Annotated in this window: 50 protein-coding genes and 1 pseudogene (1 of these 51 running past the window's edge); 26 read left to right on the forward strand and 25 right to left on the reverse strand. The window is 71.9% G+C overall.

Features of this window, described 5'->3' with window-relative positions:
• Positions 1-471: 471 nt before the first annotated feature.
• From ABZ842_RS28835 to ABZ842_RS28845, 3 genes are all read right to left on the reverse strand, one after another.
• Entirely contained in the window at positions 472-2,226 is a 1,755-nt protein-coding gene (locus ABZ842_RS28835; RefSeq protein ID WP_361542923.1) for an NAD+ synthase, read from the reverse strand.
• A gap of 91 nt (positions 2,227-2,317) precedes the next feature.
• A complete protein-coding gene (locus ABZ842_RS28840; protein WP_361542926.1) occupies positions 2,318-3,904 on the reverse strand; it encodes a multicopper oxidase family protein in 1,587 nt (528 codons plus the stop codon).
• 117 nt (positions 3,905-4,021) lie between these two features.
• Positions 4,022-4,453, reverse strand: coding sequence for a DUF6153 family protein (locus tag ABZ842_RS28845; protein WP_361542929.1), 432 nt, complete (start codon positions 4,451-4,453; stop codon positions 4,022-4,024).
• A 68-nt stretch (positions 4,454-4,521) separates the two neighbouring features.
• On the opposite strand from ABZ842_RS28845, the gene ABZ842_RS28850 reads away from it, so the two are divergent.
• Both ABZ842_RS28850 and ABZ842_RS28855 read left to right on the forward strand, forming a co-directional pair.
• Complete coding sequence (locus tag ABZ842_RS28850; protein ID WP_361542932.1) at positions 4,522-5,193, forward strand: DUF998 domain-containing protein; 672 nt, start codon at positions 4,522-4,524, stop codon at positions 5,191-5,193.
• Positions 5,190-6,017 carry an alpha/beta hydrolase gene (locus tag ABZ842_RS28855; RefSeq protein WP_361542935.1) on the forward strand — a complete coding sequence of 276 codons (828 nt, stop codon included), beginning with the start codon at positions 5,190-5,192 and terminating at the stop codon, positions 6,015-6,017. The genes ABZ842_RS28850 and ABZ842_RS28855 overlap by 4 nt, the downstream gene beginning before the upstream one ends.
• Positions 6,018-6,376: 359 nt before the next feature.
• Here the strand turns inward: ABZ842_RS28855 and ABZ842_RS28860 are convergent, their stop codons facing one another.
• The 4 genes from ABZ842_RS28860 to ABZ842_RS28875 all read right to left on the reverse strand — a co-directional run bounded on the left by ABZ842_RS28860 (position 6,377) and on the right by ABZ842_RS28875 (position 8,893).
• On the reverse strand, positions 6,377-6,796 hold the full coding sequence (locus ABZ842_RS28860; RefSeq protein WP_361542938.1) for a CBS domain-containing protein: 420 nt from the start codon (positions 6,794-6,796) through the stop codon (positions 6,377-6,379).
• A 185-nt stretch (positions 6,797-6,981) separates the two neighbouring features.
• The gene (locus tag ABZ842_RS28865; RefSeq protein WP_361543201.1) at positions 6,982-7,626 is read right to left on the reverse strand and encodes a DUF305 domain-containing protein; all 645 of its coding nucleotides are present in this window, start codon (positions 7,624-7,626) and stop codon (positions 6,982-6,984) included.
• Positions 7,627-7,631: 5 nt separating this feature from the next.
• On the reverse strand, positions 7,632-8,306 hold the full coding sequence (locus ABZ842_RS28870; RefSeq protein ID WP_361542941.1) for a DUF3105 domain-containing protein: 675 nt from the start codon (positions 8,304-8,306) through the stop codon (positions 7,632-7,634).
• A 275-nt stretch (positions 8,307-8,581) separates the two neighbouring features.
• On the reverse strand, positions 8,582-8,893 hold the full coding sequence (locus ABZ842_RS28875) for a hypothetical protein (RefSeq protein ID WP_361542944.1): 312 nt from the start codon (positions 8,891-8,893) through the stop codon (positions 8,582-8,584).
• A 262-nt stretch (positions 8,894-9,155) separates the two neighbouring features.
• On the opposite strand from ABZ842_RS28875, the gene glnA reads away from it, so the two are divergent.
• The 4 genes from glnA (at position 9,156) to ABZ842_RS28895 (ending at position 15,570) form a co-directional block, all read left to right on the forward strand.
• Positions 9,156-10,517 (forward strand): type I glutamate--ammonia ligase, encoded by a 1,362-nt coding sequence (gene glnA / locus ABZ842_RS28880; RefSeq protein ID WP_361542947.1) that lies wholly within the window; start codon positions 9,156-9,158, stop codon positions 10,515-10,517.
• A gap of 220 nt (positions 10,518-10,737) precedes the next feature.
• Positions 10,738-11,667: an SAM-dependent methyltransferase gene (locus ABZ842_RS28885; protein ID WP_361542950.1), complete on the forward strand. Its 930-nt coding sequence runs from the start codon at positions 10,738-10,740 to the stop codon at positions 11,665-11,667.
• Positions 11,668-11,768: 101 nt separating this feature from the next.
• Complete coding sequence (locus ABZ842_RS28890) at positions 11,769-11,966, forward strand: antitoxin (RefSeq protein ID WP_361542953.1); 198 nt, start codon at positions 11,769-11,771, stop codon at positions 11,964-11,966.
• A gap of 592 nt (positions 11,967-12,558) precedes the next feature.
• A complete protein-coding gene (locus ABZ842_RS28895; protein WP_361542956.1) occupies positions 12,559-15,570 on the forward strand; it encodes a bifunctional [glutamine synthetase] adenylyltransferase/[glutamine synthetase]-adenylyl-L-tyrosine phosphorylase in 3,012 nt (1,003 codons plus the stop codon).
• A 36-nt stretch (positions 15,571-15,606) separates the two neighbouring features.
• On the opposite strand, the gene ABZ842_RS28900 is transcribed toward ABZ842_RS28895, so the two are convergent.
• Positions 15,607-16,230, reverse strand: a complete 624-nt coding sequence (locus ABZ842_RS28900) for a TetR/AcrR family transcriptional regulator C-terminal domain-containing protein (RefSeq protein WP_361542959.1) — start codon at positions 16,228-16,230, stop codon at positions 15,607-15,609.
• 143 nt (positions 16,231-16,373) lie between these two features.
• On the opposite strand from ABZ842_RS28900, the gene ABZ842_RS28905 reads away from it, so the two are divergent.
• The 3 genes from ABZ842_RS28905 (at position 16,374) to erm (ending at position 20,666) form a co-directional block, all read left to right on the forward strand.
• Positions 16,374-17,945 (forward strand): APC family permease, encoded by a 1,572-nt coding sequence (locus ABZ842_RS28905; RefSeq protein WP_361542962.1) that lies wholly within the window; start codon positions 16,374-16,376, stop codon positions 17,943-17,945.
• Positions 17,921-19,519, forward strand: a complete 1,599-nt coding sequence (locus ABZ842_RS28910; protein WP_361542965.1) for an amidohydrolase — start codon at positions 17,921-17,923, stop codon at positions 19,517-19,519. Before ABZ842_RS28905 ends, ABZ842_RS28910 begins: the two co-directional genes overlap by 25 nt.
• Positions 19,520-19,814: 295 nt before the next feature.
• On the forward strand, positions 19,815-20,666 hold the full coding sequence (gene erm, locus ABZ842_RS28915) for a 23S ribosomal RNA methyltransferase Erm (RefSeq protein WP_361542968.1): 852 nt from the start codon (positions 19,815-19,817) through the stop codon (positions 20,664-20,666).
• Here erm and ABZ842_RS28920 read toward each other — a convergent pair.
• The 3 genes from ABZ842_RS28920 to ABZ842_RS28930 all read right to left on the reverse strand — a co-directional run bounded on the left by ABZ842_RS28920 (position 20,611) and on the right by ABZ842_RS28930 (position 23,400).
• Positions 20,611-21,690, reverse strand: a complete 1,080-nt coding sequence (locus ABZ842_RS28920) for an EamA family transporter (protein WP_361542971.1) — start codon at positions 21,688-21,690, stop codon at positions 20,611-20,613. The two genes, erm and ABZ842_RS28920, sit on opposite strands and share 56 nt — an antisense overlap.
• A gap of 287 nt (positions 21,691-21,977) precedes the next feature.
• Positions 21,978-22,538: a class IV adenylate cyclase gene (gene cyaB, locus ABZ842_RS28925; RefSeq protein WP_361542974.1), complete on the reverse strand. Its 561-nt coding sequence runs from the start codon at positions 22,536-22,538 to the stop codon at positions 21,978-21,980.
• Positions 22,539-22,551: 13 nt separating this feature from the next.
• Positions 22,552-23,400: a helix-turn-helix transcriptional regulator gene (locus tag ABZ842_RS28930; protein ID WP_361542977.1), complete on the reverse strand. Its 849-nt coding sequence runs from the start codon at positions 23,398-23,400 to the stop codon at positions 22,552-22,554.
• A 376-nt stretch (positions 23,401-23,776) separates the two neighbouring features.
• On the opposite strand from ABZ842_RS28930, the gene ABZ842_RS28935 reads away from it, so the two are divergent.
• The 3 genes from ABZ842_RS28935 to ABZ842_RS28945 all read left to right on the forward strand — a co-directional run bounded on the left by ABZ842_RS28935 (position 23,777) and on the right by ABZ842_RS28945 (position 24,832).
• Positions 23,777-24,148: a hypothetical protein gene (locus tag ABZ842_RS28935; RefSeq protein WP_361542980.1), complete on the forward strand. Its 372-nt coding sequence runs from the start codon at positions 23,777-23,779 to the stop codon at positions 24,146-24,148.
• 130 nt (positions 24,149-24,278) lie between these two features.
• Complete coding sequence (locus ABZ842_RS28940) at positions 24,279-24,521, forward strand: hypothetical protein (protein ID WP_361542983.1); 243 nt, start codon at positions 24,279-24,281, stop codon at positions 24,519-24,521.
• Positions 24,521-24,832 (forward strand): hypothetical protein, encoded by a 312-nt coding sequence (locus tag ABZ842_RS28945; RefSeq protein ID WP_361543204.1) that lies wholly within the window; start codon positions 24,521-24,523, stop codon positions 24,830-24,832. Before ABZ842_RS28940 ends, ABZ842_RS28945 begins: the two co-directional genes overlap by 1 nt.
• 9 nt (positions 24,833-24,841) lie before the next feature.
• Here ABZ842_RS28945 and ABZ842_RS28950 read toward each other — a convergent pair whose 3' ends face one another.
• Both ABZ842_RS28950 and ABZ842_RS28955 read right to left on the reverse strand, forming a co-directional pair.
• Positions 24,842-24,967: a hypothetical protein gene (locus ABZ842_RS28950; RefSeq protein ID WP_361542986.1), complete on the reverse strand. Its 126-nt coding sequence runs from the start codon at positions 24,965-24,967 to the stop codon at positions 24,842-24,844.
• A 289-nt stretch (positions 24,968-25,256) separates the two neighbouring features.
• Positions 25,257-26,591 carry a helix-turn-helix transcriptional regulator gene (locus ABZ842_RS28955; protein WP_361542989.1) on the reverse strand — a complete coding sequence of 445 codons (1,335 nt, stop codon included), beginning with the start codon at positions 26,589-26,591 and terminating at the stop codon, positions 25,257-25,259.
• Between the two features lie 824 nt (positions 26,592-27,415).
• Between ABZ842_RS28955 and ABZ842_RS28960 the strand changes: the two genes are divergently transcribed.
• Both ABZ842_RS28960 and ABZ842_RS28965 read left to right on the forward strand, forming a co-directional pair.
• On the forward strand, positions 27,416-27,736 hold the full coding sequence (locus ABZ842_RS28960) for a hypothetical protein (RefSeq protein WP_361542992.1): 321 nt from the start codon (positions 27,416-27,418) through the stop codon (positions 27,734-27,736).
• An 843-nt stretch (positions 27,737-28,579) separates the two neighbouring features.
• Positions 28,580-29,134 (forward strand): CGNR zinc finger domain-containing protein, encoded by a 555-nt coding sequence (locus ABZ842_RS28965; protein WP_361542995.1) that lies wholly within the window; start codon positions 28,580-28,582, stop codon positions 29,132-29,134.
• Positions 29,135-29,214: 80 nt separating this feature from the next.
• On the opposite strand, the gene ABZ842_RS28970 is transcribed toward ABZ842_RS28965, so the two are convergent.
• On the reverse strand, positions 29,215-29,703 hold the full coding sequence (locus ABZ842_RS28970) for a carbonic anhydrase (protein WP_361543207.1): 489 nt from the start codon (positions 29,701-29,703) through the stop codon (positions 29,215-29,217).
• Positions 29,704-30,004: 301 nt separating this feature from the next.
• Here ABZ842_RS28970 and ABZ842_RS28975 point away from each other — a divergent pair, with 301 nt between their 5' ends.
• The 3 genes from ABZ842_RS28975 (at position 30,005) to ABZ842_RS28985 (ending at position 32,217) form a co-directional block, all read left to right on the forward strand.
• Complete coding sequence (locus ABZ842_RS28975; RefSeq protein WP_361542998.1) at positions 30,005-30,235, forward strand: hypothetical protein; 231 nt, start codon at positions 30,005-30,007, stop codon at positions 30,233-30,235.
• Positions 30,236-30,442: 207 nt separating this feature from the next.
• On the forward strand, positions 30,443-30,949 hold the full coding sequence (locus tag ABZ842_RS28980) for an Rrf2 family transcriptional regulator (protein ID WP_361543001.1): 507 nt from the start codon (positions 30,443-30,445) through the stop codon (positions 30,947-30,949).
• 41 nt (positions 30,950-30,990) lie between these two features.
• Positions 30,991-32,217, forward strand: a complete 1,227-nt coding sequence (locus tag ABZ842_RS28985; protein ID WP_361543003.1) for a globin domain-containing protein — start codon at positions 30,991-30,993, stop codon at positions 32,215-32,217.
• A gap of 48 nt (positions 32,218-32,265) precedes the next feature.
• Here the strand turns inward: ABZ842_RS28985 and ABZ842_RS28990 are convergent, their stop codons facing one another.
• The gene (locus ABZ842_RS28990) at positions 32,266-35,478 is read right to left on the reverse strand and encodes a BTAD domain-containing putative transcriptional regulator (RefSeq protein ID WP_361543006.1); all 3,213 of its coding nucleotides are present in this window, start codon (positions 35,476-35,478) and stop codon (positions 32,266-32,268) included.
• A gap of 273 nt (positions 35,479-35,751) precedes the next feature.
• On the opposite strand from ABZ842_RS28990, the gene ABZ842_RS28995 reads away from it, so the two are divergent.
• Together ABZ842_RS28995 and ABZ842_RS29000 are read left to right on the forward strand one after the other, a co-directional pair.
• Positions 35,752-37,374, forward strand: coding sequence for an MFS transporter (locus ABZ842_RS28995; RefSeq protein ID WP_361543009.1), 1,623 nt, complete (start codon positions 35,752-35,754; stop codon positions 37,372-37,374).
• 121 nt (positions 37,375-37,495) lie between these two features.
• The gene (locus ABZ842_RS29000; protein ID WP_361543012.1) at positions 37,496-37,915 is read left to right on the forward strand and encodes an SRPBCC family protein; all 420 of its coding nucleotides are present in this window, start codon (positions 37,496-37,498) and stop codon (positions 37,913-37,915) included.
• Between the two features lie 29 nt (positions 37,916-37,944).
• Here the strand turns inward: ABZ842_RS29000 and ABZ842_RS29005 are convergent, their stop codons facing one another.
• On the reverse strand, positions 37,945-39,177 hold the full coding sequence (locus ABZ842_RS29005) for an MFS transporter (protein ID WP_361543015.1): 1,233 nt from the start codon (positions 39,175-39,177) through the stop codon (positions 37,945-37,947).
• A 178-nt stretch (positions 39,178-39,355) separates the two neighbouring features.
• Between ABZ842_RS29005 and ABZ842_RS29010 the strand changes: the two genes are divergently transcribed.
• From ABZ842_RS29010 to ABZ842_RS29030, 5 genes are all read left to right on the forward strand, one after another.
• Entirely contained in the window at positions 39,356-39,838 is a 483-nt protein-coding gene (locus ABZ842_RS29010; RefSeq protein WP_361543018.1) for a MarR family transcriptional regulator, read from the forward strand.
• Positions 39,839-40,229: 391 nt separating this feature from the next.
• Complete coding sequence (locus ABZ842_RS29015) at positions 40,230-40,595, forward strand: hypothetical protein (protein ID WP_361543022.1); 366 nt, start codon at positions 40,230-40,232, stop codon at positions 40,593-40,595.
• Between the two features lie 10 nt (positions 40,596-40,605).
• Positions 40,606-42,180 (forward strand): peptidoglycan-binding protein, encoded by a 1,575-nt coding sequence (locus tag ABZ842_RS29020; protein ID WP_361543025.1) that lies wholly within the window; start codon positions 40,606-40,608, stop codon positions 42,178-42,180.
• Positions 42,140-42,652 (forward strand): protease inhibitor I42 family protein, encoded by a 513-nt coding sequence (locus ABZ842_RS29025; protein ID WP_361543028.1) that lies wholly within the window; start codon positions 42,140-42,142, stop codon positions 42,650-42,652. The genes ABZ842_RS29020 and ABZ842_RS29025 overlap by 41 nt, the downstream gene beginning before the upstream one ends.
• A gap of 13 nt (positions 42,653-42,665) precedes the next feature.
• On the forward strand, positions 42,666-43,049 hold the full coding sequence (locus ABZ842_RS29030) for a hypothetical protein (RefSeq protein WP_361543031.1): 384 nt from the start codon (positions 42,666-42,668) through the stop codon (positions 43,047-43,049).
• Here ABZ842_RS29030 and ABZ842_RS29035 read toward each other — a convergent pair whose 3' ends face one another.
• The 7 genes from ABZ842_RS29035 to ABZ842_RS29065 all read right to left on the reverse strand — a co-directional run bounded on the left by ABZ842_RS29035 (position 43,050) and on the right by ABZ842_RS29065 (position 51,020).
• Positions 43,050-43,631 (reverse strand): dihydrofolate reductase family protein, encoded by a 582-nt coding sequence (locus tag ABZ842_RS29035; RefSeq protein ID WP_361543034.1) that lies wholly within the window; start codon positions 43,629-43,631, stop codon positions 43,050-43,052.
• A 189-nt stretch (positions 43,632-43,820) separates the two neighbouring features.
• Entirely contained in the window at positions 43,821-44,711 is an 891-nt protein-coding gene (locus tag ABZ842_RS29040) for a phosphatase PAP2 family protein (protein ID WP_361543037.1), read from the reverse strand.
• Between the two features lie 120 nt (positions 44,712-44,831).
• Positions 44,832-45,923 (reverse strand): LacI family DNA-binding transcriptional regulator, encoded by a 1,092-nt coding sequence (locus ABZ842_RS29045; RefSeq protein WP_361543040.1) that lies wholly within the window; start codon positions 45,921-45,923, stop codon positions 44,832-44,834.
• 1 nt (position 45,924) lies between these two features.
• The gene (locus tag ABZ842_RS29050; RefSeq protein WP_361543043.1) at positions 45,925-47,535 is read right to left on the reverse strand and encodes a glycoside hydrolase family 13 protein; all 1,611 of its coding nucleotides are present in this window, start codon (positions 47,533-47,535) and stop codon (positions 45,925-45,927) included.
• Positions 47,536-47,822: 287 nt separating this feature from the next.
• Positions 47,823-48,656 carry a carbohydrate ABC transporter permease gene (locus ABZ842_RS29055; protein ID WP_361543210.1) on the reverse strand — a complete coding sequence of 278 codons (834 nt, stop codon included), beginning with the start codon at positions 48,654-48,656 and terminating at the stop codon, positions 47,823-47,825.
• A 71-nt stretch (positions 48,657-48,727) separates the two neighbouring features.
• Positions 48,728-49,669 carry a sugar ABC transporter permease gene (locus tag ABZ842_RS29060; protein WP_361543046.1) on the reverse strand — a complete coding sequence of 314 codons (942 nt, stop codon included), beginning with the start codon at positions 49,667-49,669 and terminating at the stop codon, positions 48,728-48,730.
• A 49-nt stretch (positions 49,670-49,718) separates the two neighbouring features.
• On the reverse strand, positions 49,719-51,020 hold the full coding sequence (locus ABZ842_RS29065) for an extracellular solute-binding protein (protein WP_361543049.1): 1,302 nt from the start codon (positions 51,018-51,020) through the stop codon (positions 49,719-49,721).
• Between the two features lie 287 nt (positions 51,021-51,307).
• On the opposite strand from ABZ842_RS29065, the pseudogene ABZ842_RS29070 reads away from it, so the two are divergent.
• Together ABZ842_RS29070 and pulA are read left to right on the forward strand one after the other, a co-directional pair.
• Positions 51,308-52,693: pseudogene (locus tag ABZ842_RS29070) on the forward strand (alpha-amylase family protein); the annotation flags it as partial.
• Between the two features lie 69 nt (positions 52,694-52,762).
• Positions 52,763-55,459 (forward strand): pullulanase-type alpha-1,6-glucosidase, encoded by a 2,697-nt coding sequence (gene pulA, locus ABZ842_RS29075; protein ID WP_361543052.1) that lies wholly within the window; start codon positions 52,763-52,765, stop codon positions 55,457-55,459.
• A 116-nt stretch (positions 55,460-55,575) separates the two neighbouring features.
• Here pulA and ABZ842_RS29080 read toward each other — a convergent pair whose 3' ends face one another.
• Both ABZ842_RS29080 and ABZ842_RS29085 read right to left on the reverse strand, forming a co-directional pair.
• Complete coding sequence (locus ABZ842_RS29080; RefSeq protein WP_361543055.1) at positions 55,576-56,307, reverse strand: TetR/AcrR family transcriptional regulator; 732 nt, start codon at positions 56,305-56,307, stop codon at positions 55,576-55,578.
• 61 nt (positions 56,308-56,368) lie between these two features.
• Positions 56,369-56,774, reverse strand: the end of a protein-coding gene (locus ABZ842_RS29085) for a PDR/VanB family oxidoreductase (protein ID WP_361543058.1). It continues 734 nt past the right edge of the window; 406 of the gene's 1,140 nt are visible here — the last part of the coding sequence; its start codon lies off the right edge, out of view; its stop codon occupies positions 56,369-56,371.

A 56,774-nucleotide genomic window follows, 5' to 3' on the forward strand; every position in this document is an offset into this window, starting at 1 on the left:
GCAATGGCTCCACACCTACAATCACCACCGCGGACACACCGCACTCGCGGGCAAACCACCCGCCAGCCGCGTCCCCAACCTCACAGGGCAATACAGCTAGGTCGTGTCCGCAAAGTCCCGCGCGCGTTCCTGCGTCTCTTGACGTAGCCGCCGTTTCTCTGAGGGAGCGTTGGTCTCCACTGGCCGGTGGTGGGCTGTTCGCGCAGTTCCCCGGGCCCCTAAATGCCTCCGTCTCAGCCCGCAGACAAACGACGGGGGCAGCAAATCAGGTGGCGCTGGGGCCCCCACGCCCTCTGGGCGTAGGTGGGGGTGCCCCCGTGCCCGCAGGGCACAGGGGGAGGAACTGCGCGAACAAGCCCCACCGGGAAGCGGAGACCAACGCTCCCGCAGGGAAACGGCGAGTGCGTCAGACGCACGGCGCCCCACGCGCCACGGGTGGGGCAAGCGCGGCGCGGCGCACGGCGCTAGGGACTAAGCGACGTGTTCGCGCCAGCGGTTGGTGATGGGGAGGCGGCGGTCCTTGCCGAAACCCTTCGCCGAGATCTTCGTACCCGGCGGATACTGCCGCCTCTTGTACTCCGCCGCATCCACCATCCTCAACGTCCGCGCCACCAGCTCCTCCCCGAACCCCGCCGCCACGATCGCCTCCTTGCCCTGGTCCCGGTCCACGTACAGCTCCAGCAGCCGGTCCAGGACGTCGTAGTCCGGCAGGGAGTCCGTGTCGACCTGGCCGGGGCGGAGTTCCGCGCTGGGGGGCTTGGTGATGGACGCCTCCGGGATCGGCGGGGTCTGACCGCGCTCCCGCGCCGCCGCGTTGCGCCACTCCGCGAGGCGGTACACCGCCGTCTTGTAGACGTCCTTGATGGGGCCGTACGCGCCGACCGAGTCGCCGTACAGCGTCGAGTAGCCCACCGCCAGCTCGGACTTGTTGCCAGGCGCGAGGACGATGTGGCCCTCCTGGTTGGAGAGCGCCATCAGCAGGGTGCCGCGCAGCCGCGACTGGAGGTTCTCCTCGGCGAGCCCGGTGAGGCCCAGCGCGCCCATGTACGCGTCGAACATCGGCTCGATCGGCACGGTTCGGAAGTTGAGCCCGGTGCGGCGGGCCAGTTCGGCGGCGTCGCCCTTGGAGTGCTCGGAGGAGTACTTCGAGGGCATGGAGACGCCGTACACGTTCCCCGCCCCCACCGCGTCGCACGCGATCGCGGCGACCAGCGCCGAGTCGATGCCACCGGAGAGCCCGACCAGCACCGAGCGGAAGCCGTTCTTCGCGACGTAGGCGCGCAGCCCCACCACGAGGGCCGAGTACACCTCCTCGTCGTCGTCGAGCCGGTCGGCGTATCCGCCGGTCAGCTCCGGCTCGTACGCCGGCACCGGCTCCTCGCTGATCACGACGTGGTCGACGCGCAGCCCGTCGTCGACGACTCCCGACGGCGCCTCGCCAGCCGCCGGCAGCTCCAGGTCGAGCACCACGCAGCCCTCCGCGAACTGCGGGGCCCGTGCGACGACCTCGCCCGCCGCGTCCACCACGATCGAGTCGCCGTCGAAGACGAGCTCGTCCTGGCCGCCGATCATCGCGCAGTACGCCACCGTGCACCCGGCCTCCTGCGCGCGCTTGCGCACCAGCTCCAGCCGGGTGTCGTCCTTGTTGCGTTCGTACGGCGACGCGTTGATGGAGACCAGCAGCCCCGCCCCGACCGTCCGGGTGGCCGGCACCCGGCCGCCCTCCTGCCACAGGTCCTCGCAGATCGCCAGCGCCACGTCCACGCCGCGCACCCGGACCACGGGCAGGGTGTCGCCGGGGACGAAGTAGCGGAACTCGTCGAAGACGCCGTAGTTGGGCAGGTGGTGCTTGGCGAAGGTGAGCACCACCTCGCCGCCGTGCAGCACCGCCGCCGCGTTCAGCGGGGCGCCCGCGGGCCGGCCGTACGCCGGCCGGGCGCTCTCGCTGCGGTCGAGGTAGCCGACGACGACCGGCAGCCCGCCGAAGCCCTCGTCGGCCAGGCGCACCGCCAGCTCGCGCAGCGCCGCCCGGGAGGCGTGTACGAAGGAGGAGCGCAGGGCCAGGTCCTCGACGGGGTAGCCGGTGAGCACCATTTCGGGGAAGGCGACCAGGTGCGCGCCCTGCTCGGCGGCGTGCCGGGTCCAGCGCACGATCGCCTCGGCGTTGTGGGCGAGGTCGCCGACGGTTGCGTCGATCTGGTTCAGGGCGAGACGAAGTTGGGGCACGGCGCCAGTCTAATCGTCTTTCTGACGCGATGTCCTGGCGGCCGGGTGCGGAGCGCCCGGTGGGAGCGGTCCGCACCCGGCCGCCGGAGTCCTACTTCCGGTAGCCCAGCACGGTCATCATGCCGGCCTCCGCGTGGTACACGTTGTGGCAGTGGATCATCCACAGGCCCGGGTTGTCGGCGTCGAAGTCCACGGTCAGCGTGGCGTTCGGCAAGATCACCGCGGTGTCCTTGCGCGGGCCGTTCGCCACGTTCGCCAGGCCGAAGGTGTGGCCGTGCAGGTGCAGCGGGTGCCACATCCCGGTCGGGTTGCTGAAGACCAGTCGCACCCGTTCGCCCGCCCGGACCTCGTGCCGCTGGTCGGGCGAGTACGGCTTGCCGTCGAAGGCCCAGTCGTACTTGGCCATCCCGCCGGAGAGCTTGATCTTGATCTCCCGGTCGGGCTTCCTGGCGGGCAGCGCGACGGAGGCGTCCGCCCGCAGCTTGTCCGCGGTCAGCACCCGCTTGGTGAGCTCCGCGGGGCGCACCGTGGCCGCCGGCGCGGCCCCGCTGCCGGTGCGCAGCACCGCCAGCGCGGTGGCGTCCTTGCCCTCGGCCAGCGCGACCAGCGGGAAGACGCCGTCGCCGGCGGTCACCAGCACGTCGTACCGCTCGCCCATGCCCAGCAGCACGGCGTCCGTCTTCGCGTGCTGGACGGGGAAGCCGTCGGTGTGGGTCACGGTCAGCTCGTGCCCGCCGAGCGCGACGCGGAAGGCGGTGTCCCCGCCCGCGTTGACGATCCGCAGCCGGATCCGCTCGCCGGGCTTGGCCGCGAAGGTCGCCGGGTCCTGCGGCGTACGGCCGTTCACCAGGTAGTGCGGGTACGCCACGTCACCGGCGTCCCCGCCCAGCAGGTCGCTCTTCGCGCCCATCATCATCCGCGACGGCCCCTCGGGGCCGGGGGACTCGACGGTCATCGAACCCATGCCGTGGCCCTCGTGCCCGCCGCCGGACATGCCCTTGCTGAGCTCCTTGAGCACCGCGTCCGGGGTGGAGCCCTCGATGCCGTCGACCCAGTCGTCCAGGACGACGGTCCACTCCTTGTCGTACTTCAGCGGCTCCTTCGGGTCCTCGACGACCAGCGGCGCGTACAGGCCGCGGTCCTGCTGGACGCCGGAGTGGGGGTGGAACCAGTACGTGCCCGGGTGCGGCACGGCGAAGCGGTACTCGAAGGAGCCGCCGGCCTTGATCGGCTTCTGGGTGAGGTCGGGGACCCCGTCCATGTCGTTGCGCAGGGCCAGCCCGTGCCAGTGCAGGGAGGTGGACTCGGGCAGGTTGTTGGCGAGGGTGAGGGCGAGGGTGTCGCCCGCGGTGACGCGGACCTCCTGGCCGGGCAGCCGGCCGTCGTACGCCCAGCTCTTGACGGCGAGGCCGCCGCCGAGGTCGAGCGTGGCGGCCGTGGCCGTCAGCTTGACCTTGCGCTCGGGGCCGCCGCGGCGCTTGGCCTCGGCGTCCTGGACCTCCTTGCCGTCGGGCTCGACGAACCCTGCGGGCCCGGCCTTCGCGCCGCCCCCGCCGCCGGTGTGCCCGGCGTGGCCGCCGCTGCCGCCGTCGGAGCTGGAGCAGGCCGCCAGGACGCCCGTCCCGGCCACGGCGAGCGACGCTCCGAGGACGGAGCGGCGTGTGATGTGAGTGGTCATGATGCAAGCACCTCGTGCTGTGTGAAGTCGGTGGCAGCCGGTCCGTGTACGGGCCAGGGCCGGCCGAAGTCGTGCGGATCCGTCGCGCTTGCCGCCCCTCGGGCGGCACGCACGCTCCTAGATCCGCAGCACCGACAACTGCGCGAGGCGTATGCGCTCGGGCGGTGGCCCGGCCCGCGTCTCGGGCAGGGCCGCACTGACGGACCGCAGCCGGGCGGCGACGTGGCCGGCCCGGCGCCGCAGCCACGCGGCGGCGGCCACGAGCAGGGCCAGGCCGAAGGCGCCGAGGACGGCGAGGCACACGAGCGTGGGGTCCATGACGCCGGGCTCGGGCGCGGCGTCCTGTACGACGGGCGGGGCGGCGCGGTCCGTGCCGTGCGCCGCGGGGCCGGTCCCGTGCCCGGCGGGCGCCGCGTGCGCGGTGGCGCTCGGCCCCGGGCCGGAGTGCCCCGAAGCGGGGTGGCCGACGGTGTGCATCGTGGTGATGCCGAACAGCAGCGCGAGGAACAGCAGGAGCTGTCCCCTCCGCGTGCCCGAACGCTTCACCATGATCCGCATCTTACCCCCACCGGGTATCCGTCCGAGAGGGTCGGTCACGGGTGGGCGATCATGGGGTGATGATCGCCGCCGCCCTCATAGCCATCGGCGCCCTGGCCTACACCGCCTGGGTGCTCGAAGTCGTCCTGTCGACCGGGCTCGACCCGATCAGGACGTACGTCAGCGAACTCGCGGCGGCCGACCAACCGCTCGGCGGACTCTTCCGCGCCACGGACCTCGCCGCCGGCTCCCTGGTCCTCGTCGGGGCGGTCTGGGCGCTGGCGCGGACGCCGCGCCGGACGTGGGCGCTGATCGGCTGGGGCGGGGTGGCGCTCTTCGGCGCCGCGACCGCCGTCGACTCCCGACTGCCGCTGAGCTGCACGCCCACCGCGGACCCCGAGTGCGCCGCCCGCGAGACCGCGGGCCTGGTGCCCGCCACCCACACCGCGCACGCCGTGAGCAGTTCGCTGGCGATGACGGGCGCGCTGATAGGGATCGTGGGGCTCACGGTGGCCGCGCGGCGGTACGGCTGGTGGCCCGAACTGGCCCGCTTCGGGCCCCCGCTGGTGGTGCTGGAGCTGATCGCGACCGCTTGGACCCTGGCGTCGGTCGCCGCCTTCGAAGCGGGCCGCGGCACCTGGGCCCTCGGTGCGGGACAGCGCCTGCAAGTGCTCCTCGTGGCAGTCTGGTTGGGGCTGCTCGCCCTCTCGATGGCGCGGGCGCCGATGGAGTCGAGGGCGGTGGCAGGGTGAAGTTCGTCAGGGTCGCCGGCGTGGCGCACCACGTGGTCGTCGAGGGCACGGGGCCGGTCTGCGTGCTCAGCGCGGGGCTCGGGCTCGGCTGGTTCGACTGGGACCCCGTCGTGCCGCTGCTCGCCCCGCACCGCACCGTCGTCCGCTTCGACCGCCCGGGGCACGGGCTCAGCGCCGCCGCGGACGAGCCGCCCACGGCGGCGGGGGAGGCCCGGCGCATCGCCCGGCTGCTCGACGCGCTCGGCCGCCGCGACGGGCCCGTCACCGTCGTCGGCCACTCCATCGCCGGGTTCCACGCGGAGGCGTTCGCCCGGCTGTACCCCGACCGTACGAACGGGGTCGTCCTCGTCGACTCCAGCGTCGAGGAGCAGGCCCGCACCCCCGCCGCGCCCCGCGCCCGTACGGCGGTGGCCCGGGCCGCGGCAGCGGTGCTGAGCGCGGCCGGCGTCCCCGCGACGTTCGGGCCGCCGGCGCGCCGTCTCGCGGTCCGCCTCTCCCGCGCCGACGGCGCCGATCCCGCCCCCGCGGACCTCGTGCGCAGCGTCTACGGGACCTCGCGCGTCCTGCGCGGCGCGCTGCTGGAGAACGCGCACTACCGGGACGTCGCGGCGCAGTTGCTGGCGCTGCGGGAGCGGCATCCGCTGCCGGTGGACGCGTGCGTCGCGGTGCTGGCGGCGACGGCGGGGGGTCGGCGCTGGACCACGCGCCAGCGCGAACTCGCGCTCCTGCTCGGAGCGCGCTTCGAGGAGGTCGTCGGTGCGGGCCACCTCCTGATGCTGGACCGCCCCCAGGCGGTGGCCCGCGCAGTGCTGAGGATGTCTTAACGAGCGCGCCCCCGCCGCGCCGCGCCCTGCGTCCCTGACATGCCCGCCGTTCCCCTGCGGGAGGCGCTGGTCTCTGCGACCCGGTGGTGGGCTTGTCGCGCAGTTCCCCGCGCCCCTGTTTCGCTTCGCCCGTCATTTGCCTGCGGGCTGGGCCAAGGTCTTCAGGGGCGCGGGGAACTGCGCGAACAAGTCCCACCGGGCCGCAGGTACCAGCGCTCCCGCAGGGGAACGGCGGGTTTGCCAGGGGCGCGGGGAACTGCGCGAACAAGCCTCACCGGGCCGCAGACACCAACGCATCCGCACGGGAACGGCGCCGTCGTCCGGGGCGCGGGCAGTCGCAGGAGGCGAGGCGCCCGGGGCTAGCCTCGGGCGTAGACGCGTTCCATCCACGCCGCGAGCTGCTCGTCAGACAGGTGCTGCGCCAGATCCGCCTCGCTGATCATCCCGATCAGCCGCTTGTTCTCGATCACCGGCAGCCGCCGGATCTGGTGCACCTCCATCTCCTGGAGCACCTCGTCCACGTCCGAGTCGGAGTCGATCCACCGGGGCGTGCCCTGCGCCATGTCGCCCGCCGTGACCTGCGCGGGGTCATGGCCCAGCGCGACGCAGCCGACGACGATGTCGCGGTCGGTGAGGATGCCGCAGAGGCGTTCCCGGGAGTCCGCGATGGGCAGCGCGCCCACGTCCAGCTGACGCATCAGCTGCGCGGCCCGGTCGAGCGTTTCGTGCGCCGGGATCCACTGTGCCCCGGCGTGCATGATGTCCTTCGCGGTGGTCATGGCGTTCGGTCCTCCTGACGGCCGACGGCGGCCCGACGCCCACGTGACGGCCGGACCCGTACGCCACTTCATGGTCGGCGGACGGCCGCCCGCAGGCGACCGGTGTAGGCCAAACGGGTGAACGCGGGCGGGCCCGCGCCCGGGTTGTGGGGGCGCGGAGCCCACCACAACCCCCGCGGGCGACCTCAGGTGCGGGGCTGCGCGCCCCGCTTCTTCAGGAGGTTCACCATCAGTTCCACCTCCGACTGCTGCCCCGTGACCATGCCCTTCGCCAGCTCCTGCTCGGCGCCGGGCACGCACAGGTCCACACAGCCCTGGGCCATGGCGACCCCGCCGTTGTGGTGCGTGATCATCAGCTGGAGGTACTCGACCTCCGCGGCCTTGCCGCTGAGCTTCCCGAGCTGCTCCAACTGCTCGGAGGTGGCCATGCCGGGCATCAGCGCGTCCCCGGCCGGGGCGCCGTGGCCGGCGTGGTCGCCGCCCTCCTTCGCCATCCACTCCATGGGCTCGCGGTCCGTCGCGACCTGCGACAGGCCCCACATGTCCAGCCAGCCCTGCATCATGCCGCGCTGGTTGGCCTGGGTGTTGATGATGTCGTACGCCAACCGGCGCACGTCCTCGTCCTGTGTGCGCTCGCGCACGATGAACGACATCTCCACCGCCTGCTGGTGGTGGACGGACATGTCGCGGGCGAACCCGGCGTCCGCGGAGTCGGACGCGGGCGCCTTCGGCCCCCCGTCGCCGTCGCCCGCGGAGGCCACCGTCGCCGCCCCGGCGAAGAGCAGCGCCAGCACGACCGCGGCGACGGCCACCCAGTGCGTACGGGTCATGGTGCTCACTTGCCGGTCACTCCGCCCGCGCACGAGGCGCCCTTCTCCGGGGTCTGCTCACCGAGGACGTACTTGTTGAAGAACTTCTCCACCCGCTCGTCCTTCGCGGAGTCCACCGTCAACTGCTTGCCCCATGCGGTCAGCATGATGGCGCCCGCCTGGTCCTTGTAGGGGCTGATCAGGGAGTACGGGGTCTTCTTGACCTTCTTCTCCAGGGTGGCCTTGTCCTCGTCGGACACCTTGTCGGTGTAGGTGACCCAGACCGCGCCGTGCTCCAGCGAGTGCACCGCGTTCTCGTTGGGCACGGGCTCCTTGTAGACCTTGGCGTCGCAGTTCATCCACGCCTGGTGGTGGTCGCCGCCGACGGGGGGCTTCTCGGGGTAGCTGACGGCGCTATCGACGTGGTTGCGGCCGAGCTTCTTCGCGTCCCACGTCTTCTCGCCGGTGATCGGGTCCTTGCGCGCGGCGACCTTCTGGGCGTCCTCTTCGTTCTCGTTGTTGATCACGTAGACGCCGAAGCCGACCAGACCGGCCACCACGATGCCGCTGATGCCGATGGTGATGATGCGGTTCCGCCGCTCGCGCGCCGCCTCGATCTTGCGCATCGCCTCTATTCGGGCGCGGCGGTCGTGGGCGGCGGCGTTCTTCGATGAGGGCCGGGAGGTCTTACGGGAAGCCATGGGAGTGCGTCCTTCGTCGTGGGGTGATCGCCTTGCCAAGAGGCTGCGACCTTCGGGGAGTTCGGGCAAGGGTGCGAGGGCACGTGGGTGCCGGGACGAGTCCGAGACGCGCTCTAGGCCCTCTCTTGCGGATCTTGCTGGGCTCGCGTGCCCTGGTGCCGCACCTCGCTGCGTTGTCGTCGGTCGCCAATGCTCCGCATTGACTCCCTCCTCCGCCTTGCGATCCACGACACCAGACCCCGCTCACTCTTCCAGCCTGATCCGGAAGAAAGGCCCTAGGTCCGGAGCACCTGAAGGACGTGCAGGTCGGGGGCGCGTGCAAGGGCGTCCGAGTGCGGACGCCCGCCGCCGTGGGCGGGCCGCTGCGGCTCCGCGGGCAGTTCCCCGGCGAGGGGTGGGGCGTCGAGCGGGGGCGCGGTGAGCACCGCAGGGCCGATCGCGGGCCGCAGCCCGCACGTACCGTCGTCGTACGGACAGGAGTACGTCGGCACGGCGCGGTCCACGTCGAGGGCGTGCCCGTCGGCGGGGGCGCTCAGACAGAGGAAGAGCGCGCCGAGGAGCGTCGCCGCGGCACTCAGCAGTGCCACGGGACGCGTGGTGCGCGCGAGGCGGCCGAGCCGTTGACCCCCCATGTCCGCAGATCGTAGCGAGCGCATCCGTCCGGTACCTCATACGGGGCGGTAATCGGTCCGTCACACCGGCCGCCGCGGTGGCCTCGGACTCGTCTCACGGGGTCCGCTGGCACACAATGGGGCTCAGTCGGGGGTTCGCAACGTGCCGGAAACCCGTGGATGCGATGCTCCGGGAAGCAGGTCTGGCTCGGCCGGCAAGGATTGGGTGGAAGTGGAAATGGACAAGCAGCAGGAATTCGTGCTCCGTACGCTGGAGGAGCGCGACATCCGCTTCGTGCGCCTGTGGTTCACCGACGTGCTGGGATTCCTGAAGTCCGTGGCCGTCGCCCCCGCCGAGCTCGAACAGGCATTCGATGAAGGGATCGGCTTCGACGGCTCGGCCATCGAGGGCTTCGCCCGGGTGTACGAGTCCGACATGATCGCCAAGCCCGACCCCGGCACCTTCCAGATCCTGCCGTGGCGCGCGGAGGCCCCCGGCACGGCCCGGATGTTCTGCGACATCCTGATGCCCGACGGCTCGCCGTCCTTCGCGGACCCCCGCTACGTCCTCAAGCGCATCCTCGCCAAGACCTCGGACCTCGGCTTCACCTTCTACACCCACCCCGAGATCGAGTTCTTCCTGCTGAAGGAGAAGCCCACCGACGGCAGCCGCCCGGTCCCAGCGGACAACTCCGGCTACTTCGACCACACCCCGCAGAACGTCGGGATGGACTTCCGCCGCCAGGCCATCACCATGCTGGAGTCCATGGGCATCTCGGTGGAGTTCAGCCACCACGAGGGCGCCCCCGGCCAGCAGGAGATCGACCTGCGGTACGCGGACGCGCTGTCCACCGCGGACAACGTGATGACCTTCCGCCTGGTGATGAAGCAGGTCGCACTTGAGCAGGGCGTCCAGGCCACCTTCATGCCGAAGCCGTTCAGCGAGTACCCCGGCTCCGGGATGCACACCCACCTCTCGCTCTTCGAGGGCGACCGCAACGCCTTCTACGAGTCCGGCGCCGAATACCAACTCTCCAAGGTCGGCCGCTCCTTCATCGCCGGACTGCTGCGCCACGCCGCCGAGATCTCCGCCGTCACCAACCAGTGGGTCAACTCCTACAAGCGCATCTGGGGCGGCTCGGCCCGCAGCGCCGGCGCGGGCGGCGAGGCCCCCTCGTACATCTGCTGGGGCCACAACAACCGCTCCGCGCTGATCCGGGTGCCCATGTACAAGCCGGGCAAGATGGGCTCCTCGCGCGTCGAGGTCCGCTCCATCGACTCCGGCGCCAACCCCTACCTGACGTACGCGGTGCTGCTCGCCGCCGGCCTGCGCGGCATCGAGGAGGGCTACGAGCTGCCGCCCGGCGCCGACGACGACGTCTGGGCCCTGTCCGACGCCGAACGCCGCGCGATGGGCATCGAGCCGCTGCCGCAGAACCTGGGCGAGGCGATCTCCCTGATGGAACGGAGCGAACTGGTCGCCGAGACGCTGGGCGAGCACGTCTTCGACTTCTTCCTGCGCAACAAGAAGCAGGAGTGGGAGGAGTACCGCTCCGAGGTCACCGCGTTCGAGCTGCGCAAGAACCTTCCTGTGCTGTAGCCGTCCGGGCGTCCGGGCCGAGCCCGGACGCCCGGTGCGACGTCCTGGGTGCGGAGGTCCAAGTTCCGTAAGTGGACGATTGCTTGGGTTCCGCGGGAACAGCGGTCGGAAGGCGTCGTCGAATGGTCTAATCCAGGTGCTGATCCCTCCCGCACGAGCACACGCCCCCGACTCCAACCGCTGACTCCAACCTCCGATTCCGATTCCGAGGACGGTTCCGATGAGCGCCGACGCACGTGAGGTCGACTCCGGCGAGCAGAGCCCTGCAGGGGGCGGTGGCGGCGGCAGGATCGACACCAGTCGGGCCCACCCCGCCCGGGTCTACGACTTCTTTCTCGGTGGCAAAGACAACTTTCCCGCCGACCGGGAGGCGGCGAAGGCGGCGCTCGCCGCCGAGCCCCGCGGGTACCTGAACGTGCGGCACAACCGGGACTTCCTGCGCCGCGCGGTCACGTACCTGACGGCGGAGGCCGGCGTCCGGCAGTTCCTCGACGTCGGCACCGGGCTGCCCACGCAGGAGAACGTGCACCAGATCGCGCAGCGCATCGCCCCCGAGTCCCGGGTGGTGTACGTGGACAACGACCCGGTCGTCCTCGCGCACGCCCGCGCCCTGCTCGCCACCGGCCCCGAGGGGCGGACCGACTACATCGAGTACGACCTGCGCGCGTGGGAGGCGATCCTCGCGGAGGCCGCCCGGACGCTCGACTTCGACCGGCCGGTGGCGCTGGTGCTCGCCGCCGTGCTGCACTTCGTGCCGGGCGAGGAGGCGCACGCCGTCACGGCCGGGCTCCTCGACGCCCTGCCGTCCGGCAGCGCGCTGGTGCTCAGCCACCTCACGGACGACCTGAACCCGGTGCAGATCGACAACGTCGCCAAGGCGTTCAAGGAGCGGGGCTTCGCGATGGTGCGCCGGCCCCGGGCCGAGATCGGCCGGTTCGCCGTCGACAACGGGCTGGAACTCGCCGAGCCCGGCATCGTCCCTGTGCACCGCTGGCGCCCGACCGACGTGGTCGACCGGGCGAAGGTGGAGGAGGTGGACCAGGCGTACGTCGACGCCCTGGAGGACGTCGACCGGACCAAGTACCGGGGGATCGACGATGTGACGGACGCGGACATCAACCTCTACGCCCTCGTCGCCCACAAGCCCTGACGCGCGCCGCACCCCGCTCCGCCGCCCCGTCGACATGCGGATTCGGCCGAGGGCGGTGACCCTGGAAATGCGGGGGAGCAATGCGGCGAAAGGGTGACCCCATGTCCGTCATGGACAAGCTCAAGCAGATGCTGAAGGGCCACGAGGCCCAGGCCGACAAGGGCGTCGACAAGGCGGGAGACGCCGCCGACGCGAAGACGCAGGGCAAGTACAGCGGCCAGGTCGACCAGGCTCAGGACAAGCTGAAGGGGCAGTACGGGTCGGGGAACCAGCCGGGCGGCCAGCCGCCGCAGACCTGACACGTACGACTCGCGCAGACCTGACGCGTACGACGTGCCCAGACCTGACACGTACGGCGTTCGCAGACCTGTGACCACGAGGTGTGGACAGACCTGCCGCGTACGACGTGCGCAGGTCTGACCGTACGACGTGCGAGTGCCGTGCTGTCGGCACCGGACCGCGCGACGGCGCGAGAGGCGGCCCGGGCGGGGGAGAGCCATCCCCGGCCCGGGCCGCCCCGCGCGCTCGCGATCAGCTCAAGCGTCAGCTCCAGCAATGGCCCCCTTCGTTCGGGTGATGCACAACCGGCCGTCGTGAGCGCAGGGCCAGCGGCGTCGCGCCCTTCCCCGACGGTCCGCCGCGAGGCCGCCTCTCGCCGTGTTGACCGCCGGGCGTCCCCCAACGCGTCGGCGGACGGCCCGCATTCATTCGCACGTTCGATTTATGGGTCCGGTCCGCCGCCCGGGACGCCGAACGGAGGGCGCCGCGGCACCCGACGGCCGCGGCGGAAACCCGCCCCGACCACGACGGGACGGTGCTCGCCGGGTGAGCATCGCCCGCCTCTTTGGCTAGGCTCGACGCCGGACGTTGATCGTGGGACGGGAGCGCGGGATGACGGCGGCGCCGGGACGCAGAAGCAGTACCTTCACCCGCCTGCTCCGGCACGGCTTCACGGACCCGGCCGCGGCGGAGCGGCTGCTCGACCTGGACCCGATGGCGTCCGTACGCGACGACCCCCTCCTCCTCGACGCCCTCGGCGCCACCGCCGACCCCGACCTCGCCCTGCGCTCGCTGGTCCGCCTGGTGGAGGCCCAACCGGCACGGGACGGCGACGGCGAGCGGGCCGACCGGGTCCTGCTCGACACCCTCGTCACGGCGAAGCCGCTGCGCGACCGGCTCCTCGGCGTCCTCGGCAGCTCCGAGGCGCTGGGCGACCACCTGACCCGCCACCCCGGGGACTGGCGGGCCCTCGCCACGTACGAGTCGACCGATCTGCACCCGGGCGTCGAGGAGTTCGAGCACTGCCTCGCCGACGCCACCGACCCCGTCTCGCTCCGGGTCTCCTACCGGCGCTGCCTGCTCGCCATCGCCGCCCGCGACGTCTGCGGCACCACCGACGTCGCACAGACCGCGGCGGAGCTCGCCGACCTCGCCATCGCCACCCTGCGCGCCGCGCTCGCCATCGCCCGCGCCCACGCCCCCGAAGACGCCGCCCGCTGCCGGCTCGCCGTCATCGCCCTCGGCAAGTGCGGCGGCCAGGAGCTCAACTACGTCTCCGACGTCGACGTCGTCTTCGTCGGCGAGCCGGCCGGCGACGCCGACGAGAACACCGGGCTGCGCGCCGCCACCCGCCTCGCCTCCCACATGATGCGGATCTGCTCGGAGACCACCGTCGAGGGCACCATCTGGCCCGTCGACGCCAACCTCCGCCCCGAAGGGCGCAACGGCCCGCTGGTGCGGACCTTGAGCAGCCACCTCGCGTACTACCAGCGCTGGGCCAAGACCTGGGAGTTCCAAGCCCTGCTCAAGGCGCGGGCGGTGGCCGGCGACCCGCTGCTGGGCGAGGAGTACATCGAAGCCGTCTCCCCGATGGTGTGGCAGGCCGCCGAGCGGGAGAACTTCGTCACCGACGTGCAGAAGATGCGCCGCCGCGTGGTCGACAACATCCCCGTCACCGAGGTCGAGCGGGAACTGAAGCTGGGCCCCGGCGGGCTGCGCGACGTCGAGTTCGCCGTACAGCTCCTCCAACTGGTGCACGGCCGCAGCGACGCCACCCTGCACAGCGGCAGCACCCTCGTGGCCCTCCAGGCGCTCGCCGCCGGCGGGTACGTGGGACGCGTGGACGCCGCCCAACTGGACGACGCGTACCGCTTCCTGCGCGCCATGGAGCACCGCATCCAACTCCACCGCCTGCGCCGCACCCACCTCGTCCCCGAGGACCAGGCCGACCTGCGCCGCCTCGGCCGCTCCCTGGGCTTTCGCACCGACCCCGTCACCGAACTCAACCGCGAGTGGCGCCGGCACGCCGCGGCCGTACGACGGCTGCACGAAAAGCTCTTCTACCGTCCGCTGCTCGACGCCGTCGCCCAACTGGCGCCCGGCGAGACCCGGCTGAGCACCAAGGCCGCCGGGCAGCGCCTGGAGGCCCTCGGCTACGCCGACCCGGCCGCCGCCCTGCGGCACCTGGAGGCGCTGGCCTCCGGCGTCACCCGCAAGGCCGCGATCCAACGGACCCTGCTGCCCGTGCTGCTCGGCTGGTTCGCCGACTCCGCCGACCCCGACGCCGGGCTCCTCGGCTTCCGCAAGGTCTCCGACGCCCTCGGCAAGACGCCCTGGTACCTGAGGCTGCTACGGGACGAGGGCGCCGCGGCGGAGAACCTGGCCCGGGTGCTGTCCGCCGGCCGCCTCGCCCCCGACCTGCTGCTGCGCGCCCCCGAAGCCGTCGCGATCCTCGGCGACCCCAGCGGGCTCAAGCCGCGCACCCGGGCGCACCTGGAGCCGGAGGTGCTCGCCGCGGTGGGCCGCGCCGACACCGCGGAGGCCGGGGTCACCGCCGCCCGCGGCGTGCGCCGCCGGGAGCTCTTCCGCACCGCGGCGGCCGATCTGATCGCCTCCTACGGCACCGAGGAGAGCCCCGCCGAAGCCGACACCGGCGCCCTCGTCGACCAGGTCGGCAGCGCACTCACCGACCTGACGGCCGCCACGCTCGCCGGCGCCCTGCGGGCCGTCGTGCGCGAAGGGTGGGGCGACGAACTCCCCACCCGCTTCGCGGTCATCGGCATGGGCCGCTTCGGCGGCCACGAGCTGTCCTACGGCTCCGACGCCGACGTCCTCTTCGTCCACGAGCCGCGCGAGGGCGTCGACGACCAGGAGGCGGCGCGGGCCGCGAGCGCCGTCGTCTCGGAGATGCGCCGACTGCTCCAGGTCCCCACCGCGGACCCGCCGCTGCTGATCGACGCCGACTTGCGGCCCGAGGGCAAGAACGGCCCCCTGGCGCGCACCCTCGCGTCCTACGAGGCGTACTACCGCCGCTGGTCCCTGGTGTGGGAGAGCCAGGCCCTGCTGCGCGCCGAACCGATGGCCGGGGACGCGGACCTGGGCGCGCGCTTCATGGCACTCGTCGACCCGCTGCGCTACCCGGCGGAGGGCCTGGGCGAGGACGCGGTCCGCGAGATCCGCCGCCTCAAGGCCCGGATGGAGTCCGAGCGGCTGCCGCGCGGCGCGGACCCCACGCTCCACACCAAGCTGGGCCGCGGCGGGCTGAGCGACGTCGAGTGGACCGTCCAACTGCTCCAGATGCGCCACGGCTGGGCCGAACCCGGGCTGCGCACCACCCGGACCCGCGAGGCACTGGCGGCGGCGCACGGCGCGGGGCTGATCTCCACGGAGGACGCGCAGATCCTCGACGAGGCGTGGGTGCTGGCCTCGCGGGTGCGCAACGCGGTGATGCTGGTACGGGGCCGCCCGAGCGACACGTTCCCCGCGGCGGGCCGGGAGCTGGCGGCCGTGGGCCGCTACCTGGGTTACGGCCCCGGCCACGTCGGCGACATGCTCGACGACTACCGCCGCGTGACGCGCCGCGCCCGAGCGGTGGTGGAGTCCCGCTTCTACGACGCGGCCTAACCTGCGCGGCCGGCCCCACCGCGGCCGTCCGCGTCGTTACGCGTCGTCGCCCAACGCAGTCGGGCAAAGCGAAGCGAAATGGGCCAGGCACCCCGCCAGCGCCAGCTCGAACGCCGTGTTCGCGCGACCCCCCGGCCCCACCGCCAGCGCCCGCGCCAGCCACGGCGTCGCCGACTCGTCCGGCAGCACCCACATCGGCTCCGGCGCCGCCATGTCGAGCGCCGAGCCCAGGATCAGGTTCTCCAACGCGATGATCACCTTCATCACGTCGGCGACGGCGAACCCCGCGTCCAGCAACACCCGCACCGCCCGCTCGTAGTGCTCCAGCACCCGAGGAGCCCGCACCGGCGACGCCATCAGCAGCGGTATGGCCCGGGGGTGCGCCGCGAACGCCGCCCGGTAGGAGCGGGCCCAGCCCGCCAGCGCGTCGTCCCACGCGGGCGCCGCCAGCGCCCCCGCGTCGATCCCCTCGCAGACCCGTTCCCGCAGCAGCTCGACGATCCCGTCCCGCCCGTCCACATGGTGGTACAGCGAAGCCGTCTGCACCCCCAGCCGCCGGGCGACCTGCACCAACGTGAACTCGCCCTGCTCGTCCACCAGTTCCAGCGCGACCGTGGCGATGCGCTCCCGGTCGATCAGCGGTGTCCGCGGCCGTCCCATTCGTCCGATCCCCCTGCACTCTTCCCGGATCCTCCATCGGAGGCTACATTGCGGAAAACCGAATGCCGTTAGGTTTCCGTTCGCCGCCGCGAAAGGGCGTCAGCAGGTCCAGTTCACCCCTCGCAAGGAAGGCTCCGAAGCGCATGCCAGAAAACTCTCCAGGGCTGAGAAGGGGCACCCTCGGGACCACCGACATCGCCTTCTTCGTCGTCTCCGCCGCGGCCCCGCTCACCGTGATGGCTGGCGTCGCGCCCATCGCCCTCACGCTCGGTGGCCTCGGCGCCCCGGCCGGCTACCTCCTCGCCGGCATCACCCTGGCGATCTTCGCCGTCGGCTTCACCACGATGAGCCGCCACGTCCGCAGCGGCGGCGCCTTCTACGCGTACATCACCCGCGGCCTCGGACCCGTCGCCGGCATCGGCGCCGCGCTGCTGGCGATGATCGGCTACAACGGCATGGAGATCGGCGTCTTCGGCCTCCTCGGCTCGGCCACCGCCGACACCGGCGCGGCCCTGTGGGGCGTTGACGTCCCCTGGCTGCCGGTCTCCCTCGCCGGGATCCTGATCATCTGGTACGGCGGCTACCGCTCCATCGACTTCGGCGCCAAGGTCCTCGGCGTCCTGCTCGTCGCCGAGACCGGGATCCTGCTGCTGCTCGCCGGCGGCGTGCTGATCGAGGGCGGGGCGAACGGCCTGGACCTCGCGTCCTTCGCGCCGTCCAACGTCCTGGTCCCCGGCACCGCCGCGGTGCTCGCCTTCGCCTTCGCCGCGTTCACCGGCTTCGAGTCGACCGTGATCTACCGGCGCGAGGCCCGCGACCCCGCCCGCACCGTCCCGCGCGCCACCTACGCCGCCGTCGCGTTCCTCGGCGTCTTCTACGCGTTCATCGTGTGGACCGTCATCCAGGCGTTCGGCAACGACGAGGTCGTCCGCGCGGCCACCGACGACCCCGGCGGGCTCTTCTTCGCCGCGATCACCACCTACGTCGGCGGTTGGGCCGCCGACCTGATGCACGTCTTCATCGTGACCAGCATCTTCGCCTCGCTGCTCGCCTTCCACAACGCGATCAACCGCTACGCCCTCGCGCTCTCCGAGGAGGGCGTCCTGCCGAAGGTCCTCGGTCGGGTCCACCCGCGCCACCGCTCCCCGTACGTCGCCGGGATCGCCCAGAGCGCGCTCGGCGCGGCCGTCGTGCTCGGCTTCGCCGCGGCCGGAGCCGATCCGTACACCCAACTCCTGCTCTGGGTGAACACCCCGGGGATGGTAGGGCTGATGGCGCTGATGCTGCTCGCCGCGATCGCGGTCCCGTGCTACTTCCGGCGGGTGCGGCACGACGAGGGAGCGCTGAGGACCGTCGTCGCGCCGGTGGTGGCCGCCGTGCTGCTCGCCGTGGCGATCTATCTGATCGTGACCAAGGTCCACTTGTTCACCGGGGCGTCCACCCTGGTCAACACCGTCCTCCTGACGCTGGTCCCGGCAGTCTTCGCCGTCGGCGCCCTGCTGGCGCTCTGGCTCAAGCGGCGACGGCCGGAGGTGTACGAGGGATTCGCGGCCGAGCCGGCGGAGCAGGAGGAAGCGGCTGCGGCCAGCGATGTCGCGGTCGTCGCCCCACGAGACCCCGACGACCAGCCCACCGATCCCGCTAACCCCACCAACCCCATCAACCCCACTGACAAGGAAGGCGACGCACCGTGCCAGCAGCTGACATCGTCCTGACCGGAGCCGCGGTCCGAACCCTCGACCCGGCCCGGCCGCACGCCACCGCGGTGGCGGTCCTGGACGGCCGCATCGCGGCCGTCGGCGACGAGGCGGACGTACGGGACTGGCGCGGACCCGGCACCGAGACGGTCGGCCTCGCCGGGGCCACCCTCGTACCCGGGCTCACCGACGCCCACAGCCACCCGGTGTGGGGCCTGGAGCTGGCATCGGGCGCCGACCTGACGGCGGTCTCCGACCTGGACGGGCTACGGGCCGCGCTGCGCGACGCCGAGCGGCGCGACGGCTGGGTGCTGGCCTGGGGCCTCGACCACAACGCCTTCGGCGGACGCGACATCCACCACGACCTCGTCGAGGACGTCCTGGCCGGCGCCCCCGCCTTCATCCGGCTCTACGACGGCCACTCCGCCCTGGTCAGCGGCGCGGCGCTACGGGCCGCCGGCATCGACGGGCCGCGCACCTTCGCCCAGCGCGCCAGCGTGGTGTGCGACGCGGCCGGCCGCCCGACCGGTCACCTCGTCGAGCACGCGGCCATGGACCTCGTCGCGCAGGTCGTGCCGCGCGCGTCCGCCGCCGAGCGCGGCGCCCGGCTGCTCGACCTGCTGTCGCAGATGGCCGCGACCGGACTCACCGCCGCCCACGTGATGGACCTCGGCGGCGACGCGCTGAAGCTGCTCGCCGCCGTCGAGGACTCCGCCGACCTGCCCGTACGGCTACGGCTCGCGCCCTGGTGCATGCCCGGCGCGGGGGAGGGGGAGTTGGCGGAGCTGATCGCCCTCCAGCGCGAGCACGGACGCGACTGGCGCGTGGGCGGCGTGAAGTTCTTCATGGACGGCACCGTCGAAGGCGGTACGGCCTGGCTGGAGCACGCGGACTGCCACGGCCAGGGCACGGACGCCTTCTGGCCCGACCCCGTCGCCTACAGCGCCGCCGTGCGCCGGCTGCACGAGGCGGGCGTGGCGACCGCGACCCACGCCATCGGCGACGCCGCGGTGCGCCACGTCCTGGACACCGTCGAAGCGCTGGGCACCGTCGATGCGCTGGGCGCGCGCGGCGCCGGCGCCCCCGTGCACCGCATCGAGCACATCGAGACCGTGCCGGACGACCAGATCGCCAGGTTCGCCCGGCTCGGGGTCGCGGCGTCGATGCAGCCGCCCCACACGGCGTACACCCGCGCCGACCACACCGACGAGTGGTCCAAGCGGCTCGGCGACGAGCGGGCGTCCCGCGCCTGGCGCTACCGCGACCTGCGCGACGCCGGCGCGACGCTCGCCCTCGGCTCGGACTGGCCCATCGCCCACTACGACGTGCGCCAGGTCCTCGCCACGGCCCTGGCCCCGCGCGGCGCGGCGAGCGCCCGCGCCGGGCTGACCGGCCTGATGGCGCTGGAGGGCTGCACGACGCACGCCGCGCGTGCCGCCGGCGAGCAGGACGTCGCGGGCCGCATCGCGGTGGGCCTGCGCGCGGACCTCACCGCGCTCGGCGTGGACCCGGTGACGGCCACCGCGGACGAACTCGCCGAAGCCCCAGTGCCGTTGACCGTCGCCGCGGGCCGCATCACCCACCGCGGGTGAGACCCCGGCGCCCGTCTGCGCCCCCTGGACCCCGGAGCCGCCCGCAATCCCCCGGCGGGCGGCTCCGGCTCTCCTCTCCCACGGCTGCCAGAAAATCAGTTGGCGGTGCCAACGGTGCCCGGTAACGTCCCGTGACATGTGTGGTGTAGCAGCAGCCTCTTCCGCCGCGACGCGGACCCGCCGCTCCTAGCGGCGGACCCCCTCCCTCCTTCGGGACCCCCGCCGCTCTCGTGCGTACGCGCCGAGCGGCCTCCTCGCGCTGCCCGGCTCACTTCGAAGCCGCGGAGACACCTCCTTGCACTCGCACCACCCCGGTCACCCCGGTCGCTCCGGTCACCCCGGTCGCTCCGGTCACCCCGGTCGCTCCGGTTACTCCGGTCATCCCGGTCGGCATGAACTCGGCCAGAACTTCCTGATCGACCGGCGCACCATCGACACCTTCACCGAACTCGTGGCACGCACCCGCGGGCCGATCATCGAGATCGGCACCGGCGACGGCGCCCTGACGCTCCCGCTCCAGCGGCTCGGCCGCGACCTCACCGGAATCGAGATCGACGGCCGGCGCGCCGCGAAGCTGCGCAGCCGCGCGGACCGGTCGACCACGATCGTGACCGCGGACTTCCTGCGCTACCGGACCCCGACGACCCCGCACGTACTCGTCGGCAATCTGCCCTTCCACGAGACGACCGCGCTGCTCCGCCGCATCCTGCGCTCCGACGGCTGGACCGACGCCGTACTGCTGGTGCAGTGGGAGGTAGCCCGCCGCCGGGCCGGCGTCGGCGGGGCGACGATGATGACGGCCCAGTGGTGGCCGTGGTACTCCTTCCGACTCGAACACCGGGTCCCCGCCGCCGCGTTCCGCCCACGGCCGAGCGTCGACGGCGGCCTGCTGACCGTCGCCCGCCGCCCCCGCCCGCTGGTGGACCCGGCGGACCGCAAGGACTACCAGGACCTCGTCGCCCGCGTCTTCACCGGCAAGGGCCGCGGCCTGGCGCAGATCGTCACCCGCGCCGCCCCCGAACTGCCGCGACGCCAGGTCCAGGAGTGGCTGCGCACCCACCGCGTCGACGCCACCGCGCTGCCGAAGCAGCTCACCGCCGAGCAGTGGGCCGCCCTCCACGCCCGGTACGCCCTCCAGCGGTGCTGACCCGCCCGACCAACTCGCCCTCGCGCAGCACCACCACGCAACCGCAGGGCGCGGAGCAGTACTCCACCACGCCATCGGATGTACGGTGCGCGGACCGCAGCACCCAGCCGCCACCGCCGTCGGGCCCCCCACAGTACGGACAGCGGTCCCCGCGCCCATCCCCGTCGGGGGTGGGGGCGGCGGCGACGGCGACGGCGGCCGTTCGTGCCGTGGCAGCCCTGGCAGCCGCAGCACTCGCCACCACGATCAGCAGCACGGCCGCCACCTCCCGCCCGCCGAGCACCTCCCCGAGCAACAGCGCACCCACCACCGCACCCACGGCCGGACTCAGCGCCAGCAACACCCCGAACGTCCGCACGCCCACCCGCCGCAACACCACCATGTCCAACGCGTACGGAACCACCGACGACAACACCGCGACGAGCACCCCGACCGCCAACACCTGCGGATGCGCCACCACCTGGTGCGCCCCCGACGCCGCGGCCACCGGCGTCAACAGACACGCCCCGACAGCCAGGGCCAGCGCCAGCCCCGTCGCGTCGTCGAACCCCCGCCCCACCCGATGACTCAACACGACGTACGCCCCCCGACACACCGCCGCCCCCGCACCCCACAACAGCCCCACCCACGGCAGATCAGCCCCCGGCGCCACCAACAACAGCACCCCACCCGCAGCCGCCACCACCACGACCACATCCCCACCCCGCCGCGACAACGCCGCCGCCAGCGCCAACGGCCCCAACAACTCCACCGCGGACGCCACCCCGATCGGCAGGTACGCGATCGACTGGAAGTACAACGCGTTCATCAGCGCAATGACCGCCCCAAACGCGCCCACGGCCCGCCACTGCGCCCCGTCCAGCCCCCGCGCCCGGGGCCGAACGACCGCGCACACCACCACGGCCGAAACCACCAACCGCACCCCCGCCATCGCCACCGCCCCAACCTGGTCGTACACCCCCTTCGCCACAGCCGCCCCAAGCTGAAGGCTGACCATCTGCACCAGCACGAGCAACACGGGCACCCACCCGCTCCGACGATCGCCAGGCACCGACCTCACCCCGTTCCGGCCGGCACGACGGGGGGACCGGCCGGAGCCACCCTGAGGTAATGCCCATACACAGTTCAACCATTACAAGCGCGAGCCGCCCCCGACTCAACGCTGAGCCCCTCAGCCCTTGTTGAACGCGGAGCCAGGAGCATCCCCGCATGCGCGGGGACGACGCCTGGATCTCGGTCCACGCCTGCTGCTCCAGCTTCACCAGTTCGTCCGTGAGTTCGATATCAGCCACGACGTCATCGTATGAGATGTCATCGTGACGCCCTTCGCTCCCGCACCGCGTCGGTGTACAGCTCGCGCGTCAGGTCGGACTCGGCGATGCCGAGGCTCGTCAGGACCGCGCGTACGTCCGCGAGTGCCGCCGCCACGTCGGACTCCTCGGCCAGCGTCTCCACTTCGAGGAAGGTCCCCTCGATCTCCGGTACGCGTACGAGGGTTGCGAGCATGTGGCGTCCGGCGGCGTCGAAGGCGTAGTTCCGGCAGCGCTTCTCGAACTGGATTAGGGGTACGTAGCCGAGGCCCCGCAGCAGGGCGTGGATCGCCTCGGCGTCGTCGACGCGGGTTTCGTGCTCGGGCTTGGAGCCGGAGTCGTCGTCCACGCGCGCGCCCTTGAAGGTGATCACGGTGCGGGTCTCGTCGGCGCCGTGGACGGTGCGGACGCGCAGTTCCTCGTCCGCGGCTTCGAGAGCGCGGTCCGGGGTGTCGTAGTAGGTGTCCCGGTACACCTCAGGGCGCCCCACCGCGCGATCGTCCAGCTTCCTCAGCATCGCTTCCGGCGTGTGGACGCGGGCCTTCAGCTCTGCCTCGATCATGTGGCCGCCCCTTTCAGGCCGTGCGCTGGGCTCCGCTGATCATGGCGTCGAGCATCCGCTTGAATCCCCGGAACAGGGGTCCATGGGACGTCTCCATGATCTTGTACGTTGCGGACTCGTGGCCCTCCCACCCTGCGTCGAAGGCGCCGACGAACATGGTGCCGTCCGCGCGGATGACACGCCAAGTGGGCAGCATGTCGTACCGGTAGATCCCCACGTCGCACGTGTCGGTCAACTCCCTCAGGCGAGCTTCCGCCAGGTTGACGCCGCCTGCCAGGGATTCGGCGGACTCTCCGATCTCTGCCGCTCGTTGCGACAGCGCCGGCGACTTCGGATCCAGCAGCAAGACCCGTACCCGCAGGCGCCCCTCATTGCGGCTGAGGCATGAGCGGAGCATCGAATCGTTCAGCCCGATCAAGCCCAGGCCGCGCACCGCGAGGATGTCCAGCTCGGCGGCTGCTCGGACGTGCTGTTGGATCTCAGCCCGCGCCGAAGCCTGCGAGGAGTAGACCCGAACCACCTCTGGGAAGGCAGCCAAGTCAAAGGCGGCACCGCCCGAACGCTCGCGGCTGGCAGCCAGCCCGAGTAGGTGTCGTGTGTCATCGGGCATCGAGAGCCCGTCCGCGATCCTTTCGTACACGTCCAGCCTGACGACTTCGCGGCGCCCGTTGATGATCTCGTTCACGCGTGCCTGGGTCATGCCGACTGCGGTTGCGATCCGAGCTTGGCTGGCGCCGCTGTACTGCTGGACGCGGCGGAACACCGCGCCCATGTCCCGGGAGCGCAGTGCTTCGCGCACTTCGGCGCGCTCCCACGCCCAGTCGGGCAACTCGATGGGGACAAGTGGTGTGGTCGTGGCCATGGGCTGGCTCCCCTGCAAGCGGTCATCCCACGGTGAGATTACCGCTCCGGTATCGCGCCGTCGCCCACCGTCACAAGATCCTGGCCTACTACAGGAAGCCCCCGCAGCCTGCCAGGGCTCGGGGGTGTGGCCGACTGGATGGAGTCGACGCGATGCATCGTACTAACGACCGCAGGCCCGCGGGGAGTTTCCCACCGAGTACGGATCTCGTCCCGGCGCGCAAGCGCGGCCTCGTCGGACCGCCCGCTGAGGCCGCGCCGGCGATGACGATGCAGGTGTACCGCGTCGCCCCCGACGGGACGCGGGGGCCGGTGGAGCGGGAGGTCAGCGTCCAGGCGACGGACGACATCGTGGCCGAGCCCATGAAGTTCCCGCCGTGCTCTTGCCCCCGCTGCGTGCGAAGGCCGCGGTGACCCGCGCTCCCGAACCGGCCCCCGGCACCACGCTGGTCGACATCGACCGCGACGTGCCCCTCGCGTGGTCCTTGGCCCAGGCCGCCCCGACCCACCAGCAGGCGCTGCGCGACCGGCTCCGGGCGCACATCGGCGCGCTGACCGGCCCGGCCGAGGCGTACGCCGACACCATCACCGACGACGGGCATCAGAGCATCGTCCTCCACGGCGTCGCGAGCGCGCGCGCCGCGGCCGTCGGCGTCGACCCCGCAGTGCTCCCCGGCGAGGGGCTGATGATCCTTGCCGAGCACATCCGAACGCTGCTTCTGTACGGCCGGTACGCGCCCACCCCATGAACTCCGTGTGCCGGCCCAGGCTTGGGGGCCCGCGTCGGCACACGGGCACCACCGCCCCGGCTCTGCATTTCCGCTCCCCCGCGGCAGGGCCGGGGCGCCCACCCCCGTTGTTCGACAGGAGGCCCCTCTCATGCATGCTTCCGCTCGCCATCGCCGACCGTGGTGGCGACGTACCCGGCCCGGGCGGCACACCGCCGAGTACCTGGCCGCCGTCCCGACCCCGGAGACCCCGTTCGTCCCCAGCGCCTGGTCCCGCCCGTGGACGGGGCCGACGAAGGACGAGGCCCGCGCGCACTTCGCCCGCGAGGCGGAGGCCCGGGAACGCCGCCAGCTCGTTATCGCCCCGCACGGACTCCAAGGGAGCGCGGCGTGATGATCCTGATCCCCGTCGGCCGCACGAAGCTGACCGCCACGGACGTCACGACGTGCGAGGCATGCTGGCGCGAGCCCGTCACCGTCGTACGCACCGGCCCCCGCGGGCGCGACCTGCTGTGCGTCGCCTGCGCCACGGGCGACTGCCCGCTGCGCGTCAACCTGTTCCCGCCGCTCGGTGTCTACGGCCTCACCGAGCGGATGGTGGAGGCAGGGAAGCACGGGAAGCCAACGCCCCAGATGCCGCCGAACCCTGGCCCGCACCTGCCACGGCCGGCACCGTCGCCGACGCCGGGCCTGCCCCCGGTGTAAGGCCGCGGGCTACGGCTCGTCGTCGGCGACGAGGACCGCCAGCGGGACGTCGAGCGCGCGGGCGATGAGCAACAGGTCCGCGTACCGGGGGTCCCTGACGCCCGCGGAACACCCCCGCGGGCGCGGGGACGACACTTCCTGACCTGGGGTTCTTTCAGCGGGTGGCACGGATTTCATTTAGTTGGAACGCGAGACCGCGGCTACCGGCCGAGCCCGCGTGACGGAAATCAGGCACCGCCGCGGTCGTCATCACCGAAGAACCTCTAGAGGTAGGCATGAGGCATATGACGTACCGGACCACCCCTCGTCGTGGAAGGATCGAACGGCCTCGCCATCGTTCCCCACACCGCCCATCCCCGTCCAGCTGGCCACGAACCCCGCAGAAGGCCCCGTCCTCGCCTCGACCGACGGAAGGGGACGGCTTCTATCCGGGGATGGCCAGGGCGTCGGCGAGCCCGTCGCGGCCGGGGGTGTCGCGTGGCAGCGTCCGGTACAGCGCAGTCGCTCGTGTCCGCGTGAGACCGGTCCGATAGGGCTCGGGCAGCTCGCCGAACGCCTGGGAAGCGATGCGCGCCGCAGCCGCCCGCTCGCCGTCTTGAGCTCGGCACGATGCCTCGTCGATGGCGATGAGCGCCCGCGTCATTACGGATGGGGACCGCGAGAGCGTGAGTGCCGCCGCCTGATTTTCATAGGCCCGGCGGGTCTCGCCGAGGTGGGTGAGGGCCTGGGAGAGGTGCACGTGGTGCTTCTGCGTGGGGTAGCCGAACCAGGTGTCCGTACGTTGCTGCGGAGTCAGCTGCTCGGCGACCCGCTCCACGTCCGCGACAGCAGCGAGAGCGCGTTCCCGGTCGCCGCTGACCGCGTGCGCCCGTGCGGCTACGGCCGCCGCCAACGCGCCCGCGGGGCTTGGTCGGGAGCCTGCGAGGTTGCGAGCCTTGTCCGCGAGCTTGGCCGCCGCCGGCGCTGCGCCGAAGTTCAGCGGCACCATCGCTTCCCTGGCCAGGACCCATGCGTGCAGCTGGTGGTCTCCCGACCTTTCGGCAGCACGAGCTGCGGTGGCGCTCCAGCCGTGAGATTCGCGATGGTGCCCGAGGTCGTGCAGGACGATGGCGACCATCCCGGCCATCTGCGCCGTGACGTGCGCGAGGGTGGCACGGTCCCGGTCGGTCTGCGGGCGGTCGAGCAGGGGGCGTAGCTCGTCGAACTCGGCGATCAGATCGCTGAGGACGGCGACGGGCGCTTGGCCGTGGTAGCCGTGGCCGTAGCGCTCGGCGGTGGACTGCCAGTGGTCGAGGTCGGTGGCTTGGTCGGTGGCGGCGAGTGCCGCGTCGATGTCGGTGCGGGTGGTCGTGAGTGCTGCGGCGAGCCCGGGACCGGCCATTCCGGCCGCGAGCGCGCCACGCAGGATGTCGCGGCGCTTCACTGGGTCCTCTTCTTCCTCAAAATGGGGGACGGGGAGTATGGCCCCGGTCTCCCATGGACGTGCCGCCAAGCCTAAATAGGCGCCCGGGATTTGGAGCCCGTCGCAGATGCGCTCCAGAACGGGGAGCGACGTGACGGTCCCGTCCCCGCGCGCCATTTTGCTGACGCGCTCCGGGCGGATGTCGCACGCTTCGGCGATCTTGTTGTAGCTGAGGCCACCTTCGTCGTGGGCGAGCGCGAAAACGGCTCCGACGTCCCGTCGCGCCAGCGCCGCCCGGACTCGCGGATCGTTCCGCTGCGTGCTGGGCAGTGCAGCCGGCGACACTGGTCGCTGCATTCTCGCTCCCTGGCTGAACAGCAGTACCCACACCATGTGTACCCCCAAGAGAGGGGCCGCACCGTGTGGTTACCGCGCCTTCCGACCTGACCTTGACTGGTCCAACGAGCTGACCGGTGGGAAGGAGCGCGGTCGTGGTCAGTGTGGGCAGGGCGCGGAATCAACGCGGCAGATCGCCGAGATGGGCAGAGAGCCTGTCTGGCTCTGGAGCGACCCCGGCGTGCGGATGACGTAGACGTCCATGCCGGGGACGGCTCCGCCGGCTCTATAACGCGGAGAACCTGGGCGGCCTTCCGCAATGTGTGCCGGGCGGTGCCGAATTCGTGCTCGTGCCGCACGAGGCACGGGAGCACAGGCCCGCGGAAAACGAGCCGTTGATGCTGCACCACAGCCGGATGCCGGCGGTCTGTGGAGGCAGCGGTGGGCCGTAGGCAGGAGCCCCATGGCCCACCAGCTTGCCACTGCGGGCCGCAGATTCCCGGCAGGTAGACGTAGGAGCCCCTCTCTCCAGCCCGACCGGGCTCGGGGCGTGGCCGACTGGATGGAGTCGACGCGATGCAACGTACTGGTGACCACCACCGTGCGGGAGGTTCCCTGCCGGGTGCCGAACTCAGCCCGGTGCGCGAGCGTGAAGTGGTCAGACCGTCCAACGAGGTGCAGTCCGCGATGACGATCCGGGTGTATCGCGTCGGTGTGGACGGTACGCGGTGGCCGGTGGAGCGGGAGGTCAGTGTGGTTGCGGGAAAGGACGTGCCGGCGGAGCCGATGAAGTTCCCGCCGTGCTCCTGCCCACGCTGTGTGGGGGGTGCTCGGTGAGCTCGCGTGTGAGCTTGGTGGACGTCACCCGTGATGTGCGGCTTGCGGGTGCGGTGGTCCTGAGCCGGCCGGCGAGTGGCGCTGTTGAGGCGTTGCGGGATCGGTTGCGGGCGCACATCGCCGTACTGGCGGAGCCTGCTGAGGCGTACGGGCGCAGCCTGGGCGGGGAGTGGTACGGGCAGCACGTGCTGACCTGCGTCGCGAGTGCACGGAATGCTGCGGCTGGCGTCGAGCCCGGCGTACGGATCGATGAGGAACTGCTGCTTCTGGCTGAGTACGTCAAGACGCTCCTCATGTACACCTCGCGCAAGCCGCGGCACAGCGCTTGATCTCCGTGTGCCGGCGCCCGGGCAAGGGGCCATCGCGCCGGCACACGGGCACCACGGCTCCGGCCCTGCTTTCCGTTCCCCCGCGGCAGGGCCGGGGCTCCTTCCCCTTGTAGGCAGAAGCCGCCCATGTGTGCAGGCGCGCGGCCGACCGATCGCCGTCCGTCTTGCCCTTAGCGGGTCGACGAGGAGTACGACGACGGCTGGTCGCAGTGCAAGGGGGCATCCCAGCTGGCGCGGGGCCGACACCTTGGACGGCGCCGGTCACTGAGCACCCCGCAGGCGCGGGGACGACCAGGGATTCATCCCGACCACCGCCGAGACGCCACGGAACACCCCAGCAGGCGCGGGGACGACACGGTGGTGAGCTGCTCGACCACGCCCGTGAGTGGAAGACCCCCGCGGGCGCGGGGCCGACACTTCCTGACCTGGGGTTCTTTCAGTGGGGGACGCGGATTTCATTTAGTTGGAACGCGGGGGCGCAGCGACCGGGCGAGCTCACGTGACGGCGAGGACTCAGGAACGTCGTGGTCGTGATCACTGAAGAGCCTCCGGGGGCAGGTACGGGGCGCTTGACTGTCCCCCGGCGGGGAGGGATCGAGCGGCCTCGCCATCGTTTCCGACGCCGCCCGTTCACGTCCAGCACGCCACCTCCGGACGCCGCGGGCCTCGGGGGAGAGGCGTGGCTGGCCTGCCCCATGCGTGAAGTTCACCGCAGCGTCCCGTCGTGCCGGGCAGAGGCAGTGCAGTCGGGGCGCTGGTCGTCGTAGCAGAGGGTTTGCGCTGCGCTTGGCCGGTACGCCGAGGGGCAACCGCAGTCCGAAGGGGGCATGCTGTAATTTCTGTATGCAGTTTGACTATTACGGAGGAGAGGCCGCGCAGCTCGCCGCCGACCTGGTGAACAGCCCTGCCCTCTGGGCTCCGGGCGAGTTGGAGACGCTCCTCGTGCGGCATGGGATGGCGCGCGGGCTGCCCGATGCGGGGGAGATTGACGCCGCTTGGGAATGGCGCGGGCGCTTGGCGCCGTGTTTTGGGGCGCAGCCCCTGGAGCAGCGGTGTGGGGTCATCAACGCTCTGCTCGACGAGGCTGCGAGCCGGCCCTACATCTCGCTTCACAAGGGGCCGCCGCATCTGCACTACGCCGCGGAGTCGGCCGGCCGGTCGGCGAGGCTGCGGGCGGTGACGGCGACGGGGTTGTCGTACGTCGTCTGCTTCGCCTCGGCCGACCGGCTCGGTCGCTGTCAGCGCGCGGAGTGCGCCCAGGTCTTCGTCGACACCTCACGCAACGGTCGGCGCAGCTACTGCTCGCTGCGGTGCGCCAACACGGACGCGGTACGTAGGCACCGCGCCCAGCAGCGCAGTGCCGCACAGCGCGGTGCCGCGAAGTCGCGGGGAGTCTGACGCCCACCCCGCGTTCACCTCAACCGCACCACTGCTCCCACTATTTGGCTGCTTTCACATCAGTCACTTTCGTCGCTCGCTCACTTCACTTCCCTCAACAGTCCCGTCTTCACGTCGAAGACGAAGCCACGAATAGAATTCTTGTACGGCACGAAGGGGTCGACCTCGATGCGGCGGATCGACTGTCGAACGTCTTCATCCAGATCGGTGAATGCTTCCGGGGCCCAAGGTGGACGAATTCCCGTCTCGCCCTGGATCTCCGCCTTGAACTCGTCGTCCTTGAAGGTCTGCATGCCGCAGTCCGTGTGGTGGATGAGCATGATCCTTCGGGTGCCCAGCAGGCGCTGGCTGATCGACAGCGACCGGATGGCGTCCTCCGTCACCTCGCCGCCCGCATTGCGGATGACGTGCGCATCTCCCTCCTTGAGGCCCAGCATCGCGAAGATGTCGAGCCGGGCGTCCATGCATGCGACGACGGCCAGCCGGCGTGCCGGCGGGAGCGCGAGCTCGCCGCCGAATGAAGCGGCGTATGCCTCGTTGTTGACCAGCGACTCATCGATGACGGACATCATTTTCTCTCGTTTTTCTTGCACTGCGGAGCGCTGAGGGGAGCCCCGCACGCGGTCCTTTTCTCCGCCCTGGCAAGAACGTACCCACCCCAAATTCGAACGCAAAAGTCCGTGGCAGGTATACGCCACGAGAACGCCGCCCCGCGGCGGCGCCCGTACCCCCCGGCGGTCGAAAGGTCAACTGGTGTAGACCTCTTGTGCGGTGCGGAATGGCCGGATACGTTTCTCCCCGCACATCGCTTGTTAGCCCGATGAAACGTCACTTCTGTTGCTTCAGTCAGGTATCAGGGGAGTTGCGTCCATGGTGAAAAAGTTCGGAGTCCTCGTCGCGGCCATCGCCGCCAGTGCCGGCCTCGTGCTCAGTGCCGCGCCCAGCGCGTCGGCGACCGGCGGCTTCTACGTGCGCAGCCACCACTCCAGCTACGCCGAGTGCGACACGGCGGGCAAGGCGGGCAAGGATCTGTGGGGCTCGATCTACCTCTGCAAGCCCTTCGCGGCGAAGCCCAGCGTCTACGAGCTCTGGGTCCGCTGACGAGCGGAGCCGGCCGCTGACGGGAGTCGATCCTCCCGTCGAGCCCCCAGCTCTCCCCGTCGTTCACGAGCCGTCCTCCGCCCATCCCGCGGAGGGCGGCTCGCGCGCGTCCGCCCCCCCCCGTATCGCCGCCGCCCCCACATCGCCGCCCCTCCCGCCACCCCCCCAAATGCGAATCTCAGATTCGTATTAGTTAGAGTCAGTGCCGTGCGGATGACCAAAGGCACCGATCTCGCCCTTCGCATCGCCATGCGCCTCGCGGTGCTCGGCGACGACGACGGCGCGCCCACGACCCGTGACGTCGCCGACGCCGTCGGCGTCCCCTACAGCCACGCGGCGAAGGTCGTGACCCGCCTCCAACGCCTCGGCGTCGTCGAGGCCCGTCGCGGCCGGGGCGGCGGCCTCGTCCTCACCGCCGAGGGCCGCACCGGCTCGCTGGGTCGGATCGTGCGGGAGCTGGAAGGCGCCGGCGACGTCGTGGGCTGCGAGGACGACCCGCCGTGCCCGCTGCGCTCCGCCTGCCGGCTGCGCGGGGTGCTGCGCCAGGCGCAGGAGGCGTTCTACGCCGTGCTCGACCCGTACACCGTCGAAGAGCTGGTCGCCGACCCCACCGGTCCCGTCCTCCTCGGCCTCCCCCTCGGCCCGCCACCCGATCCGCCCCGAGACCGGCAGCCCGACCCGAGAGCCCCCGGCGCCGTCCGGCCGGAACCCTGACCACCGCGCACCACCCACCCCATCCCCCTAGGAGTACGACGATGCTGTCCGAGAAGTCGGCCGCCACCATCCGCGCCACCCTGCCCGCCGTCGGCGGTGCCATCGGCGAGATCACGAAGTGCTTCTACGGCAGGCTGTTCGACGCCCACCCCGAGCTGCTGCGCGACCTGTTCAACCGCGGCAACCAGGCCAACGGCGAGCAGCAGCAGGCCCTCGCCGGATCCATAGCCGCCTTCGCGTCCGCCCTCGTCGCCCACCCCGACGAGCGACCCGACGCCATGCTGGAGCGCATCGCCCACAAGCACGCCTCGCTCGGCGTCACCCGCGACCAGTACGCCGTCGTGCACCGGCACCTGTTCGCGGCGATCGTCGAAATCCTCAGCGACGCCGTCACCGACGAGGTCGCCGCGGCCTGGGACGAGGTGTACTGGCTGATGGCGAACGCCCTCATCGCCATCGAGGCCCGGCTGTACGACGACGCCGGCAGCGCACCCGGCGCCACCCTGCGCCCGTACGCGGTCGTCGCCCGCCACCGCGAGACGGACGACGTCACCACCTTCGTCGTCCGCCCCGCCGACGGCGCGCCCGCCCCCGCCTTCCGCCCCGGTCAGTACGTCTCCGTGCAGGTCGAACTCGCCGACGGAGCCCGACAGATACGTCAGTACAGCCTCTCCGGCGCCCCCGGCCGAGACCTCCAGTTCACCGTCAAGCGCGTCGCCGCCACCGCCGACGGCGACCCGGCCGGCGAGGTCTCCCAGCACCTCCACGACCACGCCCACGAGGGCGCACGCCTCCTCGTCTCCGCACCCTTCGGCGACGTCCAACTCGACGACGGCACCGGCCCGCTGCTGCTGGTCTCCGCCGGCATCGGGTGCACCCCCATGATCGGGATGCTCGCCCACCTGGCCGCGGCGGGCTCGCCGCGCCGCGTCACCGCGGTGCACGCCGACGTCACCCAGTCCGCCCACGCCTTCCGCGCGGAGCTGGACCGGCTCGTCAGCGAACTCCCGAACGCCGAATGCCACGTCTGGTACGAGGCCCCCGACGGCGACTGGCCCGCGCACCGCACCGGCCGCGTCGACCTCACGGGCCCCACAGACCACGCCCAGCCGTCCGGCATCGAGCTGGCGCCGGACACCACGGCGTTCCTCTGCGGCCCGCTGCCCTTCCTGCGCGCCGTCCGCACCCAGCTCCTGGCGCGGGGCCTCGCCCCCGCCGCGATCCGGTACGAGGTCTTCGGCCCCGACCTGTGGCAGGCCGAGCGCTGATCTGGGCGCTGCTCTGAGCGCTGCTCCGTACGGCTCCGGACACGCCGCCTACGGTCCGTCGGGGCCCAGCTCCTCGCCCCGGCGGAACGCCTCCGCGTACCCCTGCGCGCCCAACTGCGCCCGTGCCTCCGCGCTGATGCGGTCCACGTCGCCCCGCTCGCCCCGGGGCAGCGGCACCCCCACCGAGGCGCGCGCCCGGGTCGCCGCGCCCAGGAGTTCGGCCGCGTGCACGGCGCGGCCGGACGCCAACTGGGCCCCGGCCAAGCCCTCCAGGGCCAGCGCCACCGCCCGGGGGTCACCGCCGCGCCGTGCCTCGGACAGCCCCCGCTGCTGGAGCTGGCGGGCCTGCGCGACCTCGCCCCGTGCCTCGGCGACGAACCCCAGCTCCGCCAGGATCAGCGACGGCACCCCCGACTCGTACCCCATCTCGCGGTGCAGCCGCAGTACCGCCTCCAGGTGTTCCTCGGCCGCCGCGAGCCGGCCTTCCCTGCGGGCGCCCATCCCCAGCCCGATCTCGGCGTACTGCTCGCCGAAGACGTCGGACTGCTCGACCGCCAAGCGGCGGGCCCGCTCGTGGTACTCCCCGGCCTGCGCCAGGTCCCCGGTGAGCAGGGCGATCCGGCCGAGCCCGGAGAGCTGGAACGACACCTCGGGCCACAGGCGCAGGTCCTCCGCCGTCCGCAGCCCCTCCCGGTACAGCCGGCCGGCGAGGGGATAGTCCCCGATCACCTCCGCGTGCGTCTGGAGCGGTACGAGCGCCTGCAACTGCCCCCAGCCGTCGCCCAGGTCGCGGAAGAGCGCGAGGCTCCGCTCGCCGTGCCGGCGCACCGCGTCGAAGTCGCCCCGCAGTTTCGCCTGGAACGCCTGGCTCGCCAGCGCCGCCGCGGTGCCCCACTCGTCCCCCAGGTCACGGAAGGCGGCCAGCGCGCGGGCGACCAGCTCCCGGCTGGGGGCCAGGTCGCGCACCCCGTAGATGTTGGAGCCCACGTGCCACTGGGCGCGCGCCAGCCCCGCGGGGTCGTCGACGTGCTCGTACGGCTCAAGGGCCGCCCGGTACTCCGCCAGCGGGTCGGCGCCGCCGCCCAGCGCGAGACGCGTCCCGCCGAGCCAGGCCCTGGCCGCGGCGACCGCGGGCGCCGAAACCCCGTCCCGGTCCGCCGGCACGAGCGCCAGCACCTGCGCCAAGGAGCGCTCCGCCTCCCCGTGCCGGCCGCGCAGCCGCCAGTACCAGGCCAGCGCGTTCACCAGGCGCAGGGCCAGCACCGCGTCCCCGGCCTCGACGGCGCCCTCCAGCGCGTTGCGGAAGTTGGCGCTCTCGGCGTCCAGCAGCCGTAGCCACCGACGCTGCTCGGGGCCCCGTAGATGGGGCTCGGCGCGCTCCGCGAGCGCGGTGTAGTGGTCCCGGTGGCGCAGCCGGAGCCCCGCCAGCTCACCGCGCTCCCGCAGCTGTTCGACGCAGTACGCGGCAACGGACTCCCACAGTCGGTAGCGCGGGCCGTCCGGGGTGTCGGCCACCACCACGAGGGACGCCTCCACCAGCCGGGCCAGCAGGTCCAGCACCTGCGCCCGGGCCACCCCGTCGGGTGGGACCCCGTCCGTGGGGCACACCCCCTCGGCGGCGGCCAGGGTGCAGCCGTCCGCGTGCACCGCGAGCCGCCGCAGCACCACCTGCTCGGCGTCCCCCAGCAGCTCCCAGCTCCAGTCGATCACCGCCCGCAGCGTGCGCTGACGCGCGGGCGCACCCCGCACCCCGGACGCCAACAGGTGGAAGCGGTCGTCCAGTCGGGCCGCCAACTCGGCCACCCCCAGCACCCGCACCCGCGTCGCGGCCATCTCCAGGGCCAGCGGAATGCCGTCCAGCCGACGGCAGATCGCCGCCACGGCCCCGGCGCCAGCCGCGTCCAGCGCGACGTGCGGGGCAGCGGCCCGCGCCCGGACCGCGAACAGCTCCTCCGCGTCCCGCCCGGCCAGCGGCTCCACCTCGTGCAGCCACTCGCCGCGGACCTGGAGCGGCACCTGGCTGGTCGCCAGCACGGTCAACGAACCCGCCGCCGACAACAGTTCCGCCACCAGCGCGGCCAGCGGCTCCACCACGTGCTCGCAGTTGTCGAGCACCAGCAGCGTCGGCCGGTCGCCCAGCGCCTGCGCCACCCGGTCGGTGAGCGACGGCGGCTCGGCCGCGGCCGTCGGCGCGACGTCGTCCCGTACGCCCAGCACGCCGGCGACCAGCTCCAGCACCTCGGGCGCCGCCGCGGTGCGCGCGGGGGCGAGCGCCGCGAACTCCACCAGCCGCACCCCGCCGGGGAAGGCCCCGTCGAGCCGGGCCGCGACCGCCAGCGCGAGCTGCGTCTTGCCGACGCCGCCCGGGCCGGTGAGGGTGACGAGCCGGCGCCCGGTCACGGCCGCAGCCAACTCCGTCAGCGCCGCGTCCCGGCCGATCAGTTCGGTCAGCGCGGCCCGCGGCACGTTCGACTGCGGACGGGCCGCGGTCGTCGCCGGCGACGGTACGGCGGTGAGCGCCGGGTCCTGCGTCAGGACCGCCCGGTGCAGCGCGGCCAACTCCGGGCCCGGGTCCACCCCCAGACGGTCGGCGAGCACCTCCCGGGCCTCGGCGTAGCTGCGCAGCGCCGCGCCCTGCCGCCCGGCCAGGTACAGGGCCCGTACGTGCGCGGTGCGCAGCCGCTCCCGCAGCGGGTGCAGCGCCACCAGGTCGCCCAGGTCGTCGGCGACCAGGGTGTGTTCACCCAGTTCCAAGCGGGCCTCCGCCTGCTCTTCCAGTACGGTCAGCCGCTGCTCCTCCAAGGAGGCGGCGGCGACGCGGACGAACTCCTCGTCGACGAAGTCGGCGTACGCGGGCCCCCGCCACAGCGCCAGCGCGTCCGCGAGCAGCGCGGTGCGGGTGCGCGGGTCGCCGGCGGCCCGCGCCCGCTCCACGAGGTGGTGGAAGCCGTCGGCGTCCAATGCGTCCTCGTCGACGAGGAGTTGGTAGCCGGGGGAGAGGGACGCGACCAGCGCGCGTCCACCGGGCTCGGCGTCCTCCAGGGCGCGGCGCAGGTGCCAGACCTTGTTCTGGAGCGCGGCGGCGGGGCGGGCCGGCGGCTGCGCGCCCCACAGGTCGTCGACGAGCCGGTCCGCGGACACCGGCCGGCCCCGGTGCACCAGGAGCCCGGTGAGCAGGGCGCGGACCTTCAGTTCGGGTACCCGGACCGGCCGGCCGTCGGCGGTCCACACGCTCAAGGGCCCGAGCACTCCGAAACGCATGCGATCACGCTAACCGAGCAGCGCCGTCGGTCGCACGGCCGTTCTCCCGGAGCTGCGGCGGGAGCGGCGAAGAGAGGGACCGGGAGCGCGGACCGACGAAGGGCCGGCAGCGCGGACCGAGAGCGGACCGAGAGCGCCGCGGCGCACCGTGGAGCAGCGGCGGTCGGGAACGCTCCGGGCCCGTACGGCTCCGCCCGCATCCGCCCGTACCTACTCGTATCCGCTGCACCCGTTGTACTCCGGCGCCCCCGTGCGCCACGGAAAGGAAATCCCATGTCGTCCACCCCGTCCCCGGGCGCGTCCCCGGGCGTCGCCCCGCAGAAGGCCGGGACCCGGGAATGGGCCGGGCTCGCCGTCCTCGCGCTGCCCACCCTGCTGCTCTCCCTCGACCAGAGCGTGCTCTACCTGGCGCTGCCGCACCTCGCGGAGTCCCTCGCCCCCACCGGCACCCAGACCTTGTGGATCATGGACGTGTACGGGTTCATGATGGCGGGCTTCCTGGTCACCATGGGCACGCTCGGCGACCGGATCGGCCGCCGCAGGCTGTTGACGGTGGGCGCCGTCGCCGTCAGCGCCACGTCGCTGCTGGCCGCGTTCTCCACCAGTGCGGAGATGCTGATCGTCGCCAGGGCCCTGCTCGGCGTGGCCGCGGCCACCTTGATGCCGTCCACGCTCGCCCTGATCGGCAACATGTTCCAGGACCCGCACCAGCGCGGTCGGGCCATCGCGGTGTGGGCGAGCTGCTTCATGGGCGGCACCGCGCTCGGTCCCGTCGTCGGCGGAGTGCTGCTGGAGTACTTCTGGTGGGGCTCGGTCTTCGTCCTCGGGGTGCCCGTGATGGCGGTCCTGCTGGTGGCCGGGCCGCTGGTGCTGCCCGAGTACCGGGACGAGAAGGCCGGCCGGATCGACATGCTGAGCGTCGCGCTCTCCCTCGCCGCGATCCTGCCCGTGATCTACGGGCTCAAGGAGACCGCCCGCAACGGCTGGGAGCCGCAGGCGGCCGGCGCCGTGGCCGCCGGCCTGGTCTTCGGCGTCCTGTTCGTGGTGCGCCAGCGCGGGCTCGTCCACCCGCTGTTGGACCTCGCGCTGTTCCGGCGTGCCGCGTTCACCTCGTGGCTGCTGATCCTGCTGCTCGCGATGTCGACGATGAGCGGGGTGTACTACTTCGTCACCGGCTACATGCAGATGGTCGCGGGCCTCTCGCCGTTCGAGGCGGGGCTGTGGATGGTGCCGTCGGCGCTGATGTCCGTCGTCGCCGCGACCCTCGCGCCCACGCTGGTGCGGCACCTGCCGATGGGCGTGGTCGTCGGCGCCGGCCTCGGACTGGCCGCCGTCGGCTATCTGGTGCTCGCCTTCGTGGACCCGGTGGGCGGACTGCCGCTGCTGATCACCGGCTTCGTCGTCAGCTTCTTCGGTACGGGGCCGATCGGCGCGCTCGGCACCAACCTCGTCGTCAGCTCCGCCCCGCCGGAGAAGGGCGGCTCGGCCGCGTCCCTGTCGGAGACCAGCGGCGAGTTCGGCGTCTCCTTCGGCCTCGCGGCGTTCGGCAGTCTCGGCGGCGCGCTGTACCAGAGCGGCGTCGAGGTGCCGGACGGGGTGACGGGCGCGGACGCGGAGGCCGTGCGGGGCAGCATCGAGGGGGCGTTGGCGGTGGCCGGCTCGCTCCCGGCGGACCTCGGCGACCAGGTGCTGGCCGCGGCCCGTGACGCGTACACCGGCGGGCTGACCGTGGTGGCCGTGGCGTGCGCCGTCCTGGCGGCGATCACCGGCGTCATCACGGTGACCGCGCTGCGGAACGTCGGCGCCCAGCGACCCGAGGGCCAGGGGACTGACCCCGAGTCCGTGCGGGAGCCCGAGCGGGAGTCCGAGCCCGAGCGGGACGCCATCGCCCACTGACGATTCGATCGAAGCTCAGTCATCTGCATGCGATTTCTGTTGGGAAATCATCTATCGTGGATTTCCTTCGGGCATTCTCAGTCGGCCCGGAGAGGTGTGAAGGAAGGGGATCGAGGAATCCATGTGGACGTATGAACACAGCATCGTCACCGCGGCGTCACCCGGGGCGGTGTGGGGGTGCTACGCGGACCCGGCCGTCTGGCCCGAATGGGACGAGGAGATGGCGGAGTTGCGCCTCGACGGGCCGTTCGGAGCCGGAGTGACCGGGGCGATGCACCTGTACGGGCTGCCGCCGCTAGCCTTCGCGGTCGTCGAGGCGACGGAGCGCCAGGGGCTGAGCACCGAGACCGCCTTGGAGGACGGGACGGTCATCCGCTTCGTCCACCGCCTCACGGACCGGGCCGACGGCGGTACGCGCATCGTCCACCGGGTGGAGTTGGACGGGCCGTCGGCGGGGGAGCCGCTGGGCGGCGAGATCGCCGGCCCGGTGCCCGCCGCGATGCGCAGGCTCGCCGCGGTCGCGGAGGCGCGCAGCAGGTGAGCGCGGGTTTCGCAGCGCCGGGGAGCCCCCTACGACTCGCTGGTCGTGGGGGGCTCCCCGGCGTCCGCGCGGCCCGCGGTCGGGGCCGGGGCCGGGGCTTTGGCCTTTGCCGGCGCGGGCCCGCCGGCGCGGGCTGCGAGGACCGCGGGCAGCACCGTCAGCAGCCCGGCAGCGGCCATCGCCGAGCCGATCCACAGGGGCGAGGTGAGCCCCAGGTCCGCGTCGATGGCGAGCCCGCCGGCCCACGGGCCCAGCACCACGCCCACGTTGACCGCGGACGCGCTCGCGGTGTTCACCAACGGGCCCGTGTTGGAGACCTGGACCACCCGCGCGCTCATCACGGGGCTCAGCGGCAGCCCGATCAGCCCGAGCACCGCCACCGCGACCAGGGTCGCCGCCCGGTCCTCGGCGACCAGCGCGAACGCGGCGAGGGCGAGCGCGACCGCTGCGAAGCCGTAGCCGAGCATCGGCATCATGTAGCGGTCCGTGTACCGGCCCATGACCATGTTCCCGACGATCGTCCCCACCCCGAACAGTCCGAAGAGCCAGGGCACCGCGGACGCCGAGAACCCGCTGACGTCGGTGAAGATGGGCGCGAAGTAGCTGTTCGCGGCCATGACCGCGCCGATGACGAGGGCGTTGGTGCCGTACGTGGCCCACAGCCGTCCGTTGCGGAAGGCGGCCAACTCCGCGCGCAGGCCGGTCCGCTGCGGCTCGGGGACCGTCGGCACCAGCCGCCACACGGCGAGCGCGCTGAGCGCGGCGAGCAGCGCCACCGCCCAGAAGCTGGCGCGCCAGCCGAAGTGCTGGTCGATCAGCGCGGCTGCGGGCAGCCCCACCACGTGCGCGACCATCAGCCCGCCGAAGAGGGTGGCCAGCGCCCGGCCGCGGCGGGCGGACGGCACCAGGTGCATGCTCACCGCCACCGCGATGCCGAAGAACGCGGACGCGGCGAGCGCCGTGACGATCCGGGCGACCACCAGCACCCAGAACTCCTCGGCCATCGCCCCAAGCGCCTGACCTGCGACGAAGGTGGCCAACAGGCCGAGCAGCGCGAGCTTTCGGGCCGCCCGCAACAGCACGACGGTGAGCACCGGGCCGCCCACCACCATCCCCAGTGCGTACACCGAGATGAGGTAGCCGACGGCGGAGACCGACACCCCGAACTCCTCGGACAGACTGGGCAAAATGCCCGCGATCATGATCTCCGTCGTGTTGAGGCTGAAGACGGCGACCCCGAGAACGACAATGGCGAGAGGCATCCCGCCTCCATTTCCCGTGCGAATGGTTCAGGTGGATGATTTCTTTCTGGAAACCACCTTCATTGGCGCGAGTGATCGATGTCAAGCCGGTCGGGGCGGCGGCTGGTCGACCTGCCCTGGCTGATCCGGGCGGGGCGGCCTGCGGTAGGGTGCTTTCCGAAGGGAAAAGGCTGCGAGGGTGGGCGGTGACGTGATGGCGGTGGACGGATCGGCGACGGCCCCGGGCGGGAAGGCGCCCGACGTCGCGGAGTTGGAGGACGCCCTCTCCCTCCTCCAGTGCGTCCTGGTGGCCCGGCGCACCGCGGCCAGCCCCGAGTCGATCAACTGGCAGCAGTACGACGTACTGGAACTGCTGCGGATCCAGGGGGCCATGACGCCCTCGCTGCTCAGCGACTCGCTGGGGGTCTCCCGACCGACGGTCTCCAAGTCGCTGCGGGTGCTCAAGGATCTCGGCCTGGTCGAACAGGCGGCGCTCGGTGACGACCGCCGCGAGCAGACGACCTCGCTGACGCGCGAGGGGCACCTCTTCCTCTCCCGGGCGGCTCGTGGGCGACGGGAGAACGCGAGGGCGGTGGCGGGGGTGTTGACGCCGGAGGAGGGCGTGGCCTTCGCGACGATGTGCCGCCGGGCGGCGGACGCGGTGAAGGACCTGCTGCCGTAGGCTCGCGCCCGCGAGCGCCCGTCTGCGCGTGCTGCGCCTTGCTGCGCTGCGTGCCGTAGGTTGCGCTTCCCTGCGGCTTTCGACGTAGCCGCCGTAGCCCTGCGCGAACAGCCCACCACCGGGCCGCAGACGACGTCACTGCATGCCCAGCGCTGCGCTACCGCGCTACCGGGGCGACCGCGTTGCCGGAAGCGCGCCGGTGTTCCGTTCGCGGGGGTCGGGTGCTCGGGGTGTGGGAGCCGTGTGCTCGGGGCCGCACGGAGGGGCCCAGACGCGGAGGCAACATGCTACGTTCGTCGGTGATTTGGCCGTGGCAACGACCCCCACTTGAGGTGGACAGGGCACACGTCTCGCGAGTGGTGGATCGGCAGCGCGAGAGGTGATGTCCTCGATGACGGGGTACCGAATTTCGTCCGGTGGGTTATCGGACCAGGCCAAGGAACTCGACGGGTGCGGCGACGACGCCGGGAGGATCCGGCAGGCCGTCGACACCACGACGTGCTACGCCCCGGACGTGCTCGGCGGCTCCGACTCCGGGCCGGCGTACAGCGCGTTCGCCACCGCCTGGGTGGCGGAGACGCGCACGATGGAAGAGGCGCTGCACGAACTCGCCGAAAAGGTACGCCTCGCGAGGCGCGCCTACCGCGGCAGCGACCGGCAGGTGCAGGGCATGGTCCGCGCCGTGCCCTCGGTGGACGGGCAGGACTCCGGCACGCCCGCCCGCGCCGACAACCCTTCGAAGCTGTCCACCTACTGAGGGGGAGTCGATGGCGAAGACCGACTCCACCACCGAACGCCGGCGCGAACTCGCCAAGGTGCAGAAGCGAATCACCTCGGCGGGCAGCAAGAACGCACTGATCGACGCGATCGACGCGGCCCTTCGCGTCCCGCCGCCGGTGGGTGACGTCCCGACCCTGCAGTCCCTCGGCAAGCGCTACTGCGAACAGGTCGACGACGCCGGGCAGCTCGGCGAACGGATCGACAAGGTGGCCAAGCAGGGGCTGCCGGAAGCCTGGGTCGGCGACACCAGCGTCCGCGCCTGCGACGTGGTCTCCGCCGCGGTGCGGGCCGCCCAGCAGGTGTCCGAGGCGTTCGAGGGCGGCGGCAAGGCGCTGCTGCGGCTCGCCGACGCCATCGGCGAGGCCCAGGCCCGGGACGGCGAGGGGCGGGCCAAGCTGCACGAGGCGCGGGGCGTCCTCGGCGGCCAGGACGACGGCTTGATGGACCACCTGATAGAGGACTCCGGTGAGAAGGAGGCCCGGTTGCGGGCCCGTGGCATCGCCACCGTCGGCATCGATGCGGTGTGCCTGGCCGCCGTCTGCGCCGACGACGCGGCCCGGGCCGCCGCCCGCGATCTGAACAAGTGGGCCGCCGAGGCCCGCGCGGGCAGGCTGGCGACGGACGACCTCACGGCCGCCGACCGGCTCGCGCTCGCGGACACCAGCACGGGCGCGGGCGACCGGGAGCAGAACGAGATCCTCTCCGCGAGCGACCTCACACGGGCCGGCAGCCGCATGGAGCAGCTCAGCGACCAGGACAAGGCAGCCGTGGAGCGCCTGTTGGCCCAGGCCACCTCACCGGAGCAGCGCGCCTATCTGCTGAAGGCGCTCGCGGCGGGGAACAGCGTTCCGGACCTCCACGCCTTCCACGGGAAGATCAACGGCCACAGCCCCGAGTGGCTGCGCGAGCACCTGTCGCCGGTGGTCACCGCCGCCGACAGCATGGTCGACGAGGGGCGCAACCCCGACGGGTCCAACACCAACCGGGACGACGTCGGCTTCAAGGGGCAGTTGTGGATCCAGGGCGGCGACGGCAGCGAGGGCACCTGCGTGGCCTCCTCCGTCGTCACCGCCCGCGCCGCGGTCGACCCGATCTACGCCCTGAACCTCACCGGCGGCCCCACCGGGCAGGAGGACGACCCGGCGGCCTTCCGGCAGCGACTGGTCGACGAGCAGCACCGGCTGCACAAGAAGGGTTGGGGCGGCAAGGACTGGAGCGGCATGGGCGACTTGGGCCACCAGTACATCTCGGACTCCGTCATCGGCCGGGCCACCGGCGACGACTACCACCAGAAGGATCTGAAGAACGCCGACGCCCGCAGGGACGTCCTCCCCGAGATCCAACGGATGGTGGCCGAGGGCCGCCCGGTCCCCGTCAGCGTCAAGGGGGACGACAGCGCCCACGCGATGGTGATCATCGGCCAGGACGGTGACAAGCTCCAGATCTACAACCCCTGGGGCACCACCACCTGGGTCAGCGAGAGCGACTTCATCAACGGCACCATGGGCGGGGCTTCGAGCAATGACCTCAAAGATCCGTACCAGGTCCTCCTCCCCAAGTAAGCCAGGCCCTAGGGGGGTCCTCGCGGCTGCCGTCGCGCTCGTCGCCCTGGCCGCCGGCTGCGGGGAGTCGAAGGGCGACTCCCCGCGCAGCCACCCGACCGCGGAGTCGAAGGTCAGCGTGGACGTGGGCGAGGCGTTCACGCTCGCCGTGGACGAGAACCCCTCCACCGGCGAACGCTGGTACCTCGATGCCCCGGAACCGGACGCCTCGGTCGTGCGCAGCAGGGGCGACGACTACGAGTCCGACGCCGAATCCGATGACGACGCGGCCGAGCGGCCCGGCGTCGGCGGCACGCGCGTCTTCACCTTCGAGGCGACCGGCGCCGGCAGCACCGAGATCGCCTTGCTGCACTGCCCCGTGTACACCTGCACCGGCGGACCGAAGTCCCCCGCGCCGGCGTCACCGTCCGCCTCCGCCGCGGCTTCCCGCCCTGCTCCCGAGCGGATCACGTACACCGTCACCGTCAACTGACCGGAGGCACGGCATGGACTCCAGACACCGCACCTGCACCGACGCGGAGCTGGCCGAACTGGACTTCCCCGTGCTGCTCCGCCACGGGCTCGCCGCCGGCGAGTTGCGCACCGCCCTGTACGGGGACGGCGCGGTCGGCGCGGCCGTGGTGCTCGACCGGCTCGGCACCCAGCCCCGGTCGGTCGCCTTCCTCGCCGAGACCGTGCGCGCCGTCGGTCTCGCCGCCGCCGTCGAACTCCCCGCTCCGCTGCCGCGCCCGGAGGCCGCGGCCGAGGTCCGCGAGTGGCTCGCGGCGGCGGCCTCCGTCTCGGGCGGCGTCGACGCGGACGACGCGGCGGCCCGCTGGCTGAAGGCGGTGGCCACGATCATCGAGCTGAAGCAACTGGCCCGGGCCTGATCAGCGCACCCGGCTGTAGGTGCGCACCAGCGCTCCGTTGCCGAAGGCGCGGACGGAGTCGAGCGAGAACTCGGTGATGCCGGCGTCCGCGCCGAACATCGGCATCCCGGACCCGTAGGTCATCGGGTACGTCTTGATGATCAGCTCGTCGATCTCGTCCATCAGCTCCCCGGCGATCTGGGACCCGCCGCACAGCCAGACGTCGAGTTCGCCCTCCTCCGCCTTCAGCTCACGGATGCGGCCGACGAGGTCGTCGGAGATCATCTCGACGTTGGGGTCGGGGGACTCGGTGAGGGTGCGGGACGCGACGTACTCCCGCATGTGCCCGTAGGGGCTGGTGATGCTGATGTCGAGGGCGAGCTGATAGCTGGACCGTCCCTGGACGACGGTGTCGAAGCGTCGGTTCGAGGCGTCCAGGCCGAGGATCCGCCGGCCCTCGACGGAGATCGTCTCCGGGTACTCCGTCATGAGGAAGTCGCGGAACTCCTCGTCCACGAACTTCATCATCGCGTTCGCGTCGCCCGACGGGTCGCCGATGAAGCCGTCGATCGAGCAGGCGATGAAGTAGGTGAGCTTGCGCAAGGTGTTGCCTTCCGAAGAGGGATGAGGGGGTGCGAGTGGGTCGCGTCGTCGTTCCTGCGCCCAACCACTACGTACATAGTGCTCCATGTGTAGTGGTTACGCAAGCGCCCTTCTGCGCCGGACTGCGCCGGACATGCGAAGAGGCGCGGAGGGAACTCCCTCCGCGCCTCTCGGCGAGCCGTGTACGGGCTACTTCGCCAGCAGCGACGAACCCGTGGGCTCCGGCCGCCGTCGCTCCGGTTCGAGCACCGGCACCCGGGGCAACCGGTGCGGCAGCGACCGGTACCACCAGTACGAGACCAGGAAGCCGAAGCCCAGGCAGAGCGCCCCGCCCACCGCGTCCAGCCAGAAGTGGTTGGCCGTGGCCACGATGACCACCAGCGTGGCCACCGGATAGAGCAGCCCGAGCACCTTCACCCACGGCACGGACGCCAACGCGAAGATGATCACGCCGCACCACAGCGACCAGCCGATGTGCATCGACGGCATGGCCGCGTACTGGTTCGACATGTTCTTCAAGTCGCCCGAGGCCATCGAACCCCAGGTCTCGTGCACCAGGACCGTGTCGATGAAGTCCTGCCCCGTCATCAGCCGAGGAGGAGCGAGCGGATACAGGTAGTAGCCGACCAGGGCCACGCCGGTGGTGACGAACAGCGCCAACCGCGCCGCCGCGTACCGCCCCGGATGCCAGCGGTACAGCCACACCAGCACTCCGATCGTGACGACGAAGTGCAGCGTGGCGTAGTAGTAGTTCATGCCCACGATCAGCCACGTGACCGAGTTCACCGCGTGGTTGACCGAGTGCTCGAAGGCGAGCCCCAGGGACTTCTCCAGGTCCCAGATCCAGTCCGCGTTCCGCAGCGCCTGGGTCTTCTGCTCCGGAACGGCGTTGCGGATCAGTGAGTACGTCCAGTAACTCACCGCGATCAACAGCACTTCGAACCAGATTCTGGGGCGGCGCGGAGACCGCAGGTCCTTGAACCGCGCGAACCGCGAACGCGTCGGTCCGACGGCCTCGTCCGCCATGGGTGACGGGGTGGCCGGCCGGCCTTCCAGTGTCTTCACGGTTGTTTCACCCATGGGACGAAAGTCTGCCAGATCCGCACCCACGGACCGATCATCCCTCGGTCCCGTTCCCGGCGCACGCGCTCCCCCTCAGGAAGGAGGCCGTGCACCGGACCGAGGACGAGGGCACCCTGGTCAGCCGCGTCCACCGGAATCGGGCGCCGACGCCGTGGAACCCCGTACGACCAGCTCGGGCATGAAGACGAACTCACTGTACGCGGCCGAAGCGGAACCACTAGGGGCTGGCGGAAGGTTTCCCTGGATCTCCTCCAGCAGGGTCCGCACCGCGGCCTGCCCCATCGCCGGCACCGGCTTGCGCACGGTCGTCAGCGGCGGATCCGTGAAGGCGATCAGCGGGGAGTCGTCGAAGCCGACGACGGAGACGTCGCGCGGCACTTCGAGCCCGCGCTGCCGGGCCGCCCGGATCGCCCCGAGCGCCATCATGTCGCTGGCGCACACCACGGCCGTGCACCCCCGGTCCATCAGCGCCGCCGCCGCGGCCTGACCGCCCTCCAGGGTGTAGAGCGAGTGCTGCACCAACTCGGTGGTGATGGTCTGCGTGGTCAGCCCCAGCTGCTCCTGGACGACCTCGATGAACCCCTCGATCTTCCGGATCACCGGCACGAACCGCTGCGGCCCGAGGGCCAGCCCGATCCTGGTGTGGCCCAGCGAGACGAGGTGGGTCACCGCCAGCCGCATCGCCGCCCGGTCGTCCGGCGAGATGAAGGGCGCCTGCACCTTGGGGGAGTACCCGTCGACGAGGACGAAGGGGACGCCCTGGGCGCGCAGTTGTTCGTAGCGGCCCATGTCGGCGGTGGTGTCGGCGTGCAGCCCGGAGACGAAGATGATGCCCGAGACCCCCCGGTCCACCAGCATCTCCGTGAGTTCGTCCTCCGTCGAACCGCCCGGGGTCTGGGTGGCGAGCACCGGGGTGTAGCCCTGGCGGGTCAGCGCTTGGCCGATGACCTGCGCCAGGGCGGGGAAGATCGGATTCTCCAGCTCCGGGGTGATCAGGCCGACGAGCCCCGCGCTGCGCTGGCGCAGCCGCACCGGGCGCTCGTAGCCGAGGACGTCGAGTGCGGCGAGGACGGACTGACGGGTGGTCGCGGCGACTCCGGGCTTTCCGTTGAGGACGCGGCTCACCGTCGCTTCGCTGACCCCCGCCTGGGCAGCTATGTCGGCCAGTCGTGCGGGTGCGGTCACGGGATGGGACTGTACCGGGCGCATCTCAGACTGCCCACCACACGCATGTCTCGCCCGGCAGGCGCACCGCGCCGCCGCCGAACTCCAGCGCACCCGAAGAGAGCACCGGCCGGCCCGGGACCGGCAGCTCGACCTCCTCCGCCAGGGTGTTCAACGTGCAGACCACGCCGGGGCGGGAGAACACCAGCACCCCCTCGGGGGCCGGCAGCCACTCCATGCCGCCGTCGCCGAGGCCCGACAGCTCCTTGCGCAGCGCCAGCGCGGAGCGGTAGAGCTCCAGCATCGAACGCGGGTCGCCCGTCTGCGCCTCGACCGAGAGGCCGGCCCACGCCGCGGGCTGCGGCAGCCAGCTCGCGCCCGGCCCGAAGCCGTACGGCGCGGCCGTGCCCGACCAGGGGATGGGCACCCGGCAGCCGTCCCGCAGCCCGTCCTGACCGTCGCCCCGGAAGAACGCCGGGTCCTGGCGCACTCCGTCCGGCAGGTCCGCCACCTCCGGCAGCCCCAGCTCCTCGCCCTGGTACAGATACGCGGACCCGGGCAGCGCCAGCGTCAGCAGCGCCGCCGCCCGGGCGCGCCGCAGCCCCTGCGCACCGCCGCCGTACCGGGTGGTGTGGCGGACCACGTCGTGGTTGGACAGGACCCAGGTGGTGGGCGCGCCCACGGATGCGGTCGCCGCGAGGGAGGAGTCGATCACCTGCCGCATCGCGGCGGCGTCCCACGCGCAGGTCAGGAACTGGAAGTTGAACGCCTGGTGCAGCTCGTCCGGGCGCACGTAGAGCGCGAGGCGCTCGGAGGTCGGCGCCCACGCCTCGGCGACGCCGATGCGCTGCCCCTCGTACGAATCCAGCAGCAGCCGCCAGGAGCGGTGGATCTCGTGGACCCCGTCCTGGTCGAAGAAGGGCAGCACCTGGGCGCCGATCATCTTGGCCTGCTCGCGCAGCCCGATGTCCGGCAGGCCCTCGGCCTTCACCATGCCGTGCGCCACGTCGATGCGGAAGCCGTCCACGCCCAGGTCCAGCCAGAAGCGCAGGATCGACTCGAACTCCTCGCGCACCGCGGGGTGTTCCCAGTTCAGATCGGGCTGCTCGGGGGCGAACAGATGCAGATACCAGTCGCCTGCGTCGGTGCGGGTCCAGGCCGGGCCGCCGAAGACCGACTCCCAGTCGTTCGGCGGGAGGTCGCCGTCGGGGCCGCGGCCGGGGCGGAAGTGGTACAGCGCGCGCTCGGGGGCGTCCGGGCCGCCGTCGACGGCCGCGCGGAACCAGGCGTGCTGGTCGGACGTGTGGTTGGGCACGATGTCGACGATCACGCGCAGCCCGAGCCGGTGCGCCTCGCGGACCAGGTCGTCGGCGTCCGACAACTCCCCGAACAGCGGGTCGACGGAGCGGTAGTCCGCGACGTCGTAGCCCCCGTCGGCCTGCGGGGAGGCGTAGAAGGGGGTGAGCCAGACGGCGTCCACACCGAGGTCCGCGAGGTGCGGCAGACGCTCGCGGACGCCGCGCAGATCGCCGATGCCGTCACCGTCGCTGTCGGCGAACGAGCGCACGTACACCTGGTAGATGACGGCGTCCCGCCACCAGCCCGCCGAGGGTGCGGCGGACTGGTCACGGAGGGTGGGAGCGAGCTCCTGGGTCATGTACTTTCCCTTGAAAGTCGTCACAAACAGTGTCGTGCGGGTATGTGCTGATGTCTGCGGTCGTCTGCGCTTGTCTGTTTGTTTCTGCGGTGGTGTGGGCACGTCTGCGCCGTCATGGACAGGGATGTTCTGCCCCGTTCGGCCGGTGCTCAACGCGCCGTTCGCCGTTCTGGCGTGGATACGCCAGCAGTGCCGCCAGCAGTGCCGCCAGCAGGGCCGCCGGCAGTGCTGCCGGCGGTCCCGCCAACCGGGCCGCCGGCAGTCCCGCAGGCGGCTGCGCCCGCGCCTCATCCCTTGGTGCCGCCGGCGGTCAGTCCGGCCACCAGGTGCCGTTGCGCGAAGAAGAACAGCAGCCCGGCCGGGAGCATGATCAGCACGGAGGACGCGGTCATCAGCCCCCACTCGGCGCGGTGCGGACCGACGAACGTCTGCAGGCCCACGGCCAGGGTGTACTTGCCCTCGCTGCTGAGGAAGGACGTTGCGAACGCCACCTCGCTCCACGCGGTCAGGAAGGTGTAGAAGGCCGTCACCGCCAGCCCCGGCCGCGCCAGCGGCACGATCAGCCGCCAGAAGGTGCCGAAGGGGGTGAGCCCGTCCACCCGCCCCGCCTCGTCGATCTCGGTCGGGATGGTGTCGAAGTACCCCTTCAGCATCCACGCGCAGAACGGCACGGACACCGAGCAGTACGTGACGATCAGACCGCCGTAGCTGTCGAGCAGCTTCAGCTCGCCGAGGATGTTGTACAGCGGCACGATCAGCACCGCCACCGGGAACATCTGGCACACCAGGAACGTCCACATCAGCGACCGGTGGCCGGGGAAGCGCAGCCGGGAGACCGCGTAGCCGGCGCTCGCCGCGATCAACACGCCCACCAGCATCGTCCCGCCGGCGATCAGCACCGAGTTCAGGAACCAGGTCGCGAACTCCGTCTCGCCCAGCAGGTGCCGGTAGTTGGCGAGGGTGAAGCCCTCCAGCTCCATCGGGTGCGTCCAGCCGTTCTCGCCGCGGATCGAGACGAGCACGATGAAGACGACCGGGAAGAGCGCGACGACGCTGGCGGTGATCAAGGTGGCGTGCAGCGCGACGGACGCGCCGCGCGAGCGCTCGTCGCGCCCGCGCACCCGCCGCGCCGGCTCCGCGGCCCCGACCGCCCTCGGTTCGACCCGTACGGTCGGCGTCTTCTCGACGGCACTCACTTGGCGGCCTCCTGACGGTTGAGCATGCCGCGGTAGAACACGGAGAACACCAGGAGCAGCGAGAGGATCACGATGCCGTACGCCGCCGATCCGGCGTAGTCCCGCACTCCCTGGAAGGCGAGGCGGTACGCGTAGGTCACCAGGATCTCGCTCTCCGTGCCGCCCGCCTGTCCGATGACCAGGTAGATGATCGGGAACATGTTGAAGGTCCAGATGGTGCCCAGCAGGACCACGGTGGTGCTGACGGGCTTGAGGCCGGGCAGCGTCACGTGCACGAACCGTTGCCAGGGCGACGCGCCGTCCATCTCGGCGGCCTCGTGCAGCTCCCGCGGGATCGACTGGAGTCCGCCGAGGATGGCGACCATCATGAACGGCACCCCGAGCCAGGTGTTCACCGCGATGACGGAGAGCTTCTGCACGAAGGGGTCGCCGAGCCAGTCGACGGGGGCCACGCCCACCTTGCCGAGCAGGGCGTTGAAAACCCCGTTGTCGGTGTTGTACATCAGCTTCCACGCGAACGCGGCGACGAACGCGGGCACCGCCCACGGCAACACCAGCAGCACCCGGTACAGCGACCGGCCGCGCATGCGCCGGTTGAGCAGCAGGGCGAGCCCGAGGCCGATCCCGTAGTGCAGCAGCACGCAGCTCAGCGTCCACAGCACGGTCCACGTCAGCCGCGGGTAGAAGGACCCCTCCTTGCCGGAGAGGATGTTCCAGTAGTTGTCGAGCCCGACGAAGGAGTACGAGGACGGCACCTCGAAGTCGCCGATGGTGCGGCCGATGTTGGCCTCGTTGGCGTCGGTGAACGACAGGTAGATCCCGCGGCCCAGCGGATAGCCGATGAGCACGCCGAGGACGATCACCACCGGCAGGACCATGGCCCACGCGTACCAGTGGGTGGTGAAGGACCGTCTGGTCCTGACTATGAGGGTGGTCATCTTTCTCCGTACGTCCCTGGGTGCGGCGGCGAGGTCTGCGAGCGGCGCCCTAGTTCGTCTTGTAGTCCTTCAGGAGCTTGGTGTTCCACTCCTTCGCGAGCGCGTCCAGGCCCTCCTCGGGGGAGGCGTCGCCGCGCAGCACCTTCACGTAGTGCTGGTCGAAGGCGACGAACAGGTCGCCGACGCCGGGGATCACCGGGCGGGACCTGGCGATGGAGAGCGCCTGCTGGAACGCCTTCTTCGCCGGGTCCGCCGTGACTTCGGCGGTGTACGCGGACTTCCGGGTGGGGAGCGTGTTGATCTCCTTGGCGGTCAGCTCCTGGCTCTTGGCCGACGCCATGAACTTCACGAACAGGTACGCCGCGTCCTTGTTCTTGGAGCCCCGGTAGACGGAGTAGTTGTGCCCGCCGATGGGGGCCGCGGCCTTGCCCGACGAGCCGGCGGGGATGTTGGCGATGCCGAGGTTGTCCTTGTTCTTGAACGCCTTGCCGCTGTAGTCGTCGGAGACCGACCACGGCCCGTTGATCACCATGGCGATCTTGCCGTCCTTGAAGGACGTCTGGGCGGCGACGTACCCGTCCGTGGTGGCGGGCTTGAGCGCCACGTCCGGGCGGGCCAGCTTGAGGGCGGTCTCCATGCCCTTGACGGCCTCGGGGCTGTTGACGGTGATCTTCTTGGCGGACACGTCGAGCATGTCGGCGCCCTCGCCGTACAGGAACGGCAGGGAGAAGTAGCCCTCGGGGTTCAGCTGGGTGCCGGTGACCCCGGTCTTCTCCTTGATCGTCTTCGCGGTGGCGATGAACTCGTCCCAGGTGGCCGGAGGCTTGGTGATGCCGGCCTTCGCGAAGACCTCCTTGTTGTAGAGGAGCGCGAGGGTGTCGGTGACCTGGGGGACGCCCACGGTCTGGTCCTGCCACTTGGCCGTGGACAGCGGCCCGGGCAGGAAGTCGTCGACGCCGTCGAGCGCGGGCGTGCCGTCCAGGGGCTGGAGGTAGCCGAGGTTCGCGAACCCGGCCGACCAGCCGACGTCGGTGCGGATGACGTCGGGCGCGCCCTTGCCGGACTGGGCCGCGGTCTTGAACTTCTGCTCGGCCTGGTCGAAGGAGACCGAGGTGCGGTTCACCTTGATCTTCGGGTACTCCTGCTGGAACTGGGCCACGAGCTTGTCGTACGTGGGCCCCTCGGCCTCGTTCGACGTGTCCCACCAGGTGATCGAGCCGGACACGGACCCCGGGTCCTCGGCCGCCTTCTTGCCGCTGCTGTCACCGGAACCGCCGTCGCCACCGCCGCACGCGGTCACGGTCAGCGCCAGTACGCCCGCTATCGCGGTGACCGTCATGCCCTTGCGCATCGTGAACTCCTCATTGAGGTCAGGACCTGCCAGTCCTCAACGGGCCTGGCTGCTGCGGCGTGAAGCTAACAGTCCTGCAAGAGTTTGCGAAAGACCTTGCAGAAAGAAAACGGGCCCGGTGTCCAGGTCGTAACCTCCCCGTGTCCTACGGATTTCGTGGTCATGGCACGGGGGTTGACCGCCCTTCAGGACGTCTTCTACGGTCTGCAGCCAGGCGGGGCGCCGGAGTTGCTGCAAGAAACGACAAGTTCTTGCAAGGAAACTTGCGAAAGGTTTCAGGAGGAGACATGCCCCGCAGCAGACCCCTGTCCGCCGTGCTCGCCCTCGTGGCGGCGGCATCGTTCGCCGTCACGGCCCCCGCCCCCACCGCGCAGGCGGCACCGCCCGGCCCCAAGGACGTGACCGCCGTCCTCTTCGAGTGGCGCTTCGACGCCGTCGCCCGCGCCTGCACCGAGCAACTCGGCCCCGCCGGATACGGCTTCGTCCAGGTGTCCCCGCCCCAGGAGCACATCCGCGGCGCACAGTGGTGGACCTCGTACCAGCCCGTCAGCTACGAGATCGCCGGCCGGCTCGGCGACCGCGCCGCCTTCGCCGCCATGGTCAACACCTGTCGCACGGCCGGTGTGAAGGTCGTCGTCGACGCCGTCATCAACCACATGTCGGCCGGCGACGGGACCGGCACCGGCGGCTCCCGCTACACCAAGTACGACTACCCCGGCATCTACTCCGGCTTCGACTTCGACGACTGCCGCCACCCCATCACCAACTACCGCGACCGCTGGCACGTCCAGTCGTGCGAACTGGTCGGGCTCGCGGACCTCGACACCGGCGAGGAGTACGTCCGCAGACGCATCGCCCGCTACCTCAACGACCTGCTCTCCCTCGGCGTCGAAGGGTTCCGCATCGACGCCGCCAAGCACATGCCCGCCGCCGACCTCGCCAACATCAAGGCCCGGCTCACCAAGCCGGACGCCTACTGGAAGCAGGAGACCATCCACGGCGACGGCGAGGCCGTCTCGCCCGCCGAGTACCTGGGCAACGGCGACGTCCAGGAGTTCCGCTACGCCCGCGACCTCAAGCGGGTGTTCCAGCAGGAGAACCTGGCGTACCTGAAGAACTACGGCGAGGGCTGGGGCCACCTGGAGTCCGGCAAAGCGGCCGTCTTCGTCGACAACCACGACACCGAACGCGGCGGCGACACCCTCTCGTACAAGGACGGCGCCGCCTACACCCTCGCGAACGTCTTCATGCTCGCCTGGCCCTACGGCGCGCCCGACGTCCACTCCGGCTACGAGTTCACCGACCGCGACGCCGGACCGCCGAACGACGGCGCGGTGCGGGCCTGCTTCAGCGACGGATGGAAGTGCCAGCACGCCTGGCCCGAGATCGCCTCGATGGTGGCCCTGCGCAACACCGCCCGCGGCGAGCCGGTGACCCACTGGTGGGACGACGGCGGCGACCGCATCGCCTTCGGCCGCGGCACCAGGGCGTACGTCGCCATCAACCACCAGGGCACGCCCCTGACCAGGACCTTCCAGACGGCGCTGGCACCCGGCACGTACTGCGACGTGCAGTCGAAGCGCCCGGTGACCGTGAACGCCTCGGGACAGTTCACCGCCACCCTGGCGCCGTCCACCGCTCTGGCCCTGCACACCGGCGCCCGCACCTGCAGCTGAACGCCGGCGCCCGCACCTGAAGCTCGCCGCCCCCCACGGCCGCACTACCCAAGGAGAAGTGACACGTTGGTCCGCAACGGACGGACGAGACGCTGCACCGTCGCCCTCGTCGCCGCACTGCTGGTCGGGGCGTCGGCAGGCTGGACCGGGCCCCCGCCGCCGCAGGCCGCCCCCGCGCCACCACCCGCCCCCGCCCCCACCAAGGCCGAGGCGCAGTGGATCGACCGCACCACCGTCGTCTGGCAGATCGCGGCAACGCCCGCGACCAGCCAGGAACTGGTGTACGCGGCCGGGCGGTCGGCCCCCGCAGCGGCCGGCGACCTCGGCGACGAAGGCCGCCGACTGCGGCTCAAGCCCACCGCCCTCACCGACGCCCAGAAGACGAAGCACCCGCACCTCAAGAACCACCCGGCCTTCGCCGTCGACGCCCGGGACGCCCGCCGGGCTCCCGAAGCCCTGCGCGGCCAACTGGTCGCCACCCAACGCGACGCCACCGGGGCGCTGCTCGCCGCGACCGGGGTGCAGACCGCGGGCGTCCTCGACGACCTGTACGCGGCGAAGGCCACCAAGGCCGCCCTCGGACCCGTCTTCACGAAGAAGGGCGTCACGCTCTCCGTCTGGGCGCCCACCGCCACCACCGTCGCCCTCGACCTCGACGGCCGGGCCGTGCCGATGCGCCGCGACGACGCCTCGGGCGTCTGGTCGGCGACCGGACCGCGCGCCTGGGCCGGCAAGCCGTACCGCTACCGCGTCACGGTCTTCGCCCCCAGCGTGCAGCGGACCGTGGTGAACGAGGTCACCGACCCGTACTCCACCGCCCTGACCACCGACTCCCGACGCAGCCTGGCCGTCGACCTCAAGGACCCGAAGCTGGCGCCCAAGGGGTGGGGGACGCTGCGCAAGCCGCCCGCGGTGCCGCTGCGGGACGCCCAGATCCAAGAGCTGCACGTGCGCGACTTCTCCGTCGCGGACCCCACCGCCGACCACCCCGGCACCTACCGCGCCTTCGCCGACCGCGACTCGACCGGCAGCAGGCACCTCAAGGCCCTGGCCGCCAGCGGCACCTCCTACGTCCACCTGCTGCCCGTCTTCGACATCGGCACGATCCCCGAGCGCCGCCGGGACCAGCAGCAGCCGCCCTGCGAGCTGACCGCGTACGCCCCCGACTCCGCCGAACAGCAGGCGTGCATCGCGAAGACGGCGGCGAAGGACGCGTACAACTGGGGGTACGACCCGCTGCACTACACCGTGCCGGAGGGCTCGTACGCCACCGACCCGAACGGACCGCGCCGCACCGTCGAGTTCCGCGAGATGGTCGCCGCCCTCAACGCGAGCGGGCTGCGCACCGTGATGGACGTGGTCTACAACCACACCGTCGCCAGCGGCCAGGACGACAAGTCCGTCCTCGACAAGATCGTGCCCGGCTACTACCAGCGGCTGCTCGCCGACGGCAGCGTGGCCACCTCCACCTGCTGCGCCAACACCGCCCCCGAGCACGCGATGATGGGCAAGCTGGTGGTGGACTCCGTCGTCACCTGGGCGAAGGAGTACAAGGTCGACGGCTTCCGCTTCGACCTGATGGGCCACCACCCCAAGGCCAACATGCTGGCCGTCCGCAAGGCCCTGGACGCGCTGACCCCGGCCCGCGACGGCGTCGACGGGAAGAAGGTCCTGCTGTACGGGGAGGGCTGGAACTTCGGCGAGGTCGCCGACGACGCCCGCTTCGTCCAGGCCACCCAGAAGCACATGGCCGGCACCGGGATCGCGACCTTCTCCGACCGGGCGCGCGACGCGATCCGCGGCGGCGGGCCCTTCGACGACGACCCCGGCGTCCAGGGCTTCGCCTCCGGGCTGTACACCGACCCCAACCCGGCCGCCGCCAACGGCACCCCCGAACAGCAGCGCGCCCGACTGCTGCACTACCAGGACCTGATCAAGGTCGGGCTCACCGGAAACCTGGCCTCGTACGCCTTCACCGACAGCCGGGGGCGCACCGTGCGGGGCTCCGAGGTCGACTACAACGGCGCCCCGGCCGGGTACGCGGCGCAGCCCGGCGACGCCGTCGCCTACTCCGACGCCCACGACAACGAGACGCTGTACGACGCCCTCGCCTTCAAGCTGCCGCGCACCACGTCCGCGGACGACCGGGCGCGGATGCAGGTGCTGGCGATGGCGACCTCGCTGCTGTCGCAGGGCCCGACGCTCTCCCAGGCCGGCACCGACCTGCTGCGCTCCAAGTCGCTGGACCGCAACTCGTACGACAGCGGCGACTGGTACAACGCGATCCGCTGGGACTGCCGGCAGGGCAACGGCTTCGGCCGCGGGCTGCCGCCGGCCGCCGACAACCGGGACAAGTGGGACCGCGCCCGGCCGCTGTTGGCCACGCCCGGCGTCACGGCCGGCTGCCCGCAGGTCCGGGCCGCTTCAGCCGCCTACCGCGACCTGCTCGCGATCCGCACCGCGGAGCCGGCGTTCAGCCGGGCGACGGCCGAGCAGGTGCAGGAGTCGGTCTCCTTCCCGCTGTCCGGGACGGACGAGACGCCCGGTGTGATCACGATGAAGGCGGGGGACCTCGTCGTCGTCTTCAACGCGACGCCCCAGCGGCAGACGCAGCAGGTGCCGTCCCTCGCGGGCGCCGCGCACCGGCTGCACCCCCTCCAGGCGCGGGGCTCCGACCGTACGGCGGCCACCTCGTCGTACGAGCGGGGGACGGGCTCCTTCACCGTCCCGGCGCGCACGGTGGCGGTCTTCACCAGCAGGTGAGACGCGCACGGCCCGGGTCCCGCGAGGGGCCCGGGCCCTAGGTCGTGTCTGACAAATAGCGTCGTCCGCCCCTGAGGGCGGGAGCCGCGGCCCAGACGGGATTTGTCAGACACGACCTAGCGCGGGGCCGGCACCTGGCCCGTCGCGCCCTGCGGGCCGGCCGGCACCAGGGCCATCAACCGGCCCAGCAGATCCGCGAACGGGCCGTCCACCGGCTCGTCCTTGAGCACCCCGGTGATCACGGCCGCCGTCTCGTCGTCGTACGAAGCGCTCACCGCGCACAGCGCCGCGAAGTCGTGCACCAACTGGACCTCCAACTCGCCGCGCGGAATGCGCCGGCCGTCCAGCCACAGCAGCGCCGTCGTCTCGGCGAGGGAGACCCAGGAGCGGACCACGAGGGCGAGGCGCACCGGGGGTTCCGCGATCCGCAGGTGCGACAGGATCTGGTCGTACGCCGCCTGCCGCACCTCGTCGATCATCGCCGTCGTCCGCGAGGAGCCGACGGCCGGGCCGCCGCGCATCAACGCGAAGAAGCCGGGCCCGTGCTCGTCGACGAAGTCGAAGAAGCGGCGCATCACCCGCAGCAGCCGGGCGCCCAGCGGCCCTTCCTGCGGCTCGACGAACCGGGCGGCCAGGTCGTCGGCGGCCCGGCGCAGCGCCGCCTCGTACAGGCTCTGCTTGCCGGGGAAGTAGTGGTACACCAGCGGTCGGGAGATGCCGGCGGCCGAGGCTATCTCGTCGATCGACACCTCGTCGGGGGAGCGGGCGCTGAAAAGGTCCAGCGCCACGCCGATCAGCTGCTGCCTGCGCTCCTCGACGCCCATCCTGCGGCGTACCCCGGTCGTCATGTCCACCAGCGTACCGACTGCCCTCCGTGCACATGTTCTACAGGTCGCCCACACCGGGTCGCTACAAGTCGAGCACCAGGCGCCGGCCGTGGCAGCGGGAGACGCAGATCAGCATCGAGTCGTCCCGCTCGGCGTCGGTCAGCAGGTCGTCGCGGTGGTCCACCTCGCCGGCCAGCACGGTCTGTTGGCAGGTACCGCAGAAACCCTGCCGGCAGGAGTACGCCACGTTCGGTAGCGCCGTATGGACGGCCGCCAGTACGGACTGGTCCGCCTCGACCCGTACCGTCCGGCCCGAGCGGCGCAGTTCGACGTCGAAGGCGGCGCCGGGCGCAGCCGCGCCCGCGTCGGCGGCGAACCGCTCCAGGTGCAGCGCCCGGCCCTCGGGCAGCAGCCCGGCGACCGCGTCCATCAACCCGCCGGGCCCGCAACAGTAGATCGCGGTCTCCGCGCTCACGGAGGTCAGGAAG

Source organism: Streptomyces sp. NPDC047315, assembly GCF_040643215.1.
In the GTDB taxonomy this organism is placed as follows: Bacteria; Actinomycetota; Actinomycetes; order Streptomycetales; family Streptomycetaceae; genus Streptomyces.

Bases quoted from the DNA above. Each gene is read 5' to 3' on its own strand.
- ABZ842_RS28840 (WP_361542926.1), bottom strand. From the start codon at position 3,904: ATGACCACTCACATCACACGCCGCTCCGTCCTCGGAGCGTCGCTCGCC.
- ABZ842_RS28845 (WP_361542929.1), bottom strand. From the start codon at position 4,453: ATGGTGAAGCGTTCGGGCACGCGGAGGGGACAGCTCCTGCTGTTCCTC.
- ABZ842_RS28850 (WP_361542932.1), top strand. From the start codon at position 4,522: ATGATCGCCGCCGCCCTCATAGCCATCGGCGCCCTGGCCTACACCGCC.
- ABZ842_RS28860 (WP_361542938.1), bottom strand. From the start codon at position 6,796: ATGACCACCGCGAAGGACATCATGCACGCCGGGGCACAGTGGATCCCG.
- ABZ842_RS28865 (WP_361543201.1), bottom strand. From the start codon at position 7,626: ATGACCCGTACGCACTGGGTGGCCGTCGCCGCGGTCGTGCTGGCGCTG.
- ABZ842_RS28870 (WP_361542941.1), bottom strand. From the start codon at position 8,306: ATGGCTTCCCGTAAGACCTCCCGGCCCTCATCGAAGAACGCCGCCGCC.
- glnA (WP_361542947.1), top strand. From the start codon at position 9,156: ATGGACAAGCAGCAGGAATTCGTGCTCCGTACGCTGGAGGAGCGCGAC.
- ABZ842_RS28885 (WP_361542950.1), top strand. From the start codon at position 10,738: ATGAGCGCCGACGCACGTGAGGTCGACTCCGGCGAGCAGAGCCCTGCA.
- ABZ842_RS28890 (WP_361542953.1), top strand. From the start codon at position 11,769: ATGTCCGTCATGGACAAGCTCAAGCAGATGCTGAAGGGCCACGAGGCC.
- ABZ842_RS28895 (WP_361542956.1), top strand. From the start codon at position 12,559: ATGACGGCGGCGCCGGGACGCAGAAGCAGTACCTTCACCCGCCTGCTC.
- ABZ842_RS28900 (WP_361542959.1), bottom strand. From the start codon at position 16,230: ATGGGACGGCCGCGGACACCGCTGATCGACCGGGAGCGCATCGCCACG.
- ABZ842_RS28905 (WP_361542962.1), top strand. From the start codon at position 16,374: ATGCCAGAAAACTCTCCAGGGCTGAGAAGGGGCACCCTCGGGACCACC.
- cyaB (WP_361542974.1), bottom strand. From the start codon at position 22,538: ATGATCGAGGCAGAGCTGAAGGCCCGCGTCCACACGCCGGAAGCGATG.
- ABZ842_RS28930 (WP_361542977.1), bottom strand. From the start codon at position 23,400: ATGGCCACGACCACACCACTTGTCCCCATCGAGTTGCCCGACTGGGCG.
- ABZ842_RS28940 (WP_361542983.1), top strand. From the start codon at position 24,279: ATGCATGCTTCCGCTCGCCATCGCCGACCGTGGTGGCGACGTACCCGG.
- ABZ842_RS28945 (WP_361543204.1), top strand. From the start codon at position 24,521: ATGATCCTGATCCCCGTCGGCCGCACGAAGCTGACCGCCACGGACGTC.
- ABZ842_RS28955 (WP_361542989.1), bottom strand. From the start codon at position 26,591: ATGCAGCGACCAGTGTCGCCGGCTGCACTGCCCAGCACGCAGCGGAAC.
- ABZ842_RS28965 (WP_361542995.1), top strand. From the start codon at position 28,580: ATGCAGTTTGACTATTACGGAGGAGAGGCCGCGCAGCTCGCCGCCGAC.
- ABZ842_RS28970 (WP_361543207.1), bottom strand. From the start codon at position 29,703: ATGTCCGTCATCGATGAGTCGCTGGTCAACAACGAGGCATACGCCGCT.
- ABZ842_RS28975 (WP_361542998.1), top strand. From the start codon at position 30,005: ATGGTGAAAAAGTTCGGAGTCCTCGTCGCGGCCATCGCCGCCAGTGCC.
- ABZ842_RS28985 (WP_361543003.1), top strand. From the start codon at position 30,991: ATGCTGTCCGAGAAGTCGGCCGCCACCATCCGCGCCACCCTGCCCGCC.
- ABZ842_RS28990 (WP_361543006.1), bottom strand. From the start codon at position 35,478: ATGCGTTTCGGAGTGCTCGGGCCCTTGAGCGTGTGGACCGCCGACGGC.
- ABZ842_RS28995 (WP_361543009.1), top strand. From the start codon at position 35,752: ATGTCGTCCACCCCGTCCCCGGGCGCGTCCCCGGGCGTCGCCCCGCAG.
- ABZ842_RS29000 (WP_361543012.1), top strand. From the start codon at position 37,496: ATGTGGACGTATGAACACAGCATCGTCACCGCGGCGTCACCCGGGGCG.
- ABZ842_RS29005 (WP_361543015.1), bottom strand. From the start codon at position 39,177: ATGCCTCTCGCCATTGTCGTTCTCGGGGTCGCCGTCTTCAGCCTCAAC.
- ABZ842_RS29015 (WP_361543022.1), top strand. From the start codon at position 40,230: ATGACGGGGTACCGAATTTCGTCCGGTGGGTTATCGGACCAGGCCAAG.
- ABZ842_RS29020 (WP_361543025.1), top strand. From the start codon at position 40,606: ATGGCGAAGACCGACTCCACCACCGAACGCCGGCGCGAACTCGCCAAG.
- ABZ842_RS29025 (WP_361543028.1), top strand. From the start codon at position 42,140: ATGACCTCAAAGATCCGTACCAGGTCCTCCTCCCCAAGTAAGCCAGGC.
- ABZ842_RS29030 (WP_361543031.1), top strand. From the start codon at position 42,666: ATGGACTCCAGACACCGCACCTGCACCGACGCGGAGCTGGCCGAACTG.
- ABZ842_RS29040 (WP_361543037.1), bottom strand. From the start codon at position 44,711: ATGGGTGAAACAACCGTGAAGACACTGGAAGGCCGGCCGGCCACCCCG.
- ABZ842_RS29045 (WP_361543040.1), bottom strand. From the start codon at position 45,923: ATGCGCCCGGTACAGTCCCATCCCGTGACCGCACCCGCACGACTGGCC.
- ABZ842_RS29050 (WP_361543043.1), bottom strand. From the start codon at position 47,535: ATGACCCAGGAGCTCGCTCCCACCCTCCGTGACCAGTCCGCCGCACCC.
- ABZ842_RS29060 (WP_361543046.1), bottom strand. From the start codon at position 49,669: ATGACCACCCTCATAGTCAGGACCAGACGGTCCTTCACCACCCACTGG.
- ABZ842_RS29065 (WP_361543049.1), bottom strand. From the start codon at position 51,020: ATGCGCAAGGGCATGACGGTCACCGCGATAGCGGGCGTACTGGCGCTG.
- ABZ842_RS29080 (WP_361543055.1), bottom strand. From the start codon at position 56,307: ATGACGACCGGGGTACGCCGCAGGATGGGCGTCGAGGAGCGCAGGCAG.